The sequence below is a fragment of the Methanobrevibacter sp. genome, assembly GCF_030539665.1.
In the GTDB taxonomy this organism is placed as follows: Archaea; Methanobacteriota; Methanobacteria; order Methanobacteriales; family Methanobacteriaceae; genus Methanocatella.
The window spans coordinates 230,686-288,356 of the sequence record NZ_JAUNXR010000002.1; the positions used below are offsets into that span (position 1 = coordinate 230,686).

Annotated in this window: 55 protein-coding genes and 1 tRNA gene (2 of these 56 only partly in view); 15 read left to right on the plus strand and 41 right to left on the minus strand. The window is 32.5% G+C overall.

Going from position 1 to position 57,671, the window contains the following annotated elements; all coding sequences use genetic code 11:
• On the plus strand, positions 1-13 hold the 3' portion of the coding sequence (locus Q4P18_RS03660) for a hypothetical protein (protein WP_303335710.1). It extends 278 nt beyond the left edge of the window; the window shows 13 of its 291 coding nt (coding positions 279-291); its start codon lies off the left edge, out of view; it ends in the stop codon at positions 11-13.
• A 19-nt stretch (positions 14-32) separates the two neighbouring features.
• On the opposite strand, the gene Q4P18_RS03665 is transcribed toward Q4P18_RS03660, so the two are convergent.
• From Q4P18_RS03665 to Q4P18_RS03710, 10 genes are all read right to left on the minus strand, one after another.
• Complete coding sequence (locus Q4P18_RS03665) at positions 33-1,412, minus strand: MFS transporter (protein ID WP_303335712.1); 1,380 nt, start codon at positions 1,410-1,412, stop codon at positions 33-35.
• A complete protein-coding gene (locus Q4P18_RS03670) occupies positions 1,413-1,838 on the minus strand; it encodes a MarR family winged helix-turn-helix transcriptional regulator (RefSeq protein WP_303335713.1) in 426 nt (141 codons plus the stop codon).
• Between the two features lie 4 nt (positions 1,839-1,842).
• The gene (locus Q4P18_RS03675) at positions 1,843-2,184 is read right to left on the minus strand and encodes a VOC family protein (protein ID WP_303335716.1); all 342 of its coding nucleotides are present in this window, start codon (positions 2,182-2,184) and stop codon (positions 1,843-1,845) included.
• Positions 2,185-2,265: 81 nt separating this feature from the next.
• On the minus strand, positions 2,266-3,648 hold the full coding sequence (locus Q4P18_RS03680) for an MFS transporter (protein ID WP_303335718.1): 1,383 nt from the start codon (positions 3,646-3,648) through the stop codon (positions 2,266-2,268).
• Positions 3,649-3,734: 86 nt separating this feature from the next.
• The gene (locus Q4P18_RS03685) at positions 3,735-4,688 is read right to left on the minus strand and encodes a DNA glycosylase (protein WP_303335720.1); all 954 of its coding nucleotides are present in this window, start codon (positions 4,686-4,688) and stop codon (positions 3,735-3,737) included.
• Positions 4,689-5,513, minus strand: coding sequence for an imidazole glycerol phosphate synthase subunit HisF (gene hisF / locus Q4P18_RS03690; protein ID WP_303335723.1), 825 nt, complete (start codon positions 5,511-5,513; stop codon positions 4,689-4,691).
• 57 nt (positions 5,514-5,570) lie between these two features.
• Positions 5,571-5,732, minus strand: a complete 162-nt coding sequence (locus Q4P18_RS03695; protein WP_303335726.1) for a preprotein translocase subunit Sec61beta — start codon at positions 5,730-5,732, stop codon at positions 5,571-5,573.
• 86 nt (positions 5,733-5,818) lie between these two features.
• Complete coding sequence (moaC, locus tag Q4P18_RS03700) at positions 5,819-6,286, minus strand: cyclic pyranopterin monophosphate synthase MoaC (protein WP_303335729.1); 468 nt, start codon at positions 6,284-6,286, stop codon at positions 5,819-5,821.
• Between the two features lie 11 nt (positions 6,287-6,297).
• Positions 6,298-7,518 carry a tRNA pseudouridine(54/55) synthase Pus10 gene (locus tag Q4P18_RS03705; RefSeq protein WP_303335731.1) on the minus strand — a complete coding sequence of 407 codons (1,221 nt, stop codon included), beginning with the start codon at positions 7,516-7,518 and terminating at the stop codon, positions 6,298-6,300.
• Between the two features lie 10 nt (positions 7,519-7,528).
• On the minus strand, positions 7,529-8,866 hold the full coding sequence (locus Q4P18_RS03710) for a signal recognition particle protein Srp54 (RefSeq protein WP_303335734.1): 1,338 nt from the start codon (positions 8,864-8,866) through the stop codon (positions 7,529-7,531).
• A gap of 93 nt (positions 8,867-8,959) precedes the next feature.
• Between Q4P18_RS03710 and hpt the strand changes: the two genes are divergently transcribed.
• The 8 genes from hpt to Q4P18_RS03750 all read left to right on the plus strand — a co-directional run bounded on the left by hpt (position 8,960) and on the right by Q4P18_RS03750 (position 13,538).
• Positions 8,960-9,529 (plus strand): hypoxanthine/guanine phosphoribosyltransferase, encoded by a 570-nt coding sequence (gene hpt / locus Q4P18_RS03715; RefSeq protein ID WP_303335737.1) that lies wholly within the window; start codon positions 8,960-8,962, stop codon positions 9,527-9,529.
• A 1-nt stretch (position 9,530) separates the two neighbouring features.
• Positions 9,531-10,538, plus strand: a complete 1,008-nt coding sequence (gene dph2 / locus Q4P18_RS03720; protein ID WP_303335740.1) for a diphthamide biosynthesis enzyme Dph2 — start codon at positions 9,531-9,533, stop codon at positions 10,536-10,538.
• Between the two features lie 62 nt (positions 10,539-10,600).
• Positions 10,601-11,173, plus strand: coding sequence for an exosome complex RNA-binding protein Csl4 (locus Q4P18_RS03725; RefSeq protein ID WP_303335743.1), 573 nt, complete (start codon positions 10,601-10,603; stop codon positions 11,171-11,173).
• Positions 11,174-11,183: 10 nt separating this feature from the next.
• Complete coding sequence (locus Q4P18_RS03730; protein ID WP_303335746.1) at positions 11,184-11,489, plus strand: DNA-directed RNA polymerase subunit L; 306 nt, start codon at positions 11,184-11,186, stop codon at positions 11,487-11,489.
• A gap of 30 nt (positions 11,490-11,519) precedes the next feature.
• Positions 11,520-11,939: an NUDIX hydrolase gene (locus Q4P18_RS03735; RefSeq protein WP_303335749.1), complete on the plus strand. Its 420-nt coding sequence runs from the start codon at positions 11,520-11,522 to the stop codon at positions 11,937-11,939.
• 81 nt (positions 11,940-12,020) lie between these two features.
• Positions 12,021-12,335 carry a transcription factor S gene (locus tag Q4P18_RS03740; RefSeq protein WP_303335752.1) on the plus strand — a complete coding sequence of 105 codons (315 nt, stop codon included), beginning with the start codon at positions 12,021-12,023 and terminating at the stop codon, positions 12,333-12,335.
• Between the two features lie 29 nt (positions 12,336-12,364).
• A complete protein-coding gene (locus Q4P18_RS03745) occupies positions 12,365-13,438 on the plus strand; it encodes a topoisomerase IV (RefSeq protein WP_303335755.1) in 1,074 nt (357 codons plus the stop codon).
• Positions 13,439-13,464: 26 nt separating this feature from the next.
• Positions 13,465-13,538, plus strand: a tRNA-Arg gene (locus tag Q4P18_RS03750).
• On the opposite strand, the gene Q4P18_RS03755 is transcribed toward Q4P18_RS03750, so the two are convergent.
• Positions 13,539-15,404: a helicase C-terminal domain-containing protein gene (locus tag Q4P18_RS03755; protein WP_368660181.1), complete on the minus strand. Its 1,866-nt coding sequence runs from the start codon at positions 15,402-15,404 to the stop codon at positions 13,539-13,541.
• A gap of 93 nt (positions 15,405-15,497) precedes the next feature.
• Here Q4P18_RS03755 and cobI point away from each other — a divergent pair, with 93 nt between their 5' ends.
• Positions 15,498-16,199 carry a precorrin-2 C(20)-methyltransferase gene (gene cobI, locus Q4P18_RS03760; protein ID WP_303335760.1) on the plus strand — a complete coding sequence of 234 codons (702 nt, stop codon included), beginning with the start codon at positions 15,498-15,500 and terminating at the stop codon, positions 16,197-16,199.
• Positions 16,200-16,201: 2 nt separating this feature from the next.
• Here cobI and Q4P18_RS03765 read toward each other — a convergent pair whose 3' ends face one another.
• Positions 16,202-16,993, minus strand: a complete 792-nt coding sequence (locus tag Q4P18_RS03765; protein WP_368660186.1) for a V4R domain-containing protein — start codon at positions 16,991-16,993, stop codon at positions 16,202-16,204.
• A gap of 285 nt (positions 16,994-17,278) precedes the next feature.
• On the opposite strand from Q4P18_RS03765, the gene Q4P18_RS03770 reads away from it, so the two are divergent.
• Together Q4P18_RS03770 and Q4P18_RS03775 are read left to right on the plus strand one after the other, a co-directional pair.
• A complete protein-coding gene (locus Q4P18_RS03770) occupies positions 17,279-18,505 on the plus strand; it encodes an FprA family A-type flavoprotein (RefSeq protein ID WP_303335763.1) in 1,227 nt (408 codons plus the stop codon).
• Positions 18,506-18,559: 54 nt separating this feature from the next.
• Positions 18,560-18,976 carry a ferritin family protein gene (locus Q4P18_RS03775; protein ID WP_303335765.1) on the plus strand — a complete coding sequence of 139 codons (417 nt, stop codon included), beginning with the start codon at positions 18,560-18,562 and terminating at the stop codon, positions 18,974-18,976.
• Positions 18,977-19,058: 82 nt separating this feature from the next.
• Here Q4P18_RS03775 and Q4P18_RS03780 read toward each other — a convergent pair whose 3' ends face one another.
• The 6 genes from Q4P18_RS03780 to Q4P18_RS03805 form a co-directional block, all read right to left on the minus strand.
• The gene (locus tag Q4P18_RS03780) at positions 19,059-20,204 is read right to left on the minus strand and encodes a site-2 protease family protein (RefSeq protein ID WP_303335767.1); all 1,146 of its coding nucleotides are present in this window, start codon (positions 20,202-20,204) and stop codon (positions 19,059-19,061) included.
• A 16-nt stretch (positions 20,205-20,220) separates the two neighbouring features.
• Positions 20,221-21,438 carry a gephyrin-like molybdotransferase Glp gene (glp, locus tag Q4P18_RS03785; RefSeq protein WP_303335770.1) on the minus strand — a complete coding sequence of 406 codons (1,218 nt, stop codon included), beginning with the start codon at positions 21,436-21,438 and terminating at the stop codon, positions 20,221-20,223.
• A gap of 12 nt (positions 21,439-21,450) precedes the next feature.
• Positions 21,451-23,607, minus strand: coding sequence for a phosphoribosylformylglycinamidine synthase subunit PurL (gene purL, locus Q4P18_RS03790; RefSeq protein ID WP_368660182.1), 2,157 nt, complete (start codon positions 23,605-23,607; stop codon positions 21,451-21,453).
• 13 nt (positions 23,608-23,620) lie between these two features.
• Positions 23,621-26,908 (minus strand): isoleucine--tRNA ligase, encoded by a 3,288-nt coding sequence (gene ileS / locus Q4P18_RS03795; protein WP_303335773.1) that lies wholly within the window; start codon positions 26,906-26,908, stop codon positions 23,621-23,623.
• Positions 26,909-27,007: 99 nt separating this feature from the next.
• Positions 27,008-28,213, minus strand: coding sequence for a methionine adenosyltransferase (locus Q4P18_RS03800; protein ID WP_303335776.1), 1,206 nt, complete (start codon positions 28,211-28,213; stop codon positions 27,008-27,010).
• Positions 28,214-28,344: 131 nt separating this feature from the next.
• Positions 28,345-29,556, minus strand: coding sequence for an ATP-binding protein (locus Q4P18_RS03805; protein WP_303335779.1), 1,212 nt, complete (start codon positions 29,554-29,556; stop codon positions 28,345-28,347).
• Between the two features lie 213 nt (positions 29,557-29,769).
• Between Q4P18_RS03805 and Q4P18_RS03810 the strand changes: the two genes are divergently transcribed.
• Positions 29,770-30,087: a DUF192 domain-containing protein gene (locus tag Q4P18_RS03810; protein ID WP_303335781.1), complete on the plus strand. Its 318-nt coding sequence runs from the start codon at positions 29,770-29,772 to the stop codon at positions 30,085-30,087.
• On the opposite strand, the gene Q4P18_RS03815 is transcribed toward Q4P18_RS03810, so the two are convergent.
• The 23 genes from Q4P18_RS03815 to rfbD all read right to left on the minus strand — a co-directional run bounded on the left by Q4P18_RS03815 (position 30,041) and on the right by rfbD (position 56,116).
• Positions 30,041-30,736, minus strand: a complete 696-nt coding sequence (locus Q4P18_RS03815; protein ID WP_303335784.1) for a dihydromethanopterin reductase (acceptor) — start codon at positions 30,734-30,736, stop codon at positions 30,041-30,043. The genes Q4P18_RS03810 and Q4P18_RS03815 overlap by 47 nt on opposite strands.
• On the minus strand, positions 30,733-32,004 hold the full coding sequence (gene glyA / locus Q4P18_RS03820) for a serine hydroxymethyltransferase (RefSeq protein WP_303335787.1): 1,272 nt from the start codon (positions 32,002-32,004) through the stop codon (positions 30,733-30,735). The genes Q4P18_RS03815 and glyA overlap by 4 nt, the downstream gene beginning before the upstream one ends.
• Before the next feature lie 269 nt (positions 32,005-32,273).
• A complete protein-coding gene (locus Q4P18_RS03825; protein WP_303335790.1) occupies positions 32,274-34,253 on the minus strand; it encodes a CoB--CoM heterodisulfide reductase iron-sulfur subunit A family protein in 1,980 nt (659 codons plus the stop codon).
• Between the two features lie 241 nt (positions 34,254-34,494).
• Positions 34,495-35,400, minus strand: coding sequence for an AEC family transporter (locus tag Q4P18_RS03830; protein ID WP_303335793.1), 906 nt, complete (start codon positions 35,398-35,400; stop codon positions 34,495-34,497).
• A gap of 46 nt (positions 35,401-35,446) precedes the next feature.
• Positions 35,447-36,382, minus strand: coding sequence for a DNA repair and recombination protein RadA (radA, locus tag Q4P18_RS03835; protein ID WP_303335796.1), 936 nt, complete (start codon positions 36,380-36,382; stop codon positions 35,447-35,449).
• 9 nt (positions 36,383-36,391) lie between these two features.
• Entirely contained in the window at positions 36,392-38,821 is a 2,430-nt protein-coding gene (locus Q4P18_RS03840; protein ID WP_303335798.1) for an OB-fold nucleic acid binding domain-containing protein, read from the minus strand.
• A gap of 101 nt (positions 38,822-38,922) precedes the next feature.
• A complete protein-coding gene (locus tag Q4P18_RS03845; RefSeq protein WP_303335801.1) occupies positions 38,923-40,326 on the minus strand; it encodes an undecaprenyl-phosphate glucose phosphotransferase in 1,404 nt (467 codons plus the stop codon).
• A 43-nt stretch (positions 40,327-40,369) separates the two neighbouring features.
• The gene (locus tag Q4P18_RS03850) at positions 40,370-41,224 is read right to left on the minus strand and encodes a glycosyltransferase family 2 protein (RefSeq protein ID WP_303335805.1); all 855 of its coding nucleotides are present in this window, start codon (positions 41,222-41,224) and stop codon (positions 40,370-40,372) included.
• Positions 41,225-41,228: 4 nt separating this feature from the next.
• Positions 41,229-42,185, minus strand: coding sequence for a glycosyltransferase family 2 protein (locus Q4P18_RS03855; protein WP_303335808.1), 957 nt, complete (start codon positions 42,183-42,185; stop codon positions 41,229-41,231).
• A complete protein-coding gene (locus tag Q4P18_RS03860; RefSeq protein WP_303335810.1) occupies positions 42,182-43,153 on the minus strand; it encodes a glycosyltransferase family 2 protein in 972 nt (323 codons plus the stop codon). The genes Q4P18_RS03855 and Q4P18_RS03860 overlap by 4 nt, the downstream gene beginning before the upstream one ends.
• Before the next feature lie 12 nt (positions 43,154-43,165).
• Positions 43,166-44,239: a CDP-glycerol glycerophosphotransferase family protein gene (locus Q4P18_RS03865; RefSeq protein ID WP_303335812.1), complete on the minus strand. Its 1,074-nt coding sequence runs from the start codon at positions 44,237-44,239 to the stop codon at positions 43,166-43,168.
• A 2-nt stretch (positions 44,240-44,241) separates the two neighbouring features.
• Positions 44,242-45,999 carry an ABC transporter ATP-binding protein gene (locus Q4P18_RS03870; protein WP_303335815.1) on the minus strand — a complete coding sequence of 586 codons (1,758 nt, stop codon included), beginning with the start codon at positions 45,997-45,999 and terminating at the stop codon, positions 44,242-44,244.
• Between the two features lie 10 nt (positions 46,000-46,009).
• Positions 46,010-46,795, minus strand: coding sequence for an ABC transporter permease (locus tag Q4P18_RS03875; RefSeq protein ID WP_303335818.1), 786 nt, complete (start codon positions 46,793-46,795; stop codon positions 46,010-46,012).
• A gap of 67 nt (positions 46,796-46,862) precedes the next feature.
• Positions 46,863-47,897: a glycosyltransferase family 2 protein gene (locus tag Q4P18_RS03880; RefSeq protein WP_303335821.1), complete on the minus strand. Its 1,035-nt coding sequence runs from the start codon at positions 47,895-47,897 to the stop codon at positions 46,863-46,865.
• A gap of 1 nt (position 47,898) precedes the next feature.
• Positions 47,899-48,936, minus strand: coding sequence for a glycosyltransferase family 2 protein (locus tag Q4P18_RS03885; protein WP_303335824.1), 1,038 nt, complete (start codon positions 48,934-48,936; stop codon positions 47,899-47,901).
• The gene (locus Q4P18_RS03890; RefSeq protein ID WP_303335826.1) at positions 48,933-50,501 is read right to left on the minus strand and encodes a glycosyltransferase; all 1,569 of its coding nucleotides are present in this window, start codon (positions 50,499-50,501) and stop codon (positions 48,933-48,935) included. The genes Q4P18_RS03885 and Q4P18_RS03890 overlap by 4 nt, the downstream gene beginning before the upstream one ends.
• 131 nt (positions 50,502-50,632) lie before the next feature.
• A complete protein-coding gene (locus Q4P18_RS03895; RefSeq protein WP_303335829.1) occupies positions 50,633-50,899 on the minus strand; it encodes a hypothetical protein in 267 nt (88 codons plus the stop codon).
• Positions 50,900-50,903: 4 nt separating this feature from the next.
• Positions 50,904-51,227: a hypothetical protein gene (locus Q4P18_RS03900; RefSeq protein WP_303335832.1), complete on the minus strand. Its 324-nt coding sequence runs from the start codon at positions 51,225-51,227 to the stop codon at positions 50,904-50,906.
• 168 nt (positions 51,228-51,395) lie between these two features.
• Complete coding sequence (locus Q4P18_RS03905; RefSeq protein WP_303335835.1) at positions 51,396-52,808, minus strand: glycosyltransferase family 2 protein; 1,413 nt, start codon at positions 52,806-52,808, stop codon at positions 51,396-51,398.
• A gap of 20 nt (positions 52,809-52,828) precedes the next feature.
• Positions 52,829-53,833, minus strand: coding sequence for a dTDP-glucose 4,6-dehydratase (rfbB, locus tag Q4P18_RS03910; protein WP_303335836.1), 1,005 nt, complete (start codon positions 53,831-53,833; stop codon positions 52,829-52,831).
• Positions 53,834-54,400, minus strand: a complete 567-nt coding sequence (rfbC, locus tag Q4P18_RS03915) for a dTDP-4-dehydrorhamnose 3,5-epimerase (RefSeq protein WP_303335839.1) — start codon at positions 54,398-54,400, stop codon at positions 53,834-53,836. It lies immediately after the preceding gene.
• Position 54,401: 1 nt separating this feature from the next.
• Positions 54,402-55,268, minus strand: a complete 867-nt coding sequence (rfbA, locus tag Q4P18_RS03920; protein ID WP_303335841.1) for a glucose-1-phosphate thymidylyltransferase RfbA — start codon at positions 55,266-55,268, stop codon at positions 54,402-54,404.
• The gene (rfbD, locus tag Q4P18_RS03925) at positions 55,268-56,116 is read right to left on the minus strand and encodes a dTDP-4-dehydrorhamnose reductase (RefSeq protein WP_303335844.1); all 849 of its coding nucleotides are present in this window, start codon (positions 56,114-56,116) and stop codon (positions 55,268-55,270) included. Before rfbD ends, rfbA begins: the two co-directional genes overlap by 1 nt.
• 89 nt (positions 56,117-56,205) lie before the next feature.
• Here rfbD and Q4P18_RS03930 point away from each other — a divergent pair, with 89 nt between their 5' ends.
• The gene (locus tag Q4P18_RS03930) at positions 56,206-57,444 is read left to right on the plus strand and encodes a nucleotide sugar dehydrogenase (RefSeq protein ID WP_303335846.1); all 1,239 of its coding nucleotides are present in this window, start codon (positions 56,206-56,208) and stop codon (positions 57,442-57,444) included.
• Positions 57,445-57,452: 8 nt separating this feature from the next.
• Positions 57,453-57,671, plus strand: partial view of a TMEM175 family protein gene (locus Q4P18_RS03935; protein ID WP_303335848.1) — the start only. 669 nt of this gene lie beyond the right edge of the window; only the first 219 of its 888 coding nucleotides appear in the window; its start codon is at positions 57,453-57,455; its stop codon lies beyond the right edge, outside the window.

Below are 57,671 nucleotides of genomic sequence, written 5' to 3' on the forward strand. Positions count from 1 at the left end.
TAGCTACAATTAAAAAAAAAGTTAGAATTAATCTAACTTTTATCATAATACGCCTTGGACCTGATTCCCACTAATGAAGAGAATATTGACACTACACACAGAACTGTACAAATTCCTGCAGCCAACTGACAGCTAAGCATTAGCAAATGATAATTAGCTGGAATAATAGGCACATTGCCCATAATATATGCAAATATTAGTGTAAACATTCCCATACTCAATGTTTGGCCTATAACTCTCATTGTAGCCACTGAAGCTGATGCGATTGGAGTATCCTTTGGATGGACAGATCCCATAATCGCATTTGTGTTTGGAGAGGAGAATAAACCGAAACCGAATCCCTGGAATGCCATTGCAACCATCAAGTAGATTAGAGGTGTTGTAGTATCCACAATTGAAATTAAAAATATTCCAAGAGCCCCGAAACCAATACCTACTGCAGACAATATTTGGGGATTAATCTTATCGGAGATTCTACCGGCAATAGGAGCCATTACAACCTGGAAAACCGGAGTTATTAATAATATCATTCCCGCCTGACTTGAATCTAGACCTCTGATATATTGCAGATAATAATTGATAATAGTTACAATTGCAAAAGTTGCCAAATAAGCACAAAGGGCCGCAAAGTTAGCTGATGAAAATTTGGAATTTTTAAACAGTCTTACGTCAAATACTGGAGCTTTTACTTTAATTTCAGTTACTACAAAAATAGCTATCAAGATCAGACCTACTACTGTCAAGATAACTCCTGTTGTTTCATTTAGCATTGTAAAACCAAATATAAAGAGAACTATTCCAACAGCATATAAAACAGAACCTTTTGTGTCAAGAGGTTTGTCTTTAAATGTAACCCATTCCTTGTTGATTTTTGTTATGAGCAATCCCAGACATAGGAATAAAAATGGAAGTGTTATGTAAAATATTGATCTCCAACCAAATGAGAAGTTTAAAAAACCTCCAATAACCGGTGAAAGCGAAGTAGCTAAATATACCCCTACAACAGTAAGACCAATAGCCTGACCTCTATCTTGTGGTTTGAATGCGGATACAACCATGGCCATTGCAGCAACGTTTAGAAAACCTGCACCTGCACCCTGAAATATTCTGCAAATCAAAAACATGTCTTTAGAAATGGAAAATACACATACAATCGAACTTATTATATACAAAACCATTCCAAATACCATTGTCTTCTTAAGACCAAACTTTCCTGAAATCTGCCCTGCAGGGACTGTTACTGCTGCAACTGACAGGAAGAACAACATGGTAACCCAATTCTGAACAATATTGCTCATGCCAAATTCAACAGCCAATGATGGGACTGAAATCATTACTGCTGATGAGAGAAATACTGTAAAGAATGAAGTTACGGCTGCTATGACCAAAACATATTTTTCAAAATTATCCATTTAATCATCCTCATTTAATTCTATGCTTTTTCTTGTTAATTTTTTAAAAGTATCAAAAAATTCATCGTTGATTTCATTTAATCCCATTTTCTCTTCCCAAGCAGAATTGATTTTTTTAAATTCTGGGATTAAATTTAAAGCTTTTTCAGTCAATTGCATTTTATATTGCCTTTTATCTTCAAGACCCTTGGATCGAATTATGAACCCTTTGTTTTCCAAATCCTTAATTGATTTGGCCACATATCCTTTTGTTAGGAAAAAAATATCAGCCAAATCTTTTTGAGATACGTTGGAAAACTTATCAATTCTAATCAAAAATAACATCTGAATGTAGTTCAAATCGTATTTTAAGACATTGTCATTCAGATATTTGTGAAGATTTTTATTAAAAATGAACAATTGACTTCCGAATGGTCCTTCAAACATGAAATCACTGACTTAAAATAATATTAACCCCATTTGGATCTTTAGTGAAGGCCAAAGTATTGTTTGGTGTTTGCTCAATGACTATCTCCAAATCAGGATTATCTTCCTTCATAATTTGCACTTCCCTTTTAACATCATTAACCTTGAAAACAATGCCAAAAAGACCTGTTTCTGGATTTTTCTCTTTAATAAGTTCAATACCTGCACCAGACTTGTCTTTGAGGAAAATAATAGTCTTGTCTGGCAAATTTAATTGATTTTCAATTTCAAATCCTAATGTTTTCTTATAAAAATTTAAACTCTCATCCATATCCTTAACAAGAATTGTAGTGTATTCTAATTGCATGAAAATTAATATCTTCCTATAAATATAAATAGTTTCCTATGAAACTAAATTCCATTGAAAAAAAAAAATAATGGATAAAAATTATCCACTATTATAATATCCTTTTGACCTGACCCCTATAATTGAAACAACAACAGAAATTATACAGACAACAGTACAGATTACTGCAGTTATTTGTGAACTTTGAATCAATAAATGATAATTTTCAGGAATAATCGGCACATTACCCATAACTATTGCAAAGACAAAGGTAAATATACCCATACTCATTGTCTGACCAACAACCCTCATTACTGAGTAAGATGCAGAAGCCATTGAAGTTTCTTTTTTAGGAACTGAACCCATAATCTCGTTTGTATTTGCAGGCGAGAACAGACCAAATCCTAAACCTAACAATATGAATGAAATTATAACCAGTACAAGAGATACCTCTTTTGAAAGGAATATAATCATTATAATTCCTACAGCACCAATAACTCCACCAATAGCGGCCAATATTTGCGGATTGATCTTATCGGACAAGGATCCTGAAATCGGAGACATGATGACCTGAAGAACTGGAGCTATAATCAAAAGCATTCCTGCTTCCTGTGAATTAAATCCCCTAATATACTGAAGATGGTAATTCATAATTGTGAATATTACAGACATTGCAAAATAGGCAGCCAATGCAGCCACATTTGAAGTTAAAAACTTAGGATTTTTAAATAATCCCACGTTGAACACAGGATGTTCTGTTTTAAGTTCCATAAATCCGAAGACCACCAATATAATCAAACCTGCAATTGCATAGATAATACCATCAGGTCTGTTTAAAGTTGTAAATCCAAATACGAATAGGAATATTCCGAATGAATATAAAATAATTCCTTTAATGTCAATAGGAACCCCTTCAAGAGTTTTCCATTCTTTTTTAATTTCAGTGAACAATAAAACTAAACAGAGTACTAAAAATGGAATTGTGAACAGGAAGATAGATCTCCATCCGAATGAATTATTTAAATATCCTGCAAATATTGGAGAAACAATAGCTGCCAAACAAATACCAATAGCATTGATACCTAAAGCTTTACCTCTCTCTTCTGGGCTAAATGCAGATACAAGCATTGCAGTAGCTGATACAGTGATAATACCGGAACCTGCACCTTGAATAATTCTTAAAATTAGGAACATATCCTGTGAAGTTGAAAACATGATAACTGTAGTAGTTATGATAAAAATAATCAAACCAATTATCATAGTCTTTTTAAGTCCATATTTACTAGAAATTTGTCCAACAGGGATTGTTACAACCGCTAGGGAAAGTAAGTAAATAGTACTAATCCAATTTTGAACAATATTACTCATTCCAAATTCACCAGCTAATGTTGGCACTGCCATCATAACTGCTGAAGATAAAAAAATTGCAAAAAATGCTGTTAATGTAGTTACAAATAAAACATAATTCTCTAGTCGAGAAGCCATAAATAATCATCCCCTAAATAAAGCATATAATCATCTCAGAGATAATATTTATAAAATAGTATAAAAAGGTTTTTATTATAAAAAGATTATTTATTTTTTAACTTGACCATAAGACCAGATTTGCGAGCATAATGGAACAAATAGAGTTGGACATAACCTGCATAATCACCAAATTCTTCCATTCCGAATTCCCTAACTTTAGGAACGCTAATGTCCTTTCCATCAAAAAACAAATGGGAAACAATCCTTTTAATCCAAACATCGGTTGGAAAAGCTTCTCTGAAATTATAGCCGTAAAGCAAAAGACAATCAGCAACTTTAGGTCCAACGCCAGGAATCATTTGAACAGTTTCAAATGCTTCATCGTAATTCATTTTTGAAATGTCCGAAAGGTCCATTTCAAGTGTAAAAAATTCGCTAGCTTTTTTTAAATAGGTAGAACGATAGCCGAAGCCGCAACTTTTTAGATTTTTGTTACAATTACCAATATCTAAAATATTATCAGAATAAGCGAATTCTTCTTCATCGTCCTCAAAGCAAGAATTAATAGTGTTTACATCAGGAAAGGAGTAAAATTCTCCTGAAGGATAAGAAATCTTCAAACCCCATTTTTCCTTAAGCATTTGAATTGATTTTGTCCATCTGGCAATAGAATTATTAGAAGATGAAATTGAAGATAGAATAGCCTCGAATTTATTTTTAGCAATGAATAATCTCAATCCATTGCAAAAACCACCCATATCATTAAGCTTCTCATGGTTGTCCAAATAGCTGTAAAATTTGCCTAGATTAAAATTTAAATCAAATATGGAGTTCAACTTATCCAATAAAACCTTGTCTGAAATATTAAAATCAGAATTTAAAGGATATTCATAATTAAAATCTAAAAAATTGTCCTTCTGAGAAACTTTAAATAAGACCGGCTTATTCTCAACAAAAACAATATCTTTAAACGCATTATTCTCAAATATCCAAGGAGGTTGGGAAGTTTGACCTGACAATTGGGTTAAATCAAGATCAATATTCTTTTCAATTAACATCTACAATCTCACTTTAACTCCGTTATCGCGCAAATATTCTTTAACTTCCAAAATAGGATATTCGTTGAAATGAAAAATACTGGCGGCCAATGCTGCACTAGCATCTGAAACTTCAAATGCTTCCAATATATGTTTAGGTTCTCCGACACCACCACTAGCAATTACTGGAATATCAACAGCATCATTAATGGCTTTTGTAAGATCCAAATCATATCCTGCTTTAGTTCCATCTCCATCCATACTAGTAAGCAATATTTCACCAGCACCCAAATCCTGACATTTAACTGCCCAATCGATTGCATCCATTCCAGTAAATTCACGACCCCCGTAAATACTGCAATCAAACCAGCAGAAACCCTTATCAGTTTCAATAACATTTTTGTCGGGAGCATCATTTGGGGAATCTACATATTTCCTTTTAGCGTCAATCCCTATTACAACAGCTTGAGAACCTACAACCTTAGATGCCTCTGTCAAAAGTTCAGGATTTTTGATAGCTGCAGTATTTGTAGAACATTTATCAGCACCTGCTTTAAGCATATTAATATAATCATCAACCTTCCTTATTCCACCACCAACACATATTGGAATAAAAACATTTTCAGTTAATCTTTTAATGACATCAGCCATGGTTTCCCTACGTTCATAAGAAGCTGTAATATCCAAAATTACAATTTCGTCAGCCCCCTCTTCATAGTAACGAGTAGCTAAGTCAACAGGATTACCTGCATATTTAATCTCTTTAAATTCAACACCCTTTACAACCCTTCCTTCAGGGACTTGTAAATCACAATCTAAACAAGGAATAATTCTTTTGGTTAACATTATATTGCCTAAAGTTAGTTAATTTTTAAAAAAAAGTAGAGTTAGAATATTTAAATTCTAAGCTGAATATCTTAATACAAAACAGAAAATAGCTAAAATTACAGTTATTACCACCACATGGTTTGGAGAAAGCTTTGGACCAACACTTTCTTCATCAAAGTATCTTACTAACCCAGCACCAGTTTGTGGCATACTCATTCCTTTATCTTTTTTTGCCATATTAATCTCCTTAAATCAATTATTTAAAAAACAATTATAAATATTTATTAATTTAATAATATATAAAGTTGGCTTTTTATATTTGACTAGATCTTTTCTTTTTTAAGAACTTGAATATTAGTTATCCTTGTATCAGGGTACTGTCCATCCTCATCCTTTTCTACAGCTTTGACCATGTCCCATATTGTAAGTAAAGCTACACTAACACCTGTTATCGCTTCCATTTCCACGCCAGTTTTTCCCCTCATATTTACAGAACAGATGGCCGTAATTTGGGTTTCTTCAACTTCAAAATCTATTTCAATGCCTGTTAGATTTAATGGGTGGCATAAAGGAATAATGGAAGAGGTGTTTTTAACTGCTTGAATACCTGCAATTTGAGCAGTGGTTAATACATTACCCTTTTTAATTTCTTCGTTTTGAATCATTGCTATAGTTTCTGGAGCCAAAACAATTTTCCCACTAGCTATAGCTTTTCTTTTCTGATCAATCTTGTCACCTACTTCCACCATGTGGACACCACTATCGGTTAGGTGTGTAAATTCTTTACTCATTTTAAAAACCTCTATTTCTCACTTACTTCCAATACATCTAATTGTTCACAAATAGCGCCTACACCAAGAATTTCACCTACATTAGGACGTGTTCTATCTTCATCCCCAGAAATCAATTCTTTAATATATAACCCTCCTTCTGTTTTAACAATCATTTCAAAAGTAGTATCGTCAATTGTATTTATTTTAACATCCTTCACATGCTTTACACGAACTTTATCGGCACGTCTTCTCAATACTCTCAATGGAGTTTGTTGTTTGATTTCATCCAAAAATTCCAAATCTTTTAATTTTTCGGAATCATATTCACGATCACATTTAACCAAAGCCTTGTAAACTTTAAATGTGTCTGGGGAAGACTGTTTGATTTCCCCTTTCCTATTTTTTTCTGTAAATTTAAGGTTGTGATATTGGGTCTTTCCCATATTTGCTTCATTTATTTCTTTTTCTAATTTTTCTAAATCAATTTTTCTAATTCTTGGTTCTTTGATTTCTAAAACAAATGGCCTTCCTGAGCCCAACATTAAAACATCAATATCTTCTCTTCCAGCACCATGAAATTTAGCTTCATAACCATTAGTAGCTTCCAATATTTTTTCGGAAAGCAGTTCCTCAACAGATTCAGGATACTGTTTTCCAGTGCCGTTGCAGGCTTCACAGCCTTTCCCCTTACATTTGCTGCAGGGCCATTTTGTTTGTGGAATCCCACGAATTAGCTTATTATACTTGCCTTCAATGTAAATAGGATTTAGTTGCAATCTGGCTTTAGGCTTGTTTCTTAAATCCACATTTACAACAATATCCTGTTTAAAGGAATTTACTTCCTTATTTAAAGATCTGGCCAATTCATCACCTATTATTCTATTCAATTCTTTTTTAATAGATTCTGAATTCAGGTCCAATTCCTGAGAAAGCTCATCATCCCTTTGTTTTATGTCTTTGCTAATTGTAGTTCCAACCATAAATGTATCAAATTCAACACCTAAATGGTCAATTTTATTATAAACTCTGCCGTAGAGATAATCGTCAACCTTGTCAAAGATATTTTCGCAAACAACACAATCATCTTCAGACAGATTCAGTTCTAAAATATCCAGAACATCATTTGCAATCTTAACACTGTCATTCTCTTTAACAAGTGTGGAAAGTTTTCTGCCAAAGCAATGTTTGCAAATATTTCCATTAGTTTTATCTAAAATCTCTTTAGCTTTTGTAATTACTAACTGATCCATAATATCAAAACTATCTCATAAATTGACCCATCATACGATTCATAGCACCACTTCCAAGTCTGCCACGTCTTCCCATACCTTTCATTGCCTTTTTGGTATTGTTGTAGTATTTGAGAAGCTCTTTTACTTCAGACTCCTCAACTCCTGCACCTCTAGCTATTCTTTTAATACGGGATTGTTTAATCAGTTTAGGATTGTCCATTTCCTTTTGAGTCATTGAAGACATCATTATCTTATATGTCTCAATTTTGTCTTCGGTCATTTTAGAAGCTTCTTTTGGTATCTTACCACCAAGGCCAGGAATCATATTCAGAACTTGTTGCATCGGACCCATATTATTCATCATCTCAAACTGATTTCTGACATCGGTTAAGGTAAATTTACCGCTCATCATGTTTTCCATGGTCTTTGATGCAATATCCTCATCAATATTTTCTTCAGCTTTCTCGATTAATGTTTGAATATCACCCATTCCAAGCAATCTGGAGATGAACCTTTCAGGATCAAACAGTTCGAAATCATCAATTCTTTCACCGGTACCGATGAATTTGATTGGTGCGCCGGTTTCAGCAACAGCTGACAATGCGCCCCCTCCTTTTGCTGAACCGTCAAGTTTTGTTATGATGATTGAACCAATATCTGTAGCTTGGGAGAATGCCTTTGCCTGTTCACCTGCTTGCTGACCAATGGTTCCGTCAATGACAAGCATAGCTTCAGTAGGTTGAATAATATTATCCAATTCATCCATTTCTGCAATTAAATCTGATTCTTCCTTATGTCTTCCTGCAGTATCGAAAATGATGACCTTTTTGTTTTTAAACTCTTTTAAACCCTTTTCAGCCAAATCCAATGCATCCTTATTTTCAGGATCACCATATAAGGGGATTTGCATTTCCTCAGTCAATTGCCTTAACTGTTCATATGCTGCAGGCCTCCATGTGTCTGTACAAACAACAGCAGGGTTGAAACCTTTCTTTTGAAGATATCTGCACATCTTACCTATTGTGGTAGTTTTACCACTACCCTGAAGACCTAAAAGTAAAATCTTATAAGGCTTTTGATTAATGTCAAGGCCAACTGCATCCTTTCCAAGAAGGTTAACCATCTCTTCATAAATAATTGTTATTACATGTTCTCTTGGAGTGATTCCCTTTGGAGGTTCTTCTTCAAGAGCTCTTTTTTCTATTTTTTTTGATAAATCCAATACTAATGCAATGTTAACGTCTGATTGAATTAAAGCACGTTGAATTTCTTTTACAACCTCTTTAATAGTTTTTTTATCGATGACAGACATTCCCACCAATTTTTTCATTGTATTAGTAAGATTTTCACCTAAACTTCCAAGCATTTTATCACATTAAAATTGTAATTAGAAAAATTATATAATTTATATATTAAATAATATATTTAATTAATAACTTTAATAATTTTGGTGCGAAGAATGTTAGAAAAAACAATAGAATCATTGAAAAACTCACCTATTGTAAAGAAAGGTGAATATAATTATTTTGTTAACCCCATAAGTGATGGAGTTCCTGCAATGGAACCTGAAATATTAAATGAATTAACTGATGTTATAATAGAAAAATTAGATTTGGATATTGATAAGATTGTTGCAGTAGAAGCTATGGGAATCCATTTAGCAACTGCACTTTCCTTAGCTACTGGAATACCTTTTATTGTAATCAGGAAAAGACAATATGGCCTTCCAGGAGAAAAGCAAGTATATCAAGAGACAGGTTATGGCTCATCAAACCTTTACATTAACGGACTAGAGGAAGGAGAAAAAATACTTTTAATAGATGATGTTGTAAGTACTGGAGGAACCTTAATTTCATTATTGACTGCATTGAAAGACATAAAGGTTGATATTAAAGAAACAGTGGCCATAATAGACAAAGGAGAAGGCAAGTCAATTGTAGAAGAAGAAACAGGAGTTCCTATATTTTCCATTGTGAAACTTGATGTGATTGATGGGAAAGTGGTTATTGAATCAACAATCGTGGATTAAAATGTCATTATATAATATGGATTTGGAGAGAGTTATTGGAAAAATTAACTCTAAGAATGCAAAAATCGTAGGCCTCCAATTTCCTGAAGGCCTTAAAATGCAGGCAACACAAATAGCCAATATCATAGAGGCTCAGACAGAAGCTACCGTCATCATTTCAGCAGACCCATGTTTTGGAGCATGCGATGTTACAGATTCAAAAATGAAAGATTTTGTTGATTTGATAATTCATTACGGGCATACTCCGTTGCCTTTAAAATATGAAGTGCCGGTTTATTTTGTTGAAGCGTTCTCGAACATTGACATAAAGCCCATACTGAACGCATCCATGGATAAGCTTAAGGAATATACGAAAATCGGCCTTGTGACCACCACACAACATTTGAATAGATTAAATGAGATTAAGGACTTTCTAGAAGATAATGGAAAGGAAGTGGTTCTTGGATCATCAAAAAATACAAGAAGAGGACAAGTATTGGGATGTAACTTCTCATCGATTAAGGGCCTTGACGCTGAAGTCTACTTATTTATTGGAAGCGGAAGCTTTCACCCATTAGGCATACATTTATTCACCAAAGAAAAGGTATTGGCACTTGACCCTTACAACAATGAAATAAGGGAAATGGATGAATTTGCAGATAGAATTCTTAGAATAAGATTTGCAAGAATAACAAAAGCCAAAAGCGCTAGAAAATGGGGAATTATAGTATCATCAAAAGAAGGGCAATATAGAATGAAATTAGCTATGGACATTAAAAAAGAATTGCAGGATGCAGGAATGGAAGCTCACATCCTTCTTTTAGACAATATAAATCCTGATGCTCTTTTACCATATCTTGATTTGGATGCATTTGTAGTAACTGCCTGTCCAAGAATAGCTATTGACGATTCGCAAATGTATAAAAAGCCAGTGATAACCCCACAAGAACTTGAAATAGTATTGAATAAACGAAAATGGGAAAACTATCAATTAGATGAAATCCTATTTCATGAAAGATATGATAAATAAATATATATAGATACTTCAACAAAATTATAATATTAAATTAAATTTCTTATTTAAGTGATAAAATGAAAGTAAAAAACGGAGAATTTGTAATGCCTGGAGATAAGCTCGGAATTATTGAGCAGTTCATACCGGGAAAAGGAACCTATGACAATGATGGGGATATTGAATCAACCGTTTTGGGTAATGTGAATATAAACTCTAAAATGAAAACTATCTCCGTTGAACCAAAATCAGGAAGTCCAGCTACATTAGAGGTTGGAGATAAAATATATGGTCAAATTACTGATGTTAAACCTCAAAGAGCTAATGTGAAAATAGACAGATTAGTAGACACTCAAAGAGATTTATCCCTCCCATATATGGGTTCAATACATATATCCAAAGCAAAAGAAGGATATCTAGATAAAATTTCAGATGCTTTTAGAATTGGAGATATTATAAAAGCAGAAGTTGTTAAAATTACAGGAGATAATGTAGATTTAAGCACAGTTAGTGATGATTGTGGTGTATTAAAAGCTATGTGTACTCGTTGTAGAGGATATATGGCAACTACAGAAAAGAAAAATGAACTTCAATGTAAAAGATGTAATAGAAAAGAAAAAAGAGAAGTTTCAAATGAATATGTAAATATATAGGATTGATATGATGAGCGGCGAAATTACAGAAATTGGCAACACCAACATTGAAATTATTGAAGATAAAACCTTAGAACTTACATTTATTGTACATGGCGAAAGTCATGGTATTTGTAATGCTCTTAGACATAATTTGATGAAAAATCCTGATGTGGAATATGCTGTTTACAATATTGACCATCCTCTTACTGGAGAACCTGAAATGACCATAAAAACCAAAAGAGGAAAAAGACCTAGAATAGTTTTAAAACAAGCAGCAGAAGAACTTTTAGAAGAAACTGATGAATTGAAAAAACTTATTGAAGACAATATGTAACTCTTCAATAATCTATTTTTAATGGATATAATGAATAAATATAAAACTCCATCGTTAACTGCAGATATTTTTATATATAATGATAAAGAGGAGTTTATTCTAATAAAAAGAAAAAACGAACCATTTAAAAATTATTGGGCATTGCCTGGGGGTTTCGTGGATTATGGTGAAACTGTTGAAAATGCAGCAATTCGCGAAGCAAAAGAAGAAACCAGCATAGATGTAGAATTGCAACAATTGATAAATGTTTATTCTAATCCCAATAGAGATAGTAGAAGACATACTGTGACCGTGGCCTATACTGCTATCGGGAATTTTAATGATGCAAAGGCAGCTGATGATGCGGCAGATATTAAAATATTCAGGTTTGATGAAATAGAAAATATAGATTTGGCTTTTGATCATAAAAAGATAATTAAAGATGCTTTAAAGTTAATGAGAATACAATAGGATAACGATGGATTAAATATAATTTATTTAAATAATGAATATCATATTAATACTATTGAATATATTGATGGAGGACTATAAATGGAGTTTTGTCCAGAATGTGGAGGAATTTTACTCCCAAACGGTGATAAAATTACATGTGGAACATGTGGTTATGAGAAAGATTTAGCTGGTAAGGAAGACAATTACAAACAAAAAGAAGAAATCCAAGCTAAAGAAACAATTATAATGAAAGGTGAGGACATTAATACCCTTCCAACAACTACAGTAGAATGTCCAAAATGTGGACACGATAAAGCAGCATGGTGGCTTCAACAAACACGTAGTGCAGATGAAGCCGAAACTCGTTTTTTAAAATGTTTAGAGTGCAGCCATACTTGGAGAGAATATGATTAAGTTTATTTGATTAATATTGGAGGTTGAATATGAAGGATTCCAAAGAAAAAGAGCATAGAATTTCAAATTTGAAAAATATGTTAGATAACATTTCAGAAAATGATGAATATGCTCAAGATTCTTTTGAAGAGGCAAATATCTACAAAGAATTTGAAGACGCATCAGATGACGATTATGAAATCGTAGATGCTGAAGAAATGATAAATACCTTAAGTAAAGATTATAACAAATATCCTAAGGAAGAATTAAAATTGGACAAAGAATTCATCTTTAAACCAAATATTGATTCCAATATTATTGATGAAACCTCTGATGACAATGAAATTGATGAAGACTTCATAATCAAAACCAAATTAGAAGACAGCGAATTTCCTAATGAAGATTCTAGAATTTTTGAATTTGAAAATGAACCTGACTACTCTTATGAAGATGATGACTTTGTAAGTGAGAAATTTGATAGCTTATTAAATAAAAAAATTGCAGGACACTCAATATTTGCAATTGGTGGGCTAGTACTTGGAATCATATTCATTTTAATATCACTATTCCTTTTCAGTGCATCAACACAAAGAATAATAGACAATGTATCCTCTGGAGAAGTTAATACAAGTGCAGTAGGATTTATTCTTGTAGGAATATTCCTTATTATTATTTCAGTTTATAAATTAAAAGCAATCAATACACCATTTGGTGGAGTTGTGGACTCAATAAAAAATGTCGAAAATGATAAAGAACCTGACTTTAAGGAAGATTCGAAAAAAGAAGATGTTGCTGAACCAAAACCTCTTGCTAATGACAATAAAGAAGTAAAAAAAATAGGTGAATTCGACATTAGCGAATTTAAAAACAAAATTGAAAAATCTACTCCAGAGCTTGATGGAGTAACCCACATTACTGAAAAAAGAACAGATGTTAAAATAGAAACTCCTTCTGAAACTGAAATTCAAACATCTGATGCAGAAGAAGACATAACAGATGAAAGAATTGAAGAAATAGAGTATGAAAAAGCTCTATTGGATAATGAATCTATTGATGATATTTTTGCAGATATGGAGGACATTGAAGAAGTCCCAATAATTTCAATTGATTCAAAAGACAAATAACTAACTTATTTTCTTAAATTATTTTTGGGCCTGTAGTCTAGTCAGGAATGACGTAGGACTTCGGATCCTAAGGTCGGGGGTTCAAATCCCTCCAGGTCCGTTAATCTTTTAATCTTACAACCGCCTCTTTGAAAAAATCAGGAACCAATGATTTGTAAAGAGGACTCTTAAATAAGATATTAATGTCACTATCTAAGATGTATGTATAACATGAATCATCCTCTGCACGCATACCTCTTCCGTAAGCTTGCATTAATGTCATTACTGTTTTATAGGCATACCATCTTTTATCTCTTTTTTGACGCATATTGACTTGTAAATCTCCAAGATATGGGAATGGAACCTTGTAGATAATTTGGAATCTACATTTATCATATGGAAGATCAACTCCTTCACTCATTGATGGTGAAACTAGTACCAGAGGATTTTCATCCTTTTCAAAATACTCCAAAACAGCTTCACGATTATTAGGAGTATGAGCTATTAAACGTGAATTATTGAAGTGTTTATTGATATATTGTTGACACTTGTAACTATTTGTATGAATAAGACCCTTATCATATCTATGTTTTTTAAGAATTTTCTCCAAAATAGGAATAGTTTTAGGAGCTGTTTGTTTAATTCTATTTTTTGACATTTTTCCAGCCAAATCCAAAATGATTGGTCTTTTTTCACGTTCGAAAGGACTGTCTACCTTTATTTGATAAATTTCATTAGGATTTATACCTAACCATTTTGCAAATAATTTATGAGACAAAATTGTTGCACTCATGAAAATAACCACGTCACCATACTGCAAAAGATTACTTTTAGCATAATGATGAACCTTTAACGGTTTAAATGAAACGCCATTTTCATTTGTGTCAATAACCCAATTTTTAGGCTCATTTTTAAGATTATTTGAAAGCTTATTCAATCTTCCAATCATTGATTCTATTTTGTCCGCTTTACTAGCTGACAACTCTTTAGTATCAATTTCATCATAATGATCAGCTATGGCTTCAACTTCAAGAATCCAATCTTCCACTTCACCATCTTTAAGAGTTTGTTTGGAAATAGCTTTGTTAATGTCTTTTTCTAAGATATGATTATATAAGTTAACCTCTAAAGAACCCATTAACTTATTTTCAATATTATGTGCCTCATCAAGAATTAATAAAGAACGTTTCCTGAAATGTTTAACATAATTTAATTCAGCCAAAGCATAATCATAATTCATGATAGTTATTGGAGAATTGATTGCATTTGCCTTCTGTTCCCAATAATGACAATGATCCGGAGATTGGTAAAAAATAGAACCTCCATAAGAGTCAAAAGCAAATTCCCCATCTAAAGTTGGATTTGCAGCCACACCATAAGGACAGACAAATTTAGCTGATCTTGGAGTAGATTTACAAGTACCCATATCGCAAGTAGAATCCAATTGGTCATTTAAACAAGCAAAATTGCTCCTTCCTTTAACCAATGGAAATTCAAACTCATTAGAATACTGTTTTTGAAGCTGTTTGGTCATTGTCAAAATATAAGCAGATTCATATATTTTAGCAAGAGTTGTAGCTATTGCAGATTTTCCTGTTCCTGTTCCCGCTTCCAAAATAATATATTTATATCCTTTTCTAATTGCATCCAGAATATCTTGAATGATATTTAACTGACCAGTTCTAGGCTCAGGAAATGGAAAATTCTCAATGATTTCATCATCAATATAAGAATATTGTTTTTTAAGCCCATCTATAATATCCTGATCCAATCGATGTTCATCAATAGAATAAACCTCCGGAATTTCGTCATCCACAACTACACTTGAAGGTTTTTTTGTTTGGAAACTAAATAAATTCGTATTTCCATTAGAATTTGAACTAGATTTATCAGCATTATAATTTTTTAGTGAACTAGATTTGCTAGTTCCACATTGACAATTGGATTTTAACATACCACAATTTGGACAAAATATAGAATCAGACATCAAACAATATATTAATTTATTATAATATAAATAAATTATAGAAGTGCATAAGAAAACAAATATTAAAAAATTCAAATATGAAAATGTGATTATATGAGTGAAAAAGGCAAATTATATGGAATAGGTGTAGGTCCTGGAGATGTGGAATTATTAACTTTAAAAGCTGCTAGAATACTTAAAACAGTTCCAGTAATCTGTTCACCAAAATCAGCAAAAGAAAAGGACAGCATTGCATTATCAATTGTTGAACCAATAATTGATGAAAGAGAAGACAGCAACAAAGTAATGCTTGTAGAACCTATTTTTCCGATGATTGAAAATGATGAGCAGTTAGAAAAAGTTTGGGACAGTGCAGCTGAATTAATAGCACACTATCTAGATAGTGGTAGGGACGTTGCATTTGTTACATTAGGTGACCCATCTGTATTCTCAACATTTTCATATGTGCAAAAAAGATTAAAAGAAAAATATGAAGTGGAAGTAATTCCTGGAATTACAGCATTTACTGCATGTGCAGCAGCGTGTGAAATTCCCATTGTTGAGAAAAACCAAGTATTAACCATTGTTCCAAAAATTGATGACAGACTAGAAGAAATAATGAATTATAGTGACTCCATTGTTCTTATGAAAGCTTCTAGAAATACAAAAGAATTGGAAGAGTTAATAGAATCAAAAAATAAAGAAAAAATAATCTGTTCTGTAGAAAATTGTACTCGTGAAAATGAGAAAATAATTGATGGTTTTTCTGAAGATAAACCATACTTAACTACAACTTTAATTAAATTTACAGAATAACCTTATTTACCTAAAGCTTCGATTTCAAATGTGCACATTTCATCTCCCATTGTGTAACATTTGATTTCAGTTACTTTTACAGGCATGTCAAAGTATAGGCTAAACAAGGATTCGAAAATTCCTGCATCCAAATAGCAAATTGGTCTACCAGTTCTTGGAAGACATTTACACTCAAAACAATCTTTAGTAGAAATCTTTATAATTTGGCCTAGTTCAGATGTTAAAATTCCAAGGCCCTTATTTTCCCAATATTGAGATATGTTATCAATAAAATCATCTAAGTTCTTAGAATATAATTCTTCAAACAAGTTGGAACCTATTTTTTTCCCAGTATTGTTTAAAATAGGATCAATATTTACTCCTTCTTTGATTAACATTGATCTGAAAGTTTGATATAATAAAGTAGAAAATGGCTCATCAGAGGCAATTAGCTCTTTAATAAAAACATTTACATTCTCATCCTCAACTCTACTACTGGAAACATCCATAGACCCCAAATATTCGGAATTCAAATAAAAAATCTTCTTTCTATTATCATTTGAATCAATCTTATAAGAAATTATATTTTCTTCCCTTAAAGATTTTAAATGGACAGAAATGGTAGATTTAGATTTTCCAGTATTTCTAACAATCTCCTCAAATTCCATCTCATTATTTCTCAACATTTCCAAGATAGTCAATTTTACTGGACTTTTAACAACATTAATTCCTATATTTCCTTGTTTATTAGAGAAAAATTGAACAGGTTTTAGATTAGTAATGTTTACACCTACTTTTATTGATAAATAATATATGTAAAAAGAATATTAAATAATTAACTATATTTATTTTTTTAAAAAAATCCAATAGAATTAGCCATACCTTTAAAAACAAGATTTAAAATAAAAATGACTAAATTATTGTTAAATTAAAACTATAATGAAAAATCTAACACTATAAATCTTTTATTTTTGATATGGAAAGTTTAGAATTAAAATTAAACTGTTCGTACAAAACAAAATTATATATATGACATCAAAACAACAATAGTTATAAACAATTAATAAGATTGTTTAATTAAAATTTTTAAAGGTAATATGATGAAAGCAAATGCCCAAAAAATAGGCGAAGGCGTATATTGGATTGGTGTGCTCGACTGGGACTTAAGAAGTTACCACGGATACACCTTAGACGGAACAACTTACAATGCATTTCTCATTTTCGGTGACGAGCATGTAGCATTAATTGACAATGCATACCCTGGAAAAACCGCAGAAATGATGGCTCGTATCGAAGATGCATTCGAACAAGAAGGAAGAGATGAAGTAATTGTTGATTACATTATTCAAAACCATGTTGAATTAGATCACAGTGGTGTCCTCGTAGATTTACATAAAAGATTCCCAGAAGCACCAATTTACTGTTCAAAAATTGCTGTTGACGGACTCTTAAATCATTATCCTGCACTTGAAGGCGCAGATTTCATAACTGTTGGAACTGGTGATACTTTAGAATTTGATGGAAGAACTTTAGCATTCCTCGATGCATTTTTATTACATTGGCCGGACAGCATGTTTACATTACTTGTTGAAGATGGAATTTTATTCCCAAATGATGCTTTTGGTCAACACTTATGTTACAACAAAAGATTCGATACTGACATCCCAGAATATGTATTAATGGATGCAACTCAAAAATTCTATGCTAACTTAATTACACCACTTTCAAAACTTGTTCTTAAAAAATTCCAAGAAGTTATTGATCTTGGATTACTTGAAGGTATTAAAATGATTGCACCATCACACGGTCAAATTTGGACCGACCCTATGAAAGTAATTGACGCTTATACCAAATGGGCAACCGGTGAGTGCGAAGACAAAATCACAATTATCTACGATACCATGCATTACTCCACACAAGCAATGGCACACGAAATTGCTGAAGGAGTAATAGCTGCTGGATACGACGTTGAAATGTACTTCTTACACGAAGATGAAAGAAGTGAAATCGTGAAAAGTATTTTAACCAGTAAAGGAATCGCATTAGGTGACCCTACCATTAACGATGTACCATTCCCAAGTGTTGGAGACATCTTATTATACTTAAAAGGTCTCAGATTTGACAGAACAGGCATTGAAAGAAAAGCTATAACCTTCGGTTCCATGGGTGGAAAAGGAGGAGCTCCTGAAGAACTTGCAAAAGCTCTTGATGAATATGGATTCAGTGTAATAGACAGTCAAGAAATTAAATTCAGACCAAATGAAAGTGACAATACCACTAGCTTTGACTTAGGTAAAAAATTAGTTGAAGCATGTAAAAAATTATAGATAATTTATATAATTGAAATAACAAAAATATTAATATTAATGGAGGTTAATAGAATGGCAATTAAATATGAACATAAAATTGGATCAACTAAAGGAACTGGTGTAGAAAAAGAAGTACAAAACAATTTCATGGGAGAAACCCAAGAAGTAGGTATGTACCTTGCAATGTCTAGACAAGCATCTAGAGCAGGTTACGGAGAATTAGCTGAAGTATTCAAAAGATTAGCTTGGGAAGAAGCAGAACACGCTGCTAGATTCTGTGAAATGAACGGTGTTATCGGAGACGACCTCAAAGCAAACATCGAAATGATGTTAGAAGGGGAAAGAATGGCAAACGCTGAAAAAAGAGAAGCTGCTGAAATCGCTGAAGCTGAAGGTCTCGAAGACGCTGCAACCTTCTTTATGGAAAGTTCCAAAGACGAAGGTCGTCACTACAAAATCTTAGAAGGAATCTTAGAAAGATACTTCTAAATAAAATAAAAAGAAAGATTTATTCTTTCTTAATTATTTACTTTTTCTTATTTTAAAAATAACTAAAAAAAAAAATAAGTTTCTATAAGAAACTATAAATAATACTTACAACTATAATAATGGCCAATATAATTGAAACTGCTTTTACGATTGGCTTATATGTTTCTTCTTTCAATTTATAGCTTAGAAGAATTTCAAACATGTGTCCGCCATCCAATGGTTTTAATGGAAGTAAATTAAATAATCCAATTCCAATATTCAATATAAAAATCCATTGGAATAGCTCAGCTACTGAAAACCAAATCCAAGGAAGTTGATTCCCCCATACGGCTGAGACATCTTTGTTTAATTCATAGTGTTTAGTTGCTTGAATTCCAATATATCCTCTAGTATCATTTGATGGATTTTTATCAAGATTAATCACATATTCTCCCTGATCAGTTACAATAGAAAGATTTTGATGGGGAGTTGTATTGGCAACTATATTTAAATATTCGTTGGAAGAACCTACAGATTTATTGTCAATTGACTCGATAATCATTCCTTCCTTTAAAACCTTATCTGCAGGGGAACCTTCAATTACTCTTGATATTGAAATACCGTCCTCTGAAAACTCGTTCGGGATTATCATTGTTGATACGGCAGAACAAATCAATATCGCAATAAGTGCCAATGTAATGTTTGCCATTGAACCTGCAGTATAAACTCTTAAACGTGCTAATCTGCTTGCTTCTTTTAATTCTTCTTCATCGGGCTCTACAAATGCTCCTGGAAGAACAGCGAATAATAATAAACCGATTGATTTAATGTTGATTTTTTCAACTCTGGCCAAAATACCATGTGAAAATTCATGGACGATTATAACGGTTGCAAGACCTATTAATCCATAGCTAAATGGAACATATATTGTCGAACCGGGCATGTCCACACCAGGCAGAACAATTGAAACTTGAGGTGCCTCAACAATGGTGGATAAGGATTGAATCAGAGTATATGTCATTAAGACCATGGCCCCATAACAGATTATCAGCCCAATTGTCATGAACCATTTCCAAAATTTTGGAGAAAGATTCGCAATTCCGTTAATAAATCCTCTCAGCCTTTTTGTTTTCCACATTATGACTGGAAATTCAATTTCAAATCCATGATTGGTAAGTTGCTTTTTAAATGTTAAAGACAATATCCAGATTAAGATGAAAGCTATAACATAATACCAAATACCATTCATTAAAACACTACCTTAACTACCAAGTCATTGAATCAAAAAAGACAACGTCAATTATATCATCTTTCTGATATCCTTCATCATTTTCATCTATTATGATATAGCTGTTCGCCTCTACCATCGAACGAATTATACCAGAACCCCTATTCAAAACATGTTTTGCAGTGTCATCATCTGAAACCGCCCTAATGAAATCTGTCCTTCCAAGCTGTGAAGGAATCTTAAGCTGTGATACCCTTTCAACAATTTCAAAATCAAATTTGCGACCTTGCATTTCAAAAAGATATTTCCTGGCAAACATGTCAAATTGAGACATGGCAGCAACAGGCTGACCTGAAAAAGCAAAAACCATAGTATCATTTACAATTCCAGCACCAAATGGTTTTCCCGGTCTAATTGATACGCCATGAAGTAAAACTTCACCCAAATCTTCAACAACGTCAAGAACAACATCACCTTTAGATAATGCAGTTCCCCCAGTAGTCATTACAACATCATACTCTTTAGATGCTTCTTCAATAGCAATTTTAACATCCTCAAATGTATCCCTTGCTCTTCCAATACTAAAAACAGCCCCAGAGTCTTCTATCATTGATGATATGGTAAATTGATTAGAATTAATGATTTGTGCAGGTTTCAAATCTTCTTTAGTTGGTTCCACAAGTTCATTTCCAGTAATAATCAATTTGACTCTAGGTTTTTCATAAACTTTAACTTCCCCATAACCAGCAGAAGCTATCAGACCCATTTCCTGATATCTAATAAAAGTGTTAGGAGGCAAAACCACATCTCCTTTTTTAATATCTTCTGCCTTAGGGCTTACATTCTCACCAGGAGTAACTTGAGAGGTTATTGTAACCTCATCCCCTTCAGTTGTAGTGTATTCTTTCATTAAAACAGCATCAGCCCCATCTGGAATAGGTGCTCCTGTAGCTATTATAATAGCTTCGTTTTCTCCCACTGTTTTATTAGATTCAGAACCAGCACCAATCATATCAACAATTTTGAAAGTTTTAGGTGCTGAATTAGAAGCGCCAAAAGTATTCTCAGCCTTTACAGCAAAACCATCCATAGCAGATTTATCGAATGGAGGAGAATCATGAAAAGATAAAATTTCTTCAGCCAATACTCTTTTATGAGCTTCTTTTAAAGGAACAACTTCACTTCCCATTACTTTTTGATGAGAATAAATTTTCTCACGTGCCTCATTAATTGAATCTAATTTAGAAAGAAACATACAAACACCATTTTAAAAAGCCATATACTTTTCCAATACTCCATGATAAGCATCATCTAATTCTTTAACAGAAATATCTACATTTTCTGATAATTTTAATGAATCTCCTTTAACTTCACCGATTACTGCAACTGGAACATTAATTTTTTCTAATATTTCATCAACAGCATCTGATTTTACGGTTACAATATATCTTCCATGAGATTCGCTGTATAAAAGTTCAGCTACATCCAATTCATCATTAGTTGGAATTGAAGTCACATCAACTTCACAACCAATTCCTGATTTTAGAGCCATCTCAGAAAGGGCAATGATGATTCCACCTGCAGATACATCATGAACTGCAGTAATATTCTTATCAGAATCCTCTTCAATAATATTTAAAATTGTCTCACCATTAGATACTTCTTGATCAACTCTTACTCTTGGAGCCATTCCATCTTCAATATCATAAACTGTTCTTAAATATTCGGATCCGCCTAACTCATCATAGGTTTCACCAATTATTAATATTTTATCTCCTTCATCTTTAAAGTCCATGGTTCTGATGTTTTCAATGTTTTCAACACCAATAACACCCACTGCAGGTGTTGGATTAATTTTAACTCCTTCTGTTTCATTGTAGAAACTTACATTTCCACTAATAACTGGCGCATTGAATTTGTCAGCAACCTCTGACATTCCCTCAATACAAGTTTTGAATTGCCATAATACGTCAGGTTTTTCAGGATTTCCAAAGTTAAGACAGTCAACGACAGCATAAGGAGTAGCTCCCATTGAAATTACGTTACGAATAGCTTCTGCAACAGAACCTGCTCCACCATGGTATGGAGACAATTTGGTATGAATTGTATTGGAATCGGTTGTAAGTGCAATAGCAGTTTCATCATCGATTCTTAAAACAGCAGCATCATCACCAGGTTTTACCACAGTCCTTACTTGAACTTCATGGTCGTATTGTTTGTATACCCACTGTTTACTTGCAATATTTGGTGAAGATAAAATCTTAATCAAGGATTCTTCTATATCAACATGATCTACTTCTATTTTATCCATGTTTTCAGGAATCTCTTCTAAATCACGGTCAATTGATGGCGGATCAGCTAAAAGAATTGTTGGAAGGTTAGCTAACTCTTCCCCATCATCAATAATAACCATATTGTTTCCTTCGGTAACTTCCCCAATAACAGTGGAAACGATTTCGTGTTTATCACATATTTCTTGAGCTTTTTCAACATCATCAGGATTTAATACAAATACCATTCTTTCTTGTGATTCAGAAAGCATGATTTCATATGGTGTCATTCCATCTTCTCTTAAAGGAATTGCCCTCAAATCTACTTTAGCACCATTTTGTGAAGAGTCTGCAAGTTCAGATATACAACAAGTTAAACCTCCACCACCTAAGTCTTTAACACCACTAACATCAATGTTTTCTAAAATTTCCAATGAAGCTTCAAGCACTCTTTTTTTGGTGAATGGATCAGCAACCTGTACTGCTGGACGGTCTTCAGTTTCACTGTCGGAAGTAAGTTCCTCAGATGCAAAGGTAACTCCATGAATACCATCACGACCGGTAGTTCCACCCATCAAAAAGAATACATCTCCAACATTGGGAGCTATACCCCTTACGATTTTATCTTTTTCAACAAGTCCTACACACATAACATTTACAAGAGGGTTAGTTCTAAAAGATTCATCAAATTCAACTTCTCCTGCAACTGTAGGGACACCTACTCTATTTCCGTAGTCTGATATCCCTTTTACAACATGTTCAAACAGGTATCTTGATTTTTCATCATCCAATGGTCCAAAACGAAGTGAATCAAGTAATGCAATTGGCATTGCACCCATAGATATAATATCTCTTAAAATTCCACCAATACCAGTTCCTGCTCCCCCATAAGGTTCAATAGCTGATGGGTGATTATGACTTTCCATTCCAACAGCCAATGCATATTTATCGGTTACTGATACAAGTCCTGCATCATCACCAGGACCCAATATAATATTTTCTCCTTCAGTTGGGAAACATCTGAGCATTGGTCTGCTGCTTTTATAAGAACAGTGCTCTGAAAACATTACATCTAACATTCCCTCTTCTAAAGAGTTCATTTCTCTTTTAAGAATTCCTTGAATATATTCAATTTCAGAATCTTCTAAAACCATATTTAAACACCTTTTATAGTTTTATTACATGTATACAGACTTCTTCACCCTCAATATCCCAATTTTTAAGATAGTGGTTAGGGTCGTCGTTTTTAGTTAATTCACAACTTTCACAGTCTTCAATATCAGAAACGATTAAAGTACGTGCTCTAACTTCATTAATTATAAATTTAATTTGTGGCATTACCCAATCCTTGAATTTGGTTGTTGTTTTAATCATGACATCAATGTTAGCTTCAACATCCAAATCAAGATCTTTTCTCATGTCTTGAATTCTTCTAATAAGCTCACGTGCCATAGCTTCTTCCATGATTTCTGGAGTAATATTGGTATTTACGAATACGTTTCCTCCTTCAAATTCTGAGCTTACGAAGTCATCAGGAAGTTCAGTATCAAATAAAATATCATCACTGGTAAGTTCAAAGGTTTTTCCATCTTCTTCTATAATGAATAAATCATTTTCTTCGAGTTCTGCTTTTACTTGATTTCCATCAGCCGCTTCTAAGAATTTTTTAACAATACCCATGTCTCCCTTAAGTCTTGGACCTAATGTTTTGAGATTTGGTTTTGATATGAATGAAAGATTTTCAAATTCAGTAGCAGTTATGACTTCTTTGGTATTGGATTGGTCTTTTATGATTTCTTTTAAGTCGTCAATAGCTGTTAATACATCAGCATCCTGTGATACGATTGTAATGTCACTTACTGGCCATCTGAGTTTATATCTTGCAATGTCTCTTGCCCTAGCTGCCGCTTCAATTACTTCACGCACAACATCCATTTTAGATTCTAACTCTTCATCAATTGCATCTTCATCATAGCCCCAATCATTCATATGAATACTTTCATTTGCATTCTCATCAATGCCTAAAACAAGATTTTCATAGATGTATTCAGTTATATGTGGTGCAATCGGTGCTAAAACATTGATTAATTTAACTAAAGCAGTATAGAGACTGTAATATGCACCTAGTTTATCTGGATCGTCACTTTCAACCCAAGTTCTTCCACGAATTAATCTTACATACCAACGACTTAAATCTTCTAATATGAAATTATTAATTTTACGAGTAGCCTTATGGAAGAATAAGTTATCTAAATCTTCAGCCACCTCTTTTACAAGACTATTGGCTCTTGAAATAATCCATCTATCTTCATCACGAAGTGTATAATCTCCTTCTTTAAGGTTTGTTGGATTAAATTTGTCTAAAGACATGTAGGTTGTTGAAAATACATAAACATTCCATAAGATGTTAAACATTTTATTGATATTATTTAATTCATCCCAAACGAATTTAAGGTCATCCCATGGTTTGCTTGCCCAAAGCAAGTAGAATCTTAAAACATCGGCACCATATTTCTCAATAACTTCTTCTGGTGCAACTACATTTCCTAAAGATTTACTCATTTTTTTACCGTCTTCATCTAAGACAAAACCATGCATTAAAACTTTTTTATAAGGTACTTGATCAAGTGCAATCACTCCAGTACCTAATTGAGAATAGAACCATCCTCTGGTTTGGTCATGACCCTCTGTAATGAAATCATATGGGAACCATTGATTGAATTTGTCTTGTTCTTGAGGATAGTATAATGATGCCCAACCAGCTACTCCTGAATCAATCCATACATCTAAAACATCAGGAATTCTTTCAACGGTAGCTCCACACTTATCACATTTCATTTGAATTTCATCCACATAAGGTCTGTGAACCAATTCCTCATCATCAACATCAATTTCATTTAATGACTGTTCTTTAAGCTCAGCAACAGAACCTACTACTTTCAATTCTCCACAATCAGGACATTCCCATATAGGAATTGGAATACCCCAGTATCTTTGTCTTGAAATAGTCCAATCTTTAGCATTGTCCACCCAATCTCTAAATCTTCCTTCACCAGCCCATTTAGGGACCCAGTCTACTTGTTCGAGTTGATCTAACATTTGTTGTTTAATGTCAGTTACTTTTAAGAACCATTGTTTGGTAGCTAAATATATAATAGGAGTTTTACATCTCCAACATACACCAAACCTATGCTCGATTGTTTCATTTTTATGCATTAAATCTTTATCAAGTAAATCTTGGATAATTTCAGAATTAGCATCCTTACAGAATTGTTCAGCGTATTTTCCAGCTTCTTCAGTATAGTTACCGCTTTCATCAACGGGACAGAAAATTGGCAAATCAAATTCTTTTCCAAGTTCAAAATCGTCTGGCCCATGTCCAGGTGCAGTATGTACAAGACCTGTACCTTCTCCAAGTTCAACATGGTCCCCAGGCAATATTGTGTGTACATGTTCAGTTCCTTCCAACTCCAATTGTACAGGAACTTCAGAACCTAAAGGATAATCATATTTTGTATCTATTAAAGTGTCACCTTTTACAACTTTAATAATTTCATAAACATCTTCATATTCTTCAATGATTTTATCTTCTTCCCCTTCTTCCTCTGCAGGAACTTTAGTTTTATATACTAACTGTGAAGGGCCTAAAACAGTTTCAACAAGATTTTCAGCTAATATTAAAATTTGACCATCAATTTCAACAAATGCATAATCAAAATCAGGATTGATTGCAATAGCTAAGTTAGATGGAAGTGTCCAAGGTGTAGTAGTCCACACAAGGAAATATTCAGGCAAATCGTTATCTTCAATTAGTTTTTCACTTACTGGGAATTTAACAAAAATAGATGGATCTTCGCTTTCAGTATAATCAATTTCAGCAGCTGCAAGAGCTGTTTCACAATGAGGACACCAGCTAATTACTCTTTTATCGTTTACAAGCAAATCTTTTTCATTAGCTCTTTTTAAAGTCCACCATGCAGATTCCATGTATTTAGGATCAAGAGTCATATACGGATCTTCCCAATTCATCCAAACTCCCAAATCATCAAATTCATGTTCCATTGCCACTTTATTGTCCATTGCAAACTCTTTACATTTGTCTACAAAAGTAGCTATTCCAATGTCTTCAATTTCTTGTTTACTTTTAATACCCATTAGCTGCTCTACCTTATGTTCAATCGGAAGACCATGCATATCCCATCCAGCTTGTCTTCTTAAATTGAAACCATTCATACTTTTAAATCTCAAATATGAATCTTTAATTACTTTATTCCAAGCAGTCCCTAAGTGTATTTTACCACTACAATATGGAGGTCCGTCTAAAAATGAATATTGAGGACCATTAGCTCTTAATTTATTTACTTTTGCAAAGGTGTCATTTTCCTTCCAAAAGTTTTGAATAGCTTTTTCAACTGTTTTATGATTATATGATTTTTCTGCCTCTTGTATTGGCATTTTAATTCTCCTTTAGATTATAAAATAAACTAATATTTCAAATAAAAGTAAAAAAAGTTAAAAAAATGTAAAAAATGAGTAAAGAAAAAGGAAAATTATTTAGAAAGTTCTAGCATTTCCTTTTACAACATTTTCAGTGATGACAGAAATGTCTTCTAACCATCTGTCTACAATTCTTTCAACTTTGAAATTAACGTCTTCTAATTTTACCCCATCATCTAAAATAAGTTGGGTACTTGCTGCTTTAGGTTGGTCGATTGGTTTTCCTATTTGGCTTAAAACCATAATGTTTACTTGTTTTACGCCTTCAACGTTTTCAACAATATCATTTGCCATTTCGGTACATAATATGTTATATATTTTACCTACGTGGTTAATAGGGTTTTTACCAGAAGTTGCTTCCATGGACATTGGTCTGCATGGAGTGATTAAACCGTTTGCTCTGTTTCCACGTCCAACAGATCCGTCGTCACCCATTTCAGCGGAAGTTCCGGTTACGGTTAAGTAGTATCCTGATGCATCTTCAGATTCATCATTATCTGCAGTATTTACATATACTTTAACTTCTCTATCAGTGTATTTAGGAGCTAAATCTGCAACAATGTCTTTTAATTCTTCACGAATTGAAATGTAAGCATCCCTATCATCCACATATTTAGATACCATAGCACAAGCAATGGTTAAAGTAATATGATCTTCTTCTCTTAATCCCATAACTTTAATATCTTCCCCAACAGCAGGGTGTTTTGCTTTAAATGCTTTAGAATTTAATAATTCTTCAGTAGCTAAAACTAAAGATTCAGTTTCAGATAAAGGAGCATAACCTACACCAAATGAAGTATCATTAGAACTTGGTGCACCTTCTCTTTTGAATACATCTACCAAGTCACCAGAACCGTGTCCAATTTTACATTCAACAACAGTATCTAAATTCACATCTAAGTTAATAATAGTATCGTCTAAGAATTCTTTTGCAGCTTCAATAGCTACTACATCAAGAGGGAATTTAACACCATCGTATTCTGATACTCCCCTACCAGTCAATAAAATATCGATAGGTTTTAATACTTGTCCCCCACCAAATTGAGGATTAGACTCACCAGCAGTAATCTGAACTTCATCGGTGTTGTGGTGAAGAATTCCACCTAATTCATCCATATACATATTACAAAGAGCTTCACTTACAGTTTGTCCAAGCCCATCACTAATACTGTCAGGATGTCCGATTCCTTTTCTTTCAACGATTTCAATGTCTAAATCTTCAATATAAGTTTGATTTAATTTATCTACTATAATATTTCTCATACTATCAACACATATCAATTATTTTAAGATTAATGATATATCTTTTATATCTTTAATAATAAAAAGGTTTGGTAATAAATCGTTGAAAATGGGAGAAATAATAAAATAATTTTATTTTATTGGTCAGAAATCTAATATTTGTCTTTGTTTAAAAGAAAATCAATAATATTAATCTTTTTAATACCCTCATATTCATAATCAATAGGATCCATTGACAAAACATACTTAGGATAAGCATCATTTATTTTTGTAAGAGGTTTGAATTCCCTTTCACGAGTTTTTTCATCAGCCATCAAATAAGTCACTTGAATATACAATTTATCCGAACCTTTTTGTGCTACAAAATCAACTTCACTTTGGTAGAGTTTTCCAACATTAACCTTATAACCCCTTCTTAGAAGTTCCAAATATACAATGTTTTCAAGAATCTGACCAATATCCTTCATATTGCTTCCAAACATGGCTTCCCTAAATCCAAAATCTGTTAAAAAGAATTTTTCATTAAATTTTAATATTTTCTTCCCTACCAAATCTTTCCTGTGAACTTTATGAATAAAACAGGCATTTTCAAGATATTTCAAATAATTGTAAATAGTTTCACTTTTAACGCTTCTGTTTTCACTTTTAAAATATTTAGAAATGCTATTGGCTGAAAATATTTGACCAACATTATTCATTGTGAATCTAATCAATCGCTCCAATAGATCAATATTATTAATTGAAACTCTTTTTAAAACATCATTGAAAATAATGGATTTTTGAAGGTCTTCAAGGTAACGAACCTTATTGTCATCATCCAATTCTAAAGTAAAGGGCATTCCCCCAAATTTTATATATCTATTAAAAACAGCATTAGTATCTAAATTTATACCATTTAATTTATTATAGCTAATAATTTCTTTAAATGAGAAAGGATAAATCTTGAATTCAATATGTCTGCCAGTTAACAATGTTGCCAATTCACCAGATAATAAATTAGCATTTGATCCAGTTATATAAATATCTACATTATAATCAACCAAAAAAGAAGATATGCTTAATTGCCAATCTTTAACATTCTGAATCTCATCAAAGAATAGAAAATATTTTTGATCTTTATCCATTATGTAATCTGAAACAAATAAATTCAAATCATTATTGTCAAAGATATTTTGAAAATTACTTGAATCAAAGTTTATAAAAAGAATATTTTCATCTTTTATCCCCCTATTTTTAACTTCTTCAACAATTTGGGATAAAATAATTGACTTTCCACAACGTCTAATTCCAGTCAAAACTTTAATAATATTTTTACCAATTAATGGAGTGATTTTTTCAAGATAATCTTCTCTTTTAAGTATCATATTATTAAATATTTATAAATAATATAAAAAAGTTTCCTTTCCAGGGTGAAACTTTTAAAAAATATAAAAAAGTTTCCTTTCCAGGGTGAAAGTTTTAAAGATAAAAAATACTATAAAAACAATTTCACACTATTAAATACTAATCAATTAATAAACTTTGAAAATTAATTTAAACTAATGAAAATTATCAATAAAAACGAATCTAAGAAAATTATGCTTGCAGACAGTTATTTTAGTAGATTAAAAGGATTAATGTTCAAAAAAGAGATTGATTATGGCCTTTTAATAAGAACAAAACTTGGATCAAGCATACACACATGCTTTATGCTATTTCCCATTGACGTTTATTTTATAAAAAATAAAGAAATCATTGAAAAAACAACACTAAACCCATGGTCTTTTTACAAGCCAGTAAAAGAAGCGGATTTTATTTTAGAATTTAGAAAAGATGATTTTAAAATAAAAAAAGAAGATGAAATATTAATTATTCAAAATAATCAAGAATATCTGAAGGTTCTTCGTAAATACTAATTCCATCCATTTCAGATAATTTCTGAGTATTTTCTATATCAATATCCCTCATATAAAGAGTAATTATTTTTCCTTCAGAAATTGCATCCTCAGGACAGGAATTTTTACATAATCCGCAGCCTATACATTTTTGAAGATCAATTTCGCTGTAAGGAATAATAGCTCCATTTTCACAAACTAGACTAGCAACACAATTATCGCAATTTTTACATTTAGATAATTCTAGTTTAGAAGGCAATACTGTTTCAATAGGGCCAGGATGGATGTCAACAGGCACTATAGCTACTGGAGTTTTACTCTTTCCAGATTGTGCAACAGCATTTGTAACTAATGTGTCTGCAATTCCATAGACTATTTTTGAAACTGTATTTGCAGTAGCAGGACTTACAATAAGCAAATCATATTTACCTAAAGATAATCTCCCAGTTATAGGATAACTAAATTTCTGATTATTATCTGTTGCAAGTTCTCTATATTTACCACCAGTTAAAGATTTTACCCTTTCGAAAAGCCCATACATTTTAAGAACTTCTTCACCAGCCCCGGATAAGAATACGGTAACTTCATTATCAGAAGCTAATTTTTCAAGTAGTTTAACTGACTCTTCAAGTAAATGTCCTGCTCCAGTAATTGCAAAACCTATTCTCATAATTTGTGAACCTTATAACCATCTCTTTCGGAAAATGCATATTGAACAGTAGTGTATTGGTTCATAAATTCTTTTACATCTTCCTTAACGTCTTTTTCATCCATAGCCACTGCTTTTATAAATTCAGCTACTTCAGCCATTTCTTTTTCTTTTAATCCTCTTCTGGTTATCTCTTGAGTACCAATTCTTAACCCGGATGGATTATCACTATCATCTACATTGTCACCAGGAAGAAGATTTTTATTTAAGACAACATTATTTTCAGCCAAGTCATGAGCAATGTCTGTTGCTGGGCGAATATCAGATACTCTAACAGCAATTTGATGGGATTTAGTAAATCCTTGATCTTCACACAATACATCAAAACCTAATTCATAAAGACATCCTGCAAGAGTTTGAGCGTTTTTAATAATTTGTTTAGCATACGCTTCACCGAATTCCATCATTTCAGTGTTAGCTATTCCAAGACCAGCTAAATGGTGAAGGTGGTGGTTACTTACAACACCAGGGAATACTGCATTGTCAATCTTATCTTTATATGCAGCATCGCGTGCGAGAATAATTCCTCCTTGAGGTCCTGGGAATGTTTTATGAGTACTTCCCATCATTAAATCTGCTCCTTCTTCTAAAGGTTGTTGGAATTGGCCTCCAGCAATTAATCCTAAAACATGAGCGGCGTCATACATAATAGTAGCTCCAACCTCATCAGCAGCTTCTCTTGCTTCTGCTACAGGATGTGGGAATAAGAATAGACTACCACCAAAGAGAACTATCTTAGGTTTTTCTTCCAATATTTTCTTATTCATTGCATCAATGTCAATGTTCATTATTTCCGGATTGAACGGTTGGTTGATTGTTTTTAAACCACAAATTCCAGCTGCACTTACTTTCGCATGGCTAATATGTCCTCCGGTTGGAACTTCTAAAGCCATTAACTTATCTCCACGATTACCGAAAGCAAAAAATGATGCCAAGTTTGCAGTTACTCCTGAAACAGGTTGAACATTTGCATAAGCTGCATTGAATAACTTTTTAGAGGAAGCAATTGTCAAATCCTCAATTTGATCAACATATTGGCATCCTTCGTATAATCTTTCATGAGATTGTCCTTCTGCATATCTGTGTTCAAAATCAGACACGATAGCTTCTTTAACTTCTACACTTACGATATTTTCACTTGCAATAAGATTAATACTATTTCTCATGTAGTTAGTATGATTTTCGATAATGTTTTCAAATTCATGTAATTCATTTAAGTTATCAGACATTTAGTACACCTATATCATCAATAAGAATAATTTGATTTTTATAAAATATAATATTTATGTTGAATAAGATTTTAAATTAGTAAAGACATTGAATTAAATGAAAAATAACTTCTATTAAATAATATTCAAAAGTTTAGACCCTAAAAATATAAAAGGCATCTTAAAGCATTACTTATAGGATTAGAAAAATGAGATAAATGTCTTATTAAATATAGATTGAATAATTAGTAAAAAATAAAAAAAGAGAAATGAAGATTGAATCTTCAAATCTATTTACCGATGTCTTCAAGTGCAGCACTGATTTGTGCCATGATTTGATCGGTTTTGAAGTGTTGTTGATCCATTGCACCAGATGGACATGCACCTACACAAGTACCACATCCTTTACATAATGCAACGTTGATTTCTGCGTGGTCGTTACCAGCTTCACCAACAATGGAGATAGCTCCGTATGGACATAATTCTACACAAACTTCACATGCACCACATACTAAATCATCAGTACGAGCTACAATAGGTTCGATTTCTACTTCTCCTTTGGACATTGGGATTGCTGCTCTGGATGCTGCAGCTGAACCTTGTGCTACGGAGTCAGGAATATCTTTAGGACCTTGTGCTACACCAGCAACGTATACACCGTCGGTTAAGGTATCAACAGGTCTGAGTTTTGGGTGAGCTTCCATGTAGAATCCGTCACCAGATCTTGAAAGACCTAAGGTTTGTCTTAATTCGTTGGAACCAGCAGGGTTTTCGAGACCAACAGCTAATACAACTAAATCGTAAGTAAATTCAGTTACTTTTCCGATTAAGGTATCTTCTGCTCTGATGGTTAAGGTTCCGTCTTCGTTTTCGAAGATTTGAGCTGGTTTACCTCTTACAAATTCAATACCGTATTTTTCTTGTGAGGTTTTATAGAACTCTTCGAATCCTTTACCGAATGCACGGATATCCATGTAGTAACAGGTTACATCGGTATCTGGTTCGTGGTCAACACATAATTGTGCGTTTTTGAGGGAGTACATACAACATACTCTTGAACAGTAAGGTTTACCGATTTGTTCATCTCTTGAACCTACACAGTGGATGAATGCAACACGTTTAGGGGTTTTACCGTCAGATGGTCTGATTACGTGACCTTCGGTAGGACCTGATGCGTTGATCATTCTTTCAATTTCCATACCAGTAATTACATTGCTGTAACGGCCGTATCCATATTGGTAAATTCCACTAGGGTCGAATGGGTCGTAACCGGTTGCTGCGATAATAGTACCAACTTTTAATTCGATCATTTCTGGTTCTTGTTTGTGGTTTACAGCACCACGTTCACAGATTTGGTCACAAAGCATACATTCAATACAGTAGTTTTTATCAATAGTTGCACATAATGGTACAGCTTGTGGGAATGGGATGTATGCAGCTTTTACCATACCAATACCTTCGTCGTAGTAGTTTGGTATTTCAATAGGACATACTTCTACACAAGATCCACATCCTACACATAATTCTTCATCAATGTATCTTGGTTTTTTCTCTACACCTACAGTGAAGTTTCCAATGTAACCGTCAACGGTTTTTACTTCAGCATAGGTAATTAAGTCAATATTTTCGTGTTTTGCAGTATCTACCATTTTTGGTGCAAGAATACACATGGAACAGTCAAGAGTTGGGAAAGTTTTATCTAATTGTCCCATTCTTCCACCGATGGTTGGGTTTCTTTCTACCATGTAGGTTTGGAAGCCCATGTCAGCTAAATCTAAAGCAGATTGAATACCAGTTACTCCTCCACCAATAACAAGAGCTTTGTTGTCTACTCCTACTTTGGTTGCTTCTAATGGTTCTAATAATCTTGCTTTAGCTACTGCCATACGAGTTAAGTCTTTTGCTTTTTCAGTAGCTGCTTCTGGTTCAGCCATGTGTACCCAAGAGTCTTGTTCTCTTAAGTTAGCAAATTCAAATAAGAATTTGTTTAATCCTGCTTCTTCTACACATCTACGGAAAGTAGGTTCGTGAAGACGAGGGGAACATGCTGCTACAACAACTCTGTTTAAGTTGTGTTCTTTAATGTCTTCTTGGATTAATAATTGACCTGGGTCAGAACACATGTATTTGTAGTCTTTAGCTACTACTACATTAGGTAAACTTCTTGCATATTCAGCTACTTCAGGACAGTTTACGACTCCACCAACGTTTACACCACAGTGGCAAACGTAAACACCGATTCTTAATTCTTCGTTATTATTTTCTGCCATATTTTATTCACCTTGTACAAGTTGTGACATTATCTAAAATATTTTATAAAAAACAGATTAAATTTTAGATAATAATAATGTAGTTAGCACACTCTTATAAAGGTTTCTAAAAAAAACTTGGAGTAAAGTATATATATGATAAATGAAATGAAGCTTTAAAATAACTTAAAAATTAAAACAAAGACAATATAGTCTAATTTAGGTTAATAAAAAAAAAATATTAGGAATGACTAAAAAAACTTTAAATTAAACTAATAATAATTGGCAAAGTTATTAAAGAAAATAACGTATTTGACAATATGCAATCCGAAGTTACGTGATAGTCAAGATCATATGTAATTGCAAGCAACAATGAAAGCATTCCAGAAGGCATTGCAGCTTCAACAATAGCCACATCATACTCCAATCCTGATAGATGGAGAAGAGAAACAATAATACAAGCGATTAAAGGAAAAATAAACAGTTTCACCACAGATGTGAAGGCAATAGATGGGATGTTCTTATGAAGACCATTCAAATTAAGAGCTAAACCTAATGAAATCATAATTAGAGGAATTGCTCCTTGACCCAAATAATTAATTACGTTATCCAACACCGGCCCAATGGGAACATTAAATGCATTCAATAAAATTCCCAGAATAACTGCCCATAAAGCGGGAAAGAGTGCAACTTTTTTTATGGCAACTTTTGAACTGCCTCCAAATTTTAGAATTAAAACAAATGACAATATAATAAAAATGAATAAAGTACCTAAATCAGAGAAAATTGCTCTTAAAAAACCACTATTGCCAAAAATTCCCAAATTAACAGGATATCCCATAAACGCAGTATTTGCAATCATGACAGTGACAACAATACTCCATACCTTCCTATCATCAAAATGAAGACTTTTTAAAATTATATAACTAATAACACCACAAACACATGATGAACCAACAATAACAAAAGGCAAAACACCAAGTTTTGGAATCAGGTTCAAATCAGCAGAATAAAGAGCTGAAAAAATCATACATGGCATTAAAAGATTCATTACCAAGTTATTAAAAGGAGTGACGTCTTTTTCAGACAATAAATTAATTTTTTTAAAAATATAACCTAAAGCAATTAAAATTGAGATAGATAAAATAGTTGTTATAATTGCATCCATTTAATAGAATATATATTTTTTAATATAAAAAGTTTGGATTGTAGAACTAATCTACAATACCATCGTTTGTAATTTTAAATACACATTCACCTTCAGGAAGGTGTGGACTGTCAACCAAACGTGCAATTCTTTTACCAGCAAGTCCTTTTTTAAGCCAAATTCTGTAAGTTGAAGCGTGTCCTAATACATGTCCACCAATAGCCTTAGTAGGACTTCCAAAGAATGAATCTGGTTTTGCTTGAACTTGATTAGTAATGAAAACAGCAATATTATAAGTATTTGCAAGTTGTTGAAGTGCATGTAAGTGTTGGTTTAATTTTTGTTGTCTTACAGCTAAAGATTCACGACCAACATATTCTGCTCTGAAATGAGCCATGAGAGAATCAACAATAACTAATTTAATATTATTGCCTTGTTGGATAAGTTCATTAACCTTTTCAGCCATTAAGATTTGGTGAGAAGAGTTGAATGCACGAGCAATGTGAATATTTTGTAAAACTTCTTCGTGATCTAATTCAAAGCCGTCAGCAATTTGTTCTACTCTTTCTGGACGGAAAGTATTTTCAGTATCAATGAAAACACATTGACCTTCAAGACCTCCTTGTTCAATAGGAAGTTGTACTGTAACAGCCAATTCGTGAGAGATTTGACTTTTACCAGAACCAAATTCTCCAAATACTTCTGTAATTGATTGGGTTTCAATACCTCCACCAATAAGATCATTGAACCCTTGACTTCCTACAGAAATACGGCCTACTTCTTTTCTTCTTTCAAGAACATCATATGCAGTTTCAAAGTCAATCTTTTCAGCTTTACGTGCTGCTTCAATAACTTTTTCTGCAACACCTTCACCAATTTCTGCTTTTACTGATAATTCTTTTGGAGTTGCAGTAGCTAATCTCATCATATCTGCAAAACCTGCATCTCTTAATTTTTCTGCTGTTTTTTCACCGACACTTGGCAAATCTTCTAACTCTACCATAATAATCACCTAGTAATATTTGGATAAAATCTTTTTAGGACTTAATCTCATTTCTTCATTATATTCATCAAAATTAACATTAGCAATAACTTCTACGTTTAAACCGTTTAAATCTTCAATTTTACCTTCTAAAACACCGAAATCATCAGATTCACGAATGACATCAACAATCTCATCAATTGTCATTCCAAGTAACTCTTCTGCCAATTTATTAAAGAAAGTAATTGAAATTTCTTCACCATCTTCATCTTCAAGTCTTGCAGGAATCATTAAAAGATGTTTAGGTTCATCTATTTCCTCTCCACAATAATCGCAGACATATTCATCCTCACCGAATTCCTCAATTGTGTTGTTACAATGAGGACATTTAGTAATTAGTACCCTATTGTTAGATGGATCTCTAATAGTTCCACTTATACGAATATTGGAATCATTTTCTTCTAGAGTTCCTATTGTTCTGGATTGGTAGATCATTTCTTCCAATTCTTCAAATGAAGGCAAGTTTTCAATTTCAGATTCTGAAGGTACTAAAATAGAAGTAGCCCTATTAGTTTGTAGTTCAATTCTGTTGTCATTGTCATTATATACAACTCTTGGATTTTCAATTTTAATTGCTTCACCTATTTCAAAATCCAACATTGCATTAGAATCCCATAAAACAACTTTAATACTGCCAGTTAAATCTGCAATTTCAATATTTCTAACAACTCCCTTTCTTCCATCTTGTCTTTCAAATTCACGAGGTTCGTTAATATCAATTATTCTTGCAATAATACGTGTTTTACCTTCTTCGTATTCATCATCCTCATCAATTTCGTCAATGGACTTAGTTGTGTAAAGCATTTCTTCTATAATTTCAAAGGATGGTAAAGCATATGCATCCTCTTCTGATAATTTTATGATTCTTGATGTGGAACCTACATTTAATTCAACTGCATGCATTCCCATTTTAGTTCTGGCATTTTCAATTAAATATGCTTCACCAGGAGTAAATTCATAATCTGCTTTTTCTCCCCATAATGCCAATCTTACTTCCCCAGTACCATCTGAGAAATCAACAGAACGTACAATTCCTACAGTACCATCATCTCTTTGGAATTCGTTAATATCGAAAACAGACACTATTCTACCCATAACATCAACTTCTTCACCATCTTCATCGAATTCCTGAAGATCGCTAATGCTTATTGGATGCATTTGTTGTATAATTTCATCAAATATCAATCTTTCATCTTCAGATATATTATCCGGATTTATTGATATTTGGGTTGTCCAATTAGTATTTGCTGAGTAGCCAGATTTAGTGTAATCATCAAATCTAATTTTTGCACCAATGATTTTTACAATATCTCCTTTATTAATAGGCAAATCTGTATCATCACCCCAAAGAGTTACTCTAATTGAACCTGTTTCATCACCTATTTCAAATGAACGAAGCTTTCCGTCACTACCATCATTTCTTGTAAATGTTTTAATGTCCTGAATTTTGGTTACGACACCTAAAAGATTAACATCATCTCCTTCTTGAACTTCGCCAATTTTAGTAATAGGGTTTGAGAAATCTGGAAGATCGTAATCTCCTTTAATAATTCTTCCATCCCAATGGGACAATGAAAGTTCCCCATCTCTTCCTTCACGAACTTGCGCTTTTAATATTTTAACAGTGTCTTCATCCTCAAGACCTAAAGTTTTAATTAAATAAACATTATTATTCCATAAAGTGTAAGATATCTCACCAGTATCATCTCTAAGTTCAAGGGATGCAACTTTACCGTCTTTACCATTCTTTTCATATGTTCTTACGGTTGGAATTCTAGTAATTCTTGCAATGACATTGACTTCTTCATCAGATACGTCAATATCTCCAATTTTGGTAATTTCTTCTTCATATACTGGAAATTCAGGGAAATCGCCTTTCAAGACATTTACAGTGGAATTTGATCTTAAACTAGCTTCGAGTTTTCCGCTGTAATCGCTTCTTTTTATTCCAACGTTGTTAATTTGAATTACGTCCCCTTCATTAAACCTTTTCATGAGTTTTATATTAATACTCCAGAAGGTTGCTCTAATAGAACCTGTATCGTCAGCAATTTCAACATTAGCTAGTTGACCTTCTTTACCTCTGCTGTTTTTAAAAACTTTAGGGTTGCTTATAGACATTACCCTTCCAGAAATAGCAGTAGTTTGATCGCTTCTGTCTGTTTCGGCCAAATCAGCGATTTTTGTTCTAGTATATTCTTCATCCTCATAATCATCAGATTCTTCTTTTTCGGTGTCAGGAACTGTTTCATTATAGACTAACTCCGCCAAATCTTCTTCAGTCATGAAAGGATTATTTTCATTTTCTTTTCTATGAAACTCCATTCTTTCCTCAAATTTCTCTTCAGAAATGAAGTCTTTAATCTCTTCATAAAATTTTTTACGTATTTCATCGTCCATACCAAACCCTCACGATATCAATTAATATACTATATACTATTTGACTATATAAAACCTAATAGATAGAGCATTTGAAAAGTAATATATGAAAAATAAAAAAATCAATATGCATTAGGATTTTTCTTTAAAATGGTCTTAATCATAATACCAAGGTCTAATCCCATATGCCAGTGCTCTACATATTCAATATCATACTCTATACGTTTTTTAATAGAAGTATTACCTCTACAACCATGAATTTGAGCCCAGCCAGTCAGTCCAGGTTTAACTTGATGTTTAATCATGTATTTTGGTATTTTTTCTTTAAATTCATTAACAAAATATGGCCTTTCCGGTCTAGGACCTACAACACTCATCTCACCTTTTAAAACATTGAAAAATTGAGGCAATTCATCAATACTTGTCTTTCTAATAAAAGATCCTATTTTTGTTTTTCTAGGATCATCTTTTGTTGTCCATTCATGTTTCTCCTCATTAGGATCCTGAACCTTCATACTTCTAAACTTGTACATCATGAATGATTTTCCATTATGGCCAATTCTTTCCTGTTTAAAAATAATTGGCCCTTTTGATGTTAGTTTAATAGCTATTGCAGTAAAAATCATAATAGGAGAAGTTATAATAATAGCTATAATTGCAATAATATAATCAGAAACTGTTTTAAGAACTTTATTGAATGCATCATTCAAAGGAACATATCTGATGTTGATAATCGGCATGTCTTCAATCATGTCTATGGAAGGTCTTGCAGGGAAATATTGATAATAATCCGGAATAATCTCCGCTTTTATCCCCACCTTTTCACAGCTAGCTACAAGGCTATCAATCTTATAATAATATTTTAATGGGATAGCTAAAACAACCCTATCAAAATCGTTATTTTCAAGTACCTCTTCCAAATCATTAAAACTGCCAATAATCTTACTTCCTTCTATTTCTAACCCCACCCTATCTTTACGGCCTAAAAATCCACTGATTTTAAAACCCAAATATGGATTGTTGCGAATTTTTTGGGCGAAGTTAAATGCAAGATCATTGTCTCCAACAACAAGGATATGTTTTTGATTTTTGTTATTGGAACGAATACGCTTTAAAATACTTCTTAATACAAATCTCTCAATAATACCAAAGAATGTGGCAATGATAGCTAAAAGTATTAATAATATTCTAGAAAAGTTAGGTTCATTGATAATAAACAAAACAGCTACAAGAACAATAAATGCAACTATATTTACCTTTATGATTCCTGTTGCTTCTTTAAATATTGTTCTATGAGATCTGAATGGTTTATACAAACCAAAAGAGAAGTATAGTATTAAATATGTTGGAATAACAGCAAGTATAAGAAAAATCAAATATTGTTCGAAACTTAAGTGTCCTCCAATAGGCCCAAATAATGTAGTTTTAAAACGTAATAACCATGCGCACAATAATGAAAAAGACAACATCAATACGTCAATTAAAACTAAAAGCAAATTGAAAGCTTTTTGATTCTGTTTTATCATAGTAATACTACACCCTTAACTACTATTTTTATTAAAATACTAATTAATTTTTTCTTTTAAACAAGTTTAAAAATAGCTTTGAAAAACATAATAAAGCTATACCTAAAAATACAGTAATATTCATGAAAAATGAATTATCATTATATAAATGTTTTTTATAGTAAATATACATTGCCCTATAAAATTCATATATCAGCTTGGATTTTTGCTTTTTGCTGCTGGCTCCTTTATAATGGAGTATCTCGGATTGACCGTAATAGATGATTTTCCATCCGTTCTGCTTTATTCTATAACAGAGATCAATATCTTCACCATACATGAAAAATGTCTCATCAAGAAGGCCTGAATCCTGCAAAGCTTCCCTTCTTATAAACATGAAGGCTCCTGTAAGGCAATCAATTTCATATATCCCATCGTCGTCAAGATTATCCAAATTATAGTCATTGTGATTGGTTTTTATATAGAATAATCTTGAAAACGCATTGGCGGGATTTGGAAATGATCTTTTGCAAGCCTTATCCAATTCCCCGTTTTCCAGAAGCACCTTACATCCTACCGCCCCTACATCCTGATGTTTTTCCATATAATTATAAATATTTTCAAGAGTGTTCTTTTTAATAATTGTATCTGAGTTTAAAAGTAGTATGTATCTCCCTTTAGATTGTTTAATTGCAATGTTGTTGCCTGCAGCAAAACCTAAATTTTCATCTGACTTTATGAATTTGACACTTGTATCTTTAAAGAAATTCTTAAGCTTTGATAAGCTATCGTCTGTTGAATTGTTATCAGTAACAATGATTTCAACTGTAAAAGGATAGTCATATTTTAGAATTGAGTTAATAGTGTCTCTTGTAAGCTCAAATGTATTATAATTTACAATTATAACAGAAAGATCCATATTATCACTTTAAAAGTTTGAATGTGTTTTTTATTAATTGGCCTTCAATCTTAAAATAGTTCTTGATATTTTTAGATTTGAATTTTACTTTATTAATTTTTTCTTTATTATCCAAGCCTTCCCGAAGGCCCTTAAGATAAATGTCCCCATACCCTTTTCTTTTGAAGAACAAATATTTGATTAAAAAACCCAAAATTAAAAATCCGATATTCAAAATCTTTTGTGGAATTGGCAGATTTTTATAAACCACCCAAACGTTATTTCTTGCAGCCAGCCTAATTTTAAATTCATTGTATCTGCTACCGGAAGTTCCGCTTCCCTTATGATAAACAATGGCCTTTGGACAGTAGACATTTCTATACCCGTTGATTTTGGCCCTATATGACAAATCCACATCTTCCATATATGCAAAGAAGTTTTCGTCAAACAATCCTATTTCATCTAATATTGATTTTCTATAAAGTGCAGCTCCGGCACAACTTGAAAAAACTTCACAAACCTCATTGAATTCGCTTGATGGTTTGTTATCACCTATTTTTTGAGTATATGCAAGTAAAGTGTAGCTATCCCCCGCATCATCAATCAGATTAGGATAGTCCATTTGAATCATCTTTGATGAAAGAGAAAATATTCTTTCATCGGTTTTTATTAGTTTCAACAGCTCTTCAATGGTATCCGATTCCAGTTTTACATCATTGTTTAAAGAGAATACATAAGGATATTTGGAAGCTTCAATAGCCTGATTTGTTGCCTTTGCAAAGCCCAGATTTTCCTTGTTTTCAATCAGCTTAAAGTCAAAATCCTTTGGATATTTCTTGATAAACTCTACGCTATTGTCACTGGATCCATTATCTACCATTATAACTTCTCCAATGTATTTAGAATTTAAATTAAGAGAATCAAAATAGTCTTTTAAGAATTTTTCACCATTAAAATTAGGAGTTACTACAGAAACTTTCATTCAATTCCATCCTTAAAGGTTTTCCATGCTCTATAATATAATTTTGGATTTAGTAAGAATAATTTTATTTTAAATCTAAATTTACTTTCTCCTTTAAAATTTTTAAGTTTTATTAGTAGATCTAATTGTTTCATTACATTCATTAATTGATTAAATTCATAGTCATGATAAAAGAAATACATCAGATTTCCAAAAATCGCTTTTGGAATTCTGTTTGTTATGATTAATTCAGCCAAATCGTTTAAATTGTTTTTTTCGTAATATCTGGCCAGATTTTCAAAAATATCAACAATTTCAAACCGTTTAAAGTCCGCTTTACCAGTTGCTGAATTCTCTCTTTGCCTGTAGAAATAAGTCGGTTTTGGGCAAATTCCCAAGACATTTGCATTTATTAGATTTTTCAGAACAAATTCGGTATCCTCACCATAAATTGCATTTTCATTGAATTTTTCTGTTATTAATTCTTTTTTATACATTATTTGACAAAAACTAAATGGAATATTCATAGTAAGCTCTAATTTTATTAAATCTTTTGATGAAATTCTGTTTTTACCGTCAATAGAAAGATACAATTCCTGATCACCGACAATTTCACCCTTTTCGGTAATCTTAAGCATTTCCGTAAAGCTCCCATCATTACCATTAGCATTTTCAAATAAGCAACTTATATGATTTTTAGCTATTATATCGTCATCATCGACAAAAATGACGTATTGTCCTTTTGCATTTTCAATTCCAACATTACGAGCATGACTTACTCCATTATTTTCTTGATTTATAATAGTATAATATATTTTTGAATCTTTTAAAGTGTTTTTTATAATATCCAGGCTATTATCAACTGATCCATCATTAACAATTATCAATTCAAAACTATTAAAATCCTGATTAATGACTGAATCCAATGTTTCTGATATATATTTAGAAGAATTATAAACTGGAATGATAACACTCACATCAATATTCATAATAATGCCCCATTATTTTAAAAGTAAATCTACAATCCTCTCAGATGATTTGCCGTCAATCCTATCAAATTGATTTTCTAAAAACTTGGAATTATTGATTTTGAAATCCTTGCTTTCGATGCATCCAATTAACTCATCACTGGTCTTCACAACCTTTCCTGGAGACATCTCATCAAAATCAAAATAGAATCCCCTTTCATTTGACAGATAATTATCCAAATCATAAGCGAATAAAATGACTGGCTTGTCCAATGCTGCAAACTCGACAGCCATAGAAGAATAGTCAGATATCAATAAATCAGAAATCATCAGCAACTCCTGTTCATTTTCAACACCTGAAACATTAATTAAATTCTCATCAGAACCTATCATTCCTTCATAGAACTTTTTGATTTTAGGGTGGAGCCTCAATGCTAAAACATAATCCTCCCCCAGCCTATCATTGAATTCATCCAAATCAAAAAAATTAAAGACATCATTGTTATATTCATTGTCTCTGAATGTAGGCGCATACAATACGATTTTCTTGCCTTTGGCTTGAGGAAATCTATTATCAAATTTCTCCCTTAAATCATCATGCTTTTTAAAATAATAATCCATCCTGGGAATTCCCAATGATTTTATTTTTGATTTGTCAATTTGGAAAGCTTCTTGATAAAAGTCAGCTATATTTTTAGAAGTGTTAATCAGATAGGTAATATTTTCATTAGATTTTTTAATCAATTCTATTTCTTTTTTATTGTTGCTGCTGGAAGCTCCAAACTTCTTAAATGCTCCAGGTGCATGCCACAGCTGTGTTATAACAGTACCTTCATTGAACTTCATGTTGGCCATTGCCAGAAAATTATCATTCAAAAAAACGTATTTTGATTTGGAAAGTGTCTTCAAATCCTTAATTGACAATCTATTTTTATTGTAAAAGAAGAATTCAAAATCTCCTCTTTTTTTGAATTCATCTTCAACATGTTTAAAATTAGAAATAAAAGACTTATTATCGTCAATGATAAATGAAACTAAATTTTCATCAATATTGGAACTTGAAACACTGTTAAAAATAAACCCAAATATTTTATGTTTAAAGGACATGGTTACACAATTTCTAAATCTTTAAGTTCATCGTCGGATGCTTTTTTAGCTGCTTCAATATAAGCATCACATACATAATCTACATCTCCATCCATGACCAATTTTCCTTTATCAAGCCAGATAGCACGAGTGCATAACTCCCTTATCTTAGCTGTTGAATGTGATACCAATATTACGGTTGTTCCAGACTCCATCATTGACTTTATCTTATCTCCACTTTTTTTCTGGAATCTTACATCCCCAACAGAAAGAACTTCATCTAAAATCAATATTTCGGGATCGACAACAGTAGCTACTGCAAATCCTAACTTAGCCTTCATACCAGAAGAATAATTCTTAATAGGAACTTCAATAAACTCCCCAAGCTCTGAAAATTCTAGAATCTCATCATATTTTGTTTCTAGAAATTTTCTAGAATATCCTAAAATGGAACCGTTTAAAAATATATTTTCACGACCGCTGTAATTATGGTCAAAACCTGCACCTAGCTCTAGAAGAGGTGCCACCTTGCCTTTAACTTCAGTAGTGCCTGCAGTCGGTTTATATACACCAGAAAGAACTTTTAATAAAGTACTCTTACCGGCACCATTAAATCCTATAATTCCAACTCTTTCTCCTTTTTTTATTTCAAATGAAACATTATCCAAAGCTTTGAAATGTTCTTTAGGTTTTATCTCTCTTTTGATAAATTTAATGACATACTCCTTAAGATTATCAATTTTTTCCTGAGGCAATTCAAATTCCATAGAAACGTTGTCTACTTTAATAGAAGTTTCCTTTTCAAGCTCTGCAAGTTCCTTTTCGGCCGCTGAAACAGTTTCAGGCTTGATTCTAGCCTTTTCAAACTCATTTTTGCCAATATCTGAACCTTTTGGATAAACTTTCACATGAAAATCTTTAGATTCACCCGTATATTTGTTGGATGAACTTATTGCATAAGTTCCTTCACGAGCTCCTTTTATAATTAATTTTAAAGTTGAAAAACTCTGTCCCCTTACAGAAGGATACCAAATCATGTTTTCCTCATCCAGCTCATCCTCATATACCTTTACCTGATCGGCATCCAACCTATTGACCTTGTGAGACTTGAATTTATATTTGACTAGCTCCAATCCATCAGGAAGATTGATTTTGACTGCCTGCTTGTCCTTCAAGAGACCGTTGGTATTTCTAAAGGTTATGTTGTACTGGAGAAGATCCCCTTCAACCTTCTGCAATGGATTATCTTCAGTCGGAAAAGTAGGGTTTGATTCCCCTGTTGATAGGATGTACATAGGGAAGTCATAGATTACCTTAATACGAACGAAATCTAGAAGAAGCCTTCCCTCATTCTTTGAGATGTTTTCTGGAAATTCTATTTCAATTCCAAAGTCCTTTCTGTTAACGTCCTCATATGTTAAGCCAAATTCATTTTTCTGAAAAACAACGGACCTATTGGCAGGATAGATTGAAGCCACAACATGAGATTCCTTCTTAACCTCTCCTAAAGTGATGAAAGGAGGGTTTACCACTATCAAATCAAAATTATTCTCTTTAGAAAAATCATGTTCCACAATAATTTGTGTTATAATAGCCTTTTCTGGAATATTAAAATCAAAATCTGATAAAAATAAAGGAGCCGGTTTTTGGTGTGGTTTAAGATCACATGAAGATAACTTTTCCCAATCGTCAAGCTTTATATTATCTAAATCAACCCAACTACCATCATTCTCAGATTCTTTTTGAATAACACTACCTGGATATCTAACTTGACTAATCATTTAAACACACCTATAGATTAAAGATAAATTTGTTTTGATATTTTCTAAATACATAAATACCTATTATTAATGATACGATTGATGATGCTATTAAATATAACAATGTCCCAGTTCCCGGAAATGTACCGTTGAGTACAATATCCCTAAATGAAGTTACTGCAGCATAAAGAGGATTCAATTTAAAGAAAAATATAAATTGCTTTGGAATAATAGAAATCGGATAGAAAATTGGAGTCATATAAGCCAATAACATTACAAGAACCCCGTAAAGATATTTAATATCAGTGAAAAATGTTGTAGCTGTAGCTAAAATCAAACCAACACCAAATATCAATATAACTAGGAAGAATATTGGAATTGGAGCATAAATCAAAGACCAGTAAAATGGAGCCTTTGTAACAATCATTACCGCTACAAGCACTACAAGAGATATTAGGAAATTTACAAATTCGGAACAGATTATTCCAACCGAAAACATATATTTTGGAACATAAATCTTTTTAATAATGGCTGCATTTCCTTTAATGGAATTCATAGCACCATTTGTCCCAGCTGCAAAGAAATCAAATAATAATTTACCACATAACAAATAAACTGGGAAATTTTTAATGGTTTTTCCAAAAATAAATGAAAATACAATTGTTAATACAATCATTGATAAAAGAGGGTTTAAAAAACTCCATAAGAACCCCAATGTTGAATCCTTATATTTTCCACTCACATCCCTTTTAACAAGTTCTCTCAATAAAAAAGAATATTTGGAAAAATTTTTAAACAATTGCTTATCATTAAACATTTAAAAACCTAAAAATAAATTAATTAAACTTAATATTATTATTTAAGATTTTATTATATAAAAATTATTAGAATTTTAAGAAACTTTTTACCTTATTCTTAATTCTTCTAATTTTTTTGATTTTATTCATTTCTTTAACTGCTTCATCAATCTGATTATTTGACAAATGCCTGGCCAAACCATTGAAAATTCTTTCATCAAGATTTGGAGAAATAAGTAGCTCCCTTTTAAGAATCGGGTTAATAGCTATCAGCAGCTCCCTCTTATCATCATCGGAAATATTGCTTTTGACTAGATTTGTCAGGAAATAAACAAAATGCTTTTTGAAAACCAGGTCAAAATACTCTTCCTTATTTAAATTGGACAGCAATTCTTCAGTTTTATAATATCCTTCAATCATTTTGGAAAATATTAGCTTATTTCTTAAATGAATTGTAGATTTGTCCTCATCAGAATCCCTAATGGAGTAATTGTAACTATAGAAATCATCCAAATATATTGTTTTATTTGATAATAGAATTGCATGAATGAAGAGTTCCAAATCCTCTCCAAGCATTCCCTCCAAAAATGAGATGTTGTTGCTTGTTAAAAACTCCTTTCTAAACAGCTTTGTCCATATGCTTGGGCTTAATTCGAACAATCTCAAATCCTCTTCAACATTTCCAATTATGATATTCTCCCCATCAAAAACTGTTTTTTCCTTATCTTTTCTATCTGGATAAACCCTAAAGTAGTTTGTAAAAACCAGATCTGCACCATTTGATGTTATCTCATCGTACATTCTTTCAAATGCACCCTCATTGTAAGTATCATCATGATCGCAGAAAATGACAAACTCCCCCTTAGCCATGTCCAACCCAATATTACGGCCCCTACCAGGAAAACCGGAATTCTCCTTCAATTTAACGACAGAAACATTGCTGTAAGAATCCAATTCACTTAAAATAGCTAATGTTTCTTCATCTGGAGAATTGTCATCAACGAAAATAACTTCAATATTCTCAAAGCCCATGGTTTGGCTTTTGATAGAATCAAATAAATCATAAATGCCTTTGCCAGTATTATAGGTTGGTACAACAACGGTTATCTTATAGTTATTCATATTATCTGGAAAACTTATTTTTTATTCTTTTGAACAAACCTTTTCTATGGTTCATATTGTCCTGGTTTTTTGCAATTTCTCTTGATTCCGCAACGGCTTGGTCGAAATCCCCATTTAAAATATATTTTACCAATTTATTATATTTTCCTTTAAAATAAGGATCCTCCCTGTAATATTTTTTAAAGATAATCTGTGCCCTTTTAAACAGTTCAAATCTGTCCTCATCAGATATCTCGCTTAAAACAATTGTATAAATCCAAGAAGTCAAATGCTTTTTAAATATGTTTTTGCCGTATTCTGGATAATTTTCATCCAGCCACTTGCAAATTTCAAAATAGCCGTCCAGAATAGCCTCAATATACTTCCTGTTTCTCAGGTGAATTGTGGACCTGTCCCCTTCAGAATCCCTGATGCTGTAGTTGTAGGCATAGGTATTAGGCAGATAAACAATATTTTTGGCCTTGAAATTAGCTAATGTTGCAACATAAACATCCTCACAAAGCATCCCCTCCAAAAAGAAGATATCATTGCTTGTTAAAAACTCCTTTCTAAACATCCTTGTCCAAATTGCTGCAGGAATTTGAAATATATCCAAATCATCTTTAAAACTTTCAATCGTTATTCTTTCCTTAATTCCTGAATTAAAATGATTAATCTTTCCTTTGTTAACCTGATTGAAATTGGCTACAACCATGTCAGAATCATTGAAAACCATTTCTTCATACATCTTTTCAAATGCGTCCTCATTGTAGGTGTCATCATGATCGGAAAAAATGACAAACTCTCCCTGAGCCATGCCCAAACCAATATTACGGCCCCTACCAGGAAAACCGGAATTCTCCTTCAACTTAACGACGGAAACGTTGTCAAATGTATTTAGCTTATCCAAAATGTCCAAGGTAAGGTCATCGGATGAATTGTCATCGACGAAAATAACCTCTATATTTTCAAAGCCAAGAGTTTGAGCCCTTATTGAATCAAATAAATCATACAGCCTATGGCCAGTATTGTATGTTGGAATTACAACAGTTATTTTCATTGAATCCCCTCATAGATTTCATTGTACTCGCCAATCATTTCATCAAAGCTTTTTAAATCTACCTTTGAAATGTTATTGGCTTTCTTTTCATAATCCTCTTTTGAAATATTGATTATCCTGTTATAAATATCTGCAGAATCCCTATGATTCACTATCCAGCCAATGTCATACTTTTCAACCCTTTCCTTTTGGGCCCCCAAATCAGTAGCTATAATTGGAATTCCAGTGGAAATTGCTTCAGTTAATGTATGGGAATAGGTTTCGGGGCAAACTGACATTATACCAATAAAATTTGGACTTATCTCTTTTACAATGTTTCCAAAATCCTCACGTTTGTATCTGCCATGGTTAACTCCAAAGCTAAGGTTTGGAATTGTAGTTCCCATAAAATGAAATTCTATTCTGTTGTCATCAACCTTGTTTAAAGATTCAATTAAAAGGGAACCCTTGTGCTGGGAAATGAATCCTGGAAATAGAATTCTAATCTTATCTTCAGGAAATGTCGGATTTGCAGTTATCTTTTCAATATCCCTTCCGTGTTCGATTACTCTAAAATTTGATAACTTAGGATAAAATTTTCTATAGAGCTCCAATGATGATTCTGATGGGAAGATATTCAGATATGCTCCATCAAGTGCCTTTAGACAGTGCCTGCGCCATATTTCAACCACTTCATCTAACTTTCCCTCATCGTCAATATCGATAGCACAATTGCTGCAGCAGTCCAAATTGCAGAAATTCAAATTCCTGTCTAAAAGATGGATTGAAGGGCAGCAATAGTAGAAGTCATGTACACTAATCAAATATTCAATATCGAATTCGTCAGCTAATTTAAAAATATCAAAGCTATTGTTGATTAAATGATTGATATGAATAATGTCTATGTCTAATTTTGACAAGATTTCAGCATAAATATCATGCAAATCCTCATTGAATAGGCTTTCTTCAAAATTTTTGGAAATGATTTTGGAGCTCTTATCCAGATCTATCAAAGCATGGATGTTTGAAGTTTCAACTTTCCATTGGGCCATCTTGTCTAGCTTATCGGAATATTCCCATAACTCCACTTCTTCGCCAGAGGATGTTAAAATGAACTTTTTATAGTTGTCTCCCAATGATTTTATTATATCAAGACTTGTGAATCCTGTTCCACCTACATTACTTATCTTTTCATGGAGAATAAATAGAATGGCCTTTTTGGAATCGTTTCTAAAATCAGATAAGTTAAAATCTTCGAGCTTATAGCTATAACCCTTATTTCGACCTATCAACGCATAGTGGATTAACGGATTTATGTCAACATCATATTTATTTGCATAAAAAGCACCGTCAAAATCCTCATTTGGCCTTTTTCCTTCATCAAAGCCAAAAAACAGGTAGTGCAAAAGCGGATCCATAGAAGATGTCTTGGGATACTTTTCCAAATAAAACCCCTCATCAAAGAGATTTTGATCTTTAATTGCCTTATAGCCTTCATAAATGAATTTAGCTTCATTCTTATCATTTACTTTTTTTGAGATATATAAAAAAGGCAATCTGGAAAATAATCTATTCTTAAAATTCATAAAAATCTGTTACTCTTGATTATAGCTAAAAATTACAATTAAGATTATTTTATTAATATTAATTAAATATATTGAAAAAAAAGTTTATAAAAAAGTTTTTAAACTAGTATTTAGATTAAAAACTCCTTTATTTAAATTAAACCTACTGCACTCAACATGGATTGAAGACCTAAAAGAAATATCGCAAGACCTCCAACGAATGTTATGAGATTTGCATGCTTAAGAGCCGCTTTAGTACCAAATGTACCTACAGCCAACCACATAACTACGAAAATAAGACTTAAAATTCCTACAACTAAAGGATCAAGATGTAAAACTACTCCCTGAGAAGCTAAAATTAAGTTTTCAATGTTTCCAAGCAATAATAATCCTAAAAACTGTTTAAATTCACCTGCCATATTATCACCTGTTCCTCTCCTCTACATATTCTTCAATAATCTCCTCTTCAGTTTCAACATCTTTTCTAGCATCAAGCATTGCTTGAATACCTAAGACAAATATTGCCAAACCACCAATGAATTCTATTATATTAGAATATTGTAATGCTATTTGAGTACCGAAAGTACCTACAATTAACCACAGAATAACACAGAGAATACTTAAAATACTTAACCTAAGAGGTTTTGCACCAGCAACAACTCCCTGAGAAGCTAAAACTAAGTTTTCGATATTACCGAAAATCAATAATCCTAATAACGGCAAATATGCTGCTAAAAATTCTAACATTTAACCACCATTTTAATATATCCCTATCAGTACGGAAAGTATCTTCCATACTAACAATACTTATTATTAAACATTCAAAGTATATAAATTAATATGGAATAACAGGATTAATTTATAAATAAAAATATTAATTGCAATTTTTCATGATTGCATTTATAAAGAATCTTCCTAAAAAAATTTATTTTTGATAATGGATTTGACAGTGCCGACAAATTTATTTTTTTTCCTAAGCAGCTCCTTCAATTCCAAATCATTGAGCAAATTTAAGCTAAAACTGAATTTAATATAAGAAATTAAGTCAAAATCCCCTGTTAAAATATACATTGGGTCATGAGTATTGAAATATTGATATATATCATCTAGGCCATTGTCACAATTTGAAGATGCAATCTTAATTTTTCTACAGTCGGATTCAATATTAGAAATATGTACCTTAACGTATTCATCGCTGATTGGATCGAAACGTAACCTCCTAACATTTTCAAATGAATTTAAATTAAAAGAAATCTCATTCTCCTCCTCATTGTTGAAAACGACTTCAATTGACTCGTTTTCATTAAAACCATTGCCCGTATCAACATAAAGTTTGGCCACGCCTATGAGTCTTGATTTATTGTATTCTTCATACTTGTCAAGGAATTCCTGCGCACCATACTTGCCCAAATCAAGAATGTCTTCACCGTACAATAATTTAGAAGAGTTTAACTCGTTGTAAAATTCAATATCCTGTTTAGAAATATCTCCAAGATTATTGAGAGAGTTGACTATTTTCAATTTTTCATCTGAAGACCAATCATAATGATATAGCCAGAATAAGATATCATCCATGAATTTTAAAATTAGCAGCCGGATATATTTGCCTTCCTTTTGATAAACATCAGCCAAGTCAAAAAGTTCCCCAATGGAAATTGCCAGGTCCAATGGGCTTTTAAGAGTGATTTTGCTTGTAACCGATTCGGAATTTTTTCTATAGAAATATCCAATGTTTTCTGACAGGAAAGTTCTCCTTGAATTTAATAATGATTCAACGCTCATGATATTGTCATCATAAGAAATGTCTGAAAAGTTCAAAAACCCATATAAGCTTTTATGAAATATTTTACTTCCTGTGGATGTGGCATAAATCAAGGCAGGCATTTCAGATATTGATTCGATTATTTGATTTTTAGCAATATTTGGCTTATGGATTGACTCTTCATCTATCGGATACAATTTCCAATTAAACAATAATAAATCGCAATTGTTATCTTTAATAAGATTTAAAGAGCTTTTTAATGCATCTTTTTCCAGAAAATCATCACTATCCAAAAAAGTAAGATAATCAGAAGTCACATGTTTAATTCCAGTATTTTTAGCAGCTCCAGCACCTTTATTTTCTTCGTGACTGATTATTTTAAATGATGGATATTTATTTGCATATTCATTTAGAATATCTAAAGATTTATCAGTACTCTTGTCATTGACTGCTATTACTTCAATATTTTCAATACCTATTGTCTGATTTACAACACTATCCAAACATTCTTTAAGATATTTTTCCTGATTATACACTGGAATTACAACACTAATCTGAGAAGACACGCTATACCCCTTAAAGTTAATTATCCCAAATACATTTTTCTGTAATATTCCTGATATTCGCCTGATTTAACCTGTTCAATCCACTCTTGATTATCCAAATACCATTGAATGGTTTCTTTAATTCCCTCTTCAAAAGTGTATTTAGGTTTCCATCCAAGTTCCTCTTGAATTTTAGTAGAGTCAATTGCATAGCGCCTATCATGACCCAATCTATCCTTTACAAATTTTATTAAAGATTCATCTTTACCCAAATCCTTTAAAATCAGTTTGACAATGTCAATATTTTGTTTTTCATTGTTCCCGCCAATATTATAGACTTCACCTGCATTTGCATCATGCAATACTAAATCAACAGCTGTACAATGATCATAAACATGCAGCCAGTCACGTATGTTCTTTCCATCCCCATAAACAGGAAGAGACTTATCTTCAAGGGCGTTTGAAATCATTAGCGGAATTAGCTTTTCAGGAAATTGGTAAGGACCATAATTGTTGGAACAGCGAGTGATATTTACAGGCATTCCGAAAGTATTATGGTAAGAGCGTACAATCAAGTCCGCACCCGCCTTAGAAGCGGAATATGGGCTATTTGGTTTTAGTGGAGAGTCTTCTGTAAAGTATCCTTCAGGTCCTAAACTTCCATAAACTTCGTCTGTGGATATCTGAACATATTTTTCCACATTAGCCTTGCGAGCTGCGTCTAAAAGAACCTGGGTTCCCAAAACATTGGATTTGACAAAAATTTCAGGATCTTCAATGCTTCTGTCCACATGGCTTTCAGCTGCAAAATTTACGACATAGTCACAATCCTTCATTACATCTGAAACCAAGTCCTTATCAGCGATGTTACCCTTAACAAAGCTATAATTACTATTAAACTCGATATCTTTAAGATTTTCAAGATTTCCGCAATAGGTAAGCAAATCTAAATTAACAATTTCATAATCAGGATATTTGTCTGCAACATATCTTACAAAATTGCTGCCGATAAATCCTGCCCCGCCAGTAATCAATATTTTAGTCAATTAAATCACCTTAAAACTAATTGGATTTTCATCTAAGGTCAGCCATTTTTCATCCTTTTCAGACAATATAATTTCATCAATACCCTCTAAAGGCCATTCAACAGCTATAGATTCATCATTCCACTTAATACCTCCTTCATCGTCACCATGATAGAAGTCAGTGCATTTGTATACGAACTCTGCTTCATCTGATAGCACTAAAAATCCATGTGCAAATCCTTCTGGAATGAATAGCTGTTTTTTATTTTCTTCTGACAATATTGCTCCAAACCATTGCCCATAAGTTTTTGAGCCTTCTCTCAAGTCAACCCCAACGTCAAAAACCTCTCCTTTAATTACACGAACAAGTTTTCCTTGAGGATAATTGATTTGAAAATGAAGTCCTCTTAAAACTCCTTTTGATGATTTTGATTGATTGTCTTGCACAAATGTCAAATCATGCCCTGCATTTTTAAAGTCTGCCTCATTATATGTTTCCATAAAAGAGCCTCTGTTATCTTCAAATACCGCAGGTTCTACTAAAAACATTCCATCTATATCCGTATCTGTGAATTTAAATTGTCCCATGTTATCTTTCCGCTAAGTTAAATAAATACTGACCATAGTCAGTTTTCTTGAGTTCTTCTGCTGTTTTTAAAAGTTGTTCTTTTGATATATAACCTTTGTTGTATGCAATCTCTTCAAGACATGCAACATAAAGCCCTTGTCTTTTTTGAATTGTTTCAATAAAGTTAGATGCCTCCAATAATCCATCATGAGTCCCTGTATCTAACCATGCCATTCCCCTTCCAAGAAGCTCCACATTTAATTTATTTCTATTGAGGTATTCCTCGTTAACTGATGTTATTTCTACTTCTCCTCTTCTAGAAGGCTTTACGTTTTTTGCTATTTCGATTACATCATTGTCATAGAAATAAAGTCCCGGAACTATGTAATTTGATTTAGGTTTTTCTGGTTTTTCCTCTATTGAAAGAACTTTTCCATCTTCATTAAATTCAACAACGCCAAAGGCCTCAGGATTATTGGTATAATATCCGAATACAACAGCTCCTTCATCTAATTCGCAGGATCTTTCCAATATTTCTGTGAATCTATGGCCATGAAAAATATTGTCTCCTAAAATAAGAGCTACCTTATCATCACCTATAAACTCCTCTCCAATTATAAATGCTTCTGCAAGACCATTTGGATTTTCTTGAACTTCATAGCTAAATTTAATACCTAATCTACTTCCATCACCCAATAAATCCTTAAACATAGGCAAATCTCTTGGAGTGGATATTATTAATATATCTTTAATTCCTGCCAACATCAGAACAGAAATTGGGTAATAAATCATTGGTTTGTCGTAAATAGGAATTAGTTGTTTAGATATTGCCTTGGTGATTGGATATAAACGAGTTCCAGACCCTCCAGCAAGCACAATTCCCTTCATCAAATACCTCCATTTAAAATATCAATATAATCTTTAATTGCGTCCTTATAACTTCTTAAAGGTTCAAATCCATTTTCAACCCATTTTCTATTATCCAAAACTGAATAGGATGGTCTTGGAGCGGGCCTTGCAAATTCCTTAGCTGTTACAGGAGTCACTTCAACATCAACATCTGCCAATTCAAATATTAATTTTGCAAATTCAAACCATGAACAGCTGTCTGAATTTGTAACATGATAAATTCCATAGTTATCAGTTTTTATCAATTCAGAAATCGCTTTGGCCAAATCAAGAGTATATGTTGGACTTCCAACCTCATCATAAACTACAGTGAGAGTATCGTGTTCTTTTGCCAACTCCAACATTGTCTTGGGAAAATTTCCCCCATTGCAACCATATAGCCAAGCAGTTCTAATAATGAAATATTTATCTAAAATAGAGAGAATAGCTTCTTCACCTTTAAGCTTGCTTTTCCCATAGATACTCATAGGACCCAATTCATCATTTTCAAGCCTAGGAGTATCCTTATCCCCCTTAAAAACATAATCTGTACTTATATGAACTAAAACACTATCGGTTTCCTTACAAGCCAATGCAAGATTTTTAACTCCATCCCCATTAACAGCATAAGCCATTTCCTGATTTGTTTCACAATCGTCAACATTAGTATAAGCCGCTGAATTTATAACAACATCAGGCTTTTCTTTTCCAATAAAATTAATTACATCATCCCTATTTGTAATATCTAATGTTTTAGATGTAGTATTGATTAAAACATTATCTTCATGAAATACTTCAATTAAATCATGCCCCAACATACCATTAGAACCTGTAATTAAAATTTTCATAATATCTCCTTCTATAAAAATTAATATATACAGTTATGTATATATAATTAAATTATAATATTTATCTTAATTATTTAGGAGCTTATTAGATGAAAATTTGTATTATCGGACAAGGATATATAGGACTCCCAACCGCCGCTTTATTTACAACTAAAGACTGTAATGTGGTTGGAGTAGACATTAATGAAGAAGTAGTTAATAAATTAAATAAAGGTGAAATTCACATTGAAGAGCCAGGATTGAAAGAAATTATTAAAAAAGCGGTGGCTGAAAATAAATATCATGCATCATTGACTCCTGAAAAGGCCGACGCTTACATAATAACAGTCCCAACCCCTTACATTAGTGAAAATTACAGCTGTGACTTAAGTTATGTGAAAAGCGCATGCGAATCAATATTGCCTTATTTAGAAAAAGGAAATACAATCATTATTGAATCTACAATAGCTCCAATGTCTACTGATAATGAAATTAAACCTATTTTTGAAAATGAAGGATTTACAGTTGGGAAAGACATCTATCTTGCTCACTGCCCTGAAAGAGTGCTTCCTGGAAAAATAATGTATGAACTTGTCCATAATGATCGTATTGTTGGTGGAATTACACCAGAATGTTCTAAAAAGGCCATTGAAGTTTATGGTCAATTTGTGGAAGGAGAATTGATGGAAACTGAAGCTAAAACAGCAGAAATGTCCAAATGTATGGAAAATACTTTCAGAGATGTAAATATTGCTCTTGCAAATGAACTTGCAAAAATAGGTGCTGAAATCGGAGTAAATGCTCTTGAAGTAATAAAACTTGCAAATAAACACCCAAGAGTAAACATACATACACCAGGTCCTGGTGTTGGAGGCCATTGTCTTGCTATTGACCCTTATTTCATTTATGCAAAAGCTCCAGAAACTGCAAAAATAATCAAGCTATCAAGAGATACAAACAATAGCATGCCTGATTTTGTAGTGGAAAATATCAAAAAAATAATTCCTGAAGGAAAAATAGCCATATTTGGTCTTTCCTATAAAGGAAATACTGATGACGATAGAGAAAGCCCATCTTACGAAATAATAGCTAAGCTAGAGAATTTGGGATATGAAATAACCACATATGATCCTCATATAAATCCTGATAGTAATCTAAATGAAGCAATTAAAGATTCTGAATTAATCGTAATTCTATCAGACCATGACGAATTCAAAGAATTAGACTATGATTTAATAAAAGAAGAGATGGAAAATCCAATAATATTAGATACCAAATCCATAATTCAAGATGTTCCCAAAGGAATAACTCTTTACAACTATGGAAATCTATATGAACTTCAAGGATAGGTTTTAAAATGGCCGAAAGTGGAATTTGGAATAAAATTCTAAACCATCCTCTGGGAGATATGGACGTTGGAATATCTCCAGATAGGTTAATGGCATTAACAGACGGCGTATTTGCAATAGCTATAACGCTTCTTATTTTAGGAATAGCATTGCCAACGTCAATATTTGCAAATTCCGAGTCTATGGTAAACTTCTTGCATTCAACTTTAAATCGTTTGATTACAGTA

Excerpts from the sequence above, each read along its gene's own strand:
- Q4P18_RS03800 (WP_303335776.1), bottom strand. The coding sequence starts at position 28,213 with ATGAGAAATATTATAGTAGATAAATTAAATCAAACTTATATTGAAGAT.
- Q4P18_RS03775 (WP_303335765.1), top strand. The coding sequence starts at position 18,560 with ATGGCAATTAAATATGAACATAAAATTGGATCAACTAAAGGAACTGGT.
- rfbA (WP_303335841.1), bottom strand. The coding sequence starts at position 55,268 with ATGAAGGGAATTGTGCTTGCTGGAGGGTCTGGAACTCGTTTATATCCA.
- Q4P18_RS03675 (WP_303335716.1), bottom strand. The coding sequence starts at position 2,184 with ATGCAATTAGAATACACTACAATTCTTGTTAAGGATATGGATGAGAGT.
- Q4P18_RS03880 (WP_303335821.1), bottom strand. The coding sequence starts at position 47,897 with ATGAATAACTATAAGATAACCGTTGTTGTACCAACCTATAATACTGGC.
- Q4P18_RS03840 (WP_303335798.1), bottom strand. The coding sequence starts at position 38,821 with ATGGACGATGAAATACGTAAAAAATTTTATGAAGAGATTAAAGACTTC.
- Q4P18_RS03875 (WP_303335818.1), bottom strand. The coding sequence starts at position 46,795 with ATGTTTAATGATAAGCAATTGTTTAAAAATTTTTCCAAATATTCTTTT.
- Q4P18_RS03830 (WP_303335793.1), bottom strand. The coding sequence starts at position 35,400 with ATGGATGCAATTATAACAACTATTTTATCTATCTCAATTTTAATTGCT.
- Q4P18_RS03805 (WP_303335779.1), bottom strand. The coding sequence starts at position 29,556 with ATGATACTTAAAAGAGAAGATTATCTTGAAAAAATCACTCCATTAATT.
- Q4P18_RS03900 (WP_303335832.1), bottom strand. The coding sequence starts at position 51,227 with ATGTTAGAATTTTTAGCAGCATATTTGCCGTTATTAGGATTATTGATT.
- moaC (WP_303335729.1), bottom strand. The coding sequence starts at position 6,286 with ATGAGTAAAGAATTTACACACCTAACCGATAGTGGTGTCCACATGGTG.
- dph2 (WP_303335740.1), top strand. The coding sequence starts at position 9,531 with ATGTCATTATATAATATGGATTTGGAGAGAGTTATTGGAAAAATTAAC.
- Q4P18_RS03810 (WP_303335781.1), top strand. The coding sequence starts at position 29,770 with ATGCTTGCAGACAGTTATTTTAGTAGATTAAAAGGATTAATGTTCAAA.
- Q4P18_RS03735 (WP_303335749.1), top strand. The coding sequence starts at position 11,520 with ATGAATAAATATAAAACTCCATCGTTAACTGCAGATATTTTTATATAT.
- Q4P18_RS03890 (WP_303335826.1), bottom strand. The coding sequence starts at position 50,501 with ATGAATTTTAAGAATAGATTATTTTCCAGATTGCCTTTTTTATATATC.
- Q4P18_RS03860 (WP_303335810.1), bottom strand. The coding sequence starts at position 43,153 with ATGAATATTGATGTGAGTGTTATCATTCCAGTTTATAATTCTTCTAAA.
- Q4P18_RS03705 (WP_303335731.1), bottom strand. The coding sequence starts at position 7,518 with ATGGATCAGTTAGTAATTACAAAAGCTAAAGAGATTTTAGATAAAACT.
- Q4P18_RS03895 (WP_303335829.1), bottom strand. The coding sequence starts at position 50,899 with ATGGCAGGTGAATTTAAACAGTTTTTAGGATTATTATTGCTTGGAAAC.
- Q4P18_RS03870 (WP_303335815.1), bottom strand. The coding sequence starts at position 45,999 with ATGATTAGTCAAGTTAGATATCCAGGTAGTGTTATTCAAAAAGAATCT.
- Q4P18_RS03825 (WP_303335790.1), bottom strand. The coding sequence starts at position 34,253 with ATGGCAGAAAATAATAACGAAGAATTAAGAATCGGTGTTTACGTTTGC.
- Q4P18_RS03670 (WP_303335713.1), bottom strand. The coding sequence starts at position 1,838 with ATGTTTGAAGGACCATTCGGAAGTCAATTGTTCATTTTTAATAAAAAT.
- ileS (WP_303335773.1), bottom strand. The coding sequence starts at position 26,908 with ATGCCAATACAAGAGGCAGAAAAATCATATAATCATAAAACAGTTGAA.
- Q4P18_RS03665 (WP_303335712.1), bottom strand. The coding sequence starts at position 1,412 with ATGGATAATTTTGAAAAATATGTTTTGGTCATAGCAGCCGTAACTTCA.
- glyA (WP_303335787.1), bottom strand. The coding sequence starts at position 32,004 with ATGTCTGATAACTTAAATGAATTACATGAATTTGAAAACATTATCGAA.
- cobI (WP_303335760.1), top strand. The coding sequence starts at position 15,498 with ATGAGTGAAAAAGGCAAATTATATGGAATAGGTGTAGGTCCTGGAGAT.
- Q4P18_RS03865 (WP_303335812.1), bottom strand. The coding sequence starts at position 44,239 with ATGTCCTTTAAACATAAAATATTTGGGTTTATTTTTAACAGTGTTTCA.
- rfbD (WP_303335844.1), bottom strand. The coding sequence starts at position 56,116 with ATGAAAATTTTAATTACAGGTTCTAATGGTATGTTGGGGCATGATTTA.
- Q4P18_RS03885 (WP_303335824.1), bottom strand. The coding sequence starts at position 48,936 with ATGAAAATAACTGTTGTAATTCCAACATACAATACTGGCCATAGGCTG.
- Q4P18_RS03845 (WP_303335801.1), bottom strand. The coding sequence starts at position 40,326 with ATGATAAAACAGAATCAAAAAGCTTTCAATTTGCTTTTAGTTTTAATT.
- glp (WP_303335770.1), bottom strand. The coding sequence starts at position 21,438 with ATGTTTCTTTCTAAATTAGATTCAATTAATGAGGCACGTGAGAAAATT.
- purL (WP_368660182.1), bottom strand. The coding sequence starts at position 23,607 with ATGGTTTTAGAAGATTCTGAAATTGAATATATTCAAGGAATTCTTAAA.
- Q4P18_RS03850 (WP_303335805.1), bottom strand. The coding sequence starts at position 41,224 with ATGGATCTTTCTGTTATAATTGTAAATTATAATACATTTGAGCTTACA.
- Q4P18_RS03855 (WP_303335808.1), bottom strand. The coding sequence starts at position 42,185 with ATGAAAGTTTCTGTAGTAACTCCTAATTTTAATGGTGAAAAATTCTTA.
- Q4P18_RS03710 (WP_303335734.1), bottom strand. The coding sequence starts at position 8,866 with ATGCTTGGAAGTTTAGGTGAAAATCTTACTAATACAATGAAAAAATTG.
- Q4P18_RS03930 (WP_303335846.1), top strand. The coding sequence starts at position 56,206 with ATGAAAATTTGTATTATCGGACAAGGATATATAGGACTCCCAACCGCC.
- Q4P18_RS03680 (WP_303335718.1), bottom strand. The coding sequence starts at position 3,648 with ATGGCTTCTCGACTAGAGAATTATGTTTTATTTGTAACTACATTAACA.
- Q4P18_RS03770 (WP_303335763.1), top strand. The coding sequence starts at position 17,279 with ATGAAAGCAAATGCCCAAAAAATAGGCGAAGGCGTATATTGGATTGGT.
- hpt (WP_303335737.1), top strand. The coding sequence starts at position 8,960 with ATGTTAGAAAAAACAATAGAATCATTGAAAAACTCACCTATTGTAAAG.
- Q4P18_RS03725 (WP_303335743.1), top strand. The coding sequence starts at position 10,601 with ATGAAAGTAAAAAACGGAGAATTTGTAATGCCTGGAGATAAGCTCGGA.
- Q4P18_RS03755 (WP_368660181.1), bottom strand. The coding sequence starts at position 15,404 with ATGTCTGATTCTATATTTTGTCCAAATTGTGGTATGTTAAAATCCAAT.
- Q4P18_RS03685 (WP_303335720.1), bottom strand. The coding sequence starts at position 4,688 with ATGTTAATTGAAAAGAATATTGATCTTGATTTAACCCAATTGTCAGGT.
- Q4P18_RS03815 (WP_303335784.1), bottom strand. The coding sequence starts at position 30,736 with ATGAGAATAGGTTTTGCAATTACTGGAGCAGGACATTTACTTGAAGAG.
- rfbC (WP_303335839.1), bottom strand. The coding sequence starts at position 54,400 with ATGGGACAATTTAAATTCACAGATACGGATATAGATGGAATGTTTTTA.
- Q4P18_RS03730 (WP_303335746.1), top strand. The coding sequence starts at position 11,184 with ATGAGCGGCGAAATTACAGAAATTGGCAACACCAACATTGAAATTATT.
- Q4P18_RS03780 (WP_303335767.1), bottom strand. The coding sequence starts at position 20,204 with ATGAATGGTATTTGGTATTATGTTATAGCTTTCATCTTAATCTGGATA.
- hisF (WP_303335723.1), bottom strand. The coding sequence starts at position 5,513 with ATGTTAACCAAAAGAATTATTCCTTGTTTAGATTGTGATTTACAAGTC.
- radA (WP_303335796.1), bottom strand. The coding sequence starts at position 36,382 with ATGGTAGAGTTAGAAGATTTGCCAAGTGTCGGTGAAAAAACAGCAGAA.
- Q4P18_RS03745 (WP_303335755.1), top strand. The coding sequence starts at position 12,365 with ATGAAGGATTCCAAAGAAAAAGAGCATAGAATTTCAAATTTGAAAAAT.
- Q4P18_RS03695 (WP_303335726.1), bottom strand. The coding sequence starts at position 5,732 with ATGGCAAAAAAAGATAAAGGAATGAGTATGCCACAAACTGGTGCTGGG.
- Q4P18_RS03740 (WP_303335752.1), top strand. The coding sequence starts at position 12,021 with ATGGAGTTTTGTCCAGAATGTGGAGGAATTTTACTCCCAAACGGTGAT.